The sequence below is a fragment of the Dyadobacter sp. AC419 genome (assembly GCF_979253085.1).
The window spans coordinates 170769-228439 of record NZ_CEEDCD010000019.1; the positions used below are offsets into that span (position 1 = coordinate 170769).

46 protein-coding genes, 1 pseudogene and 2 riboswitches (2 of these 49 cut by a window edge) are annotated in these 57671 nt (G+C 47.8%); of the genes and pseudogenes, 35 read left to right on the plus strand and 12 right to left on the minus strand.

Annotated elements, in window-relative coordinates:
• The 6 genes from AC0IYG_RS14360 to AC0IYG_RS14385 form a co-directional block, all read left to right on the plus strand.
• A protein-coding gene (locus tag AC0IYG_RS14360; protein ID WP_471711750.1) for a hypothetical protein crosses the window boundary here: on the plus strand, positions 1-34 show its final stretch. 128 nt of this gene lie to the left of the window's left edge; 34 of the gene's 162 nt are visible here — the last part of the coding sequence; its start codon lies off the left edge, out of view; its stop codon occupies positions 32-34.
• A 431-nt stretch (positions 35-465) separates the two neighbouring features.
• A complete protein-coding gene (locus tag AC0IYG_RS14365; protein ID WP_471711751.1) occupies positions 466-1035 on the plus strand; it encodes a hypothetical protein in 570 nt (189 codons plus the stop codon).
• Between the two features lie 92 nt (positions 1036-1127).
• Positions 1128-1913 carry a hypothetical protein gene (locus AC0IYG_RS14370; protein WP_471711752.1) on the plus strand — a complete coding sequence of 262 codons (786 nt, stop codon included), beginning with the start codon at positions 1128-1130 and terminating at the stop codon, positions 1911-1913.
• A 44-nt stretch (positions 1914-1957) separates the two neighbouring features.
• On the plus strand, positions 1958-4633 hold the full coding sequence (locus AC0IYG_RS14375; protein WP_471711753.1) for a COG1470 family protein: 2676 nt from the start codon (positions 1958-1960) through the stop codon (positions 4631-4633).
• Positions 4630-5166 (plus strand): hypothetical protein, encoded by a 537-nt coding sequence (locus AC0IYG_RS14380; protein WP_471711754.1) that lies wholly within the window; start codon positions 4630-4632, stop codon positions 5164-5166. Before AC0IYG_RS14375 ends, AC0IYG_RS14380 begins: the two co-directional genes overlap by 4 nt.
• The gene (locus AC0IYG_RS14385; protein WP_471711755.1) at positions 5166-5654 is read left to right on the plus strand and encodes a hypothetical protein; all 489 of its coding nucleotides are present in this window, start codon (positions 5166-5168) and stop codon (positions 5652-5654) included. The genes AC0IYG_RS14380 and AC0IYG_RS14385 overlap by 1 nt, the downstream gene beginning before the upstream one ends.
• Before the next feature lie 26 nt (positions 5655-5680).
• Here AC0IYG_RS14385 and AC0IYG_RS14390 read toward each other — a convergent pair whose 3' ends face one another.
• The 3 genes from AC0IYG_RS14390 to AC0IYG_RS14400 all read right to left on the minus strand — a co-directional run bounded on the left by AC0IYG_RS14390 (position 5681) and on the right by AC0IYG_RS14400 (position 9326).
• Positions 5681-6274 carry an HD domain-containing protein gene (locus AC0IYG_RS14390; RefSeq protein WP_471711756.1) on the minus strand — a complete coding sequence of 198 codons (594 nt, stop codon included), beginning with the start codon at positions 6272-6274 and terminating at the stop codon, positions 5681-5683.
• A gap of 257 nt (positions 6275-6531) precedes the next feature.
• Positions 6532-8697, minus strand: a complete 2166-nt coding sequence (locus tag AC0IYG_RS14395; protein WP_471711757.1) for a TonB-dependent receptor plug domain-containing protein — start codon at positions 8695-8697, stop codon at positions 6532-6534.
• A gap of 2 nt (positions 8698-8699) precedes the next feature.
• Complete coding sequence (locus AC0IYG_RS14400) at positions 8700-9326, minus strand: hypothetical protein (protein ID WP_471711758.1); 627 nt, start codon at positions 9324-9326, stop codon at positions 8700-8702.
• Positions 9327-9453: 127 nt separating this feature from the next.
• A riboswitch (cobalamin riboswitch) is annotated at positions 9454-9704 on the minus strand.
• Between the two features lie 67 nt (positions 9705-9771).
• Positions 9772-9958, plus strand: a riboswitch (cobalamin riboswitch).
• A 180-nt stretch (positions 9959-10138) separates the two neighbouring features.
• Here AC0IYG_RS14400 and AC0IYG_RS14405 point away from each other — a divergent pair.
• The 15 genes from AC0IYG_RS14405 (at position 10139) to AC0IYG_RS14475 (ending at position 27525) form a co-directional block, all read left to right on the plus strand.
• Complete coding sequence (locus AC0IYG_RS14405) at positions 10139-11461, plus strand: cobyrinate a,c-diamide synthase (RefSeq protein ID WP_471711759.1); 1323 nt, start codon at positions 10139-10141, stop codon at positions 11459-11461.
• On the plus strand, positions 11458-15741 hold the full coding sequence (cobN, locus tag AC0IYG_RS14410) for a cobaltochelatase subunit CobN (RefSeq protein ID WP_471711760.1): 4284 nt from the start codon (positions 11458-11460) through the stop codon (positions 15739-15741). The genes AC0IYG_RS14405 and cobN overlap by 4 nt, the downstream gene beginning before the upstream one ends.
• Complete coding sequence (locus tag AC0IYG_RS14415; protein ID WP_471711761.1) at positions 15741-17654, plus strand: magnesium chelatase subunit D family protein; 1914 nt, start codon at positions 15741-15743, stop codon at positions 17652-17654. The genes cobN and AC0IYG_RS14415 overlap by 1 nt, the downstream gene beginning before the upstream one ends.
• Positions 17651-19165, plus strand: coding sequence for a cobyric acid synthase (locus AC0IYG_RS14420; protein ID WP_471711762.1), 1515 nt, complete (start codon positions 17651-17653; stop codon positions 19163-19165). The genes AC0IYG_RS14415 and AC0IYG_RS14420 overlap by 4 nt, the downstream gene beginning before the upstream one ends.
• Positions 19159-20181: a pyridoxal phosphate-dependent aminotransferase gene (locus AC0IYG_RS14425; protein WP_471711763.1), complete on the plus strand. Its 1023-nt coding sequence runs from the start codon at positions 19159-19161 to the stop codon at positions 20179-20181. Before AC0IYG_RS14420 ends, AC0IYG_RS14425 begins: the two co-directional genes overlap by 7 nt.
• The gene (gene cbiB / locus AC0IYG_RS14430; protein ID WP_471711764.1) at positions 20160-21110 is read left to right on the plus strand and encodes an adenosylcobinamide-phosphate synthase CbiB; all 951 of its coding nucleotides are present in this window, start codon (positions 20160-20162) and stop codon (positions 21108-21110) included. The genes AC0IYG_RS14425 and cbiB overlap by 22 nt, the downstream gene beginning before the upstream one ends.
• Positions 21110-21640, plus strand: a complete 531-nt coding sequence (locus AC0IYG_RS14435; protein ID WP_471711765.1) for an AAA family ATPase — start codon at positions 21110-21112, stop codon at positions 21638-21640. Before cbiB ends, AC0IYG_RS14435 begins: the two co-directional genes overlap by 1 nt.
• Positions 21637-22806, plus strand: a complete 1170-nt coding sequence (locus tag AC0IYG_RS14440; RefSeq protein ID WP_471711766.1) for an ABC transporter substrate-binding protein — start codon at positions 21637-21639, stop codon at positions 22804-22806. The genes AC0IYG_RS14435 and AC0IYG_RS14440 overlap by 4 nt, the downstream gene beginning before the upstream one ends.
• Entirely contained in the window at positions 22803-23381 is a 579-nt protein-coding gene (locus AC0IYG_RS14445; RefSeq protein WP_471711767.1) for a cob(I)yrinic acid a,c-diamide adenosyltransferase, read from the plus strand. The genes AC0IYG_RS14440 and AC0IYG_RS14445 overlap by 4 nt, the downstream gene beginning before the upstream one ends.
• Positions 23382-23885: a bifunctional adenosylcobinamide kinase/adenosylcobinamide-phosphate guanylyltransferase gene (locus AC0IYG_RS14450; protein WP_471711768.1), complete on the plus strand. Its 504-nt coding sequence runs from the start codon at positions 23382-23384 to the stop codon at positions 23883-23885.
• Between the two features lie 5 nt (positions 23886-23890).
• Positions 23891-24913, plus strand: a complete 1023-nt coding sequence (gene cobT, locus AC0IYG_RS14455; protein WP_471711769.1) for a nicotinate-nucleotide--dimethylbenzimidazole phosphoribosyltransferase — start codon at positions 23891-23893, stop codon at positions 24911-24913.
• Positions 24910-25695 carry an adenosylcobinamide-GDP ribazoletransferase gene (locus tag AC0IYG_RS14460; protein WP_471711770.1) on the plus strand — a complete coding sequence of 262 codons (786 nt, stop codon included), beginning with the start codon at positions 24910-24912 and terminating at the stop codon, positions 25693-25695. The genes cobT and AC0IYG_RS14460 overlap by 4 nt, the downstream gene beginning before the upstream one ends.
• Complete coding sequence (gene cobC, locus AC0IYG_RS14465) at positions 25680-26213, plus strand: alpha-ribazole phosphatase (protein ID WP_471711771.1); 534 nt, start codon at positions 25680-25682, stop codon at positions 26211-26213. The genes AC0IYG_RS14460 and cobC overlap by 16 nt, the downstream gene beginning before the upstream one ends.
• A gap of 112 nt (positions 26214-26325) precedes the next feature.
• On the plus strand, positions 26326-27000 hold the full coding sequence (locus tag AC0IYG_RS14470) for an outer membrane beta-barrel protein (protein WP_471711772.1): 675 nt from the start codon (positions 26326-26328) through the stop codon (positions 26998-27000).
• A gap of 6 nt (positions 27001-27006) precedes the next feature.
• Positions 27007-27525: a DinB family protein gene (locus AC0IYG_RS14475; RefSeq protein WP_471711773.1), complete on the plus strand. Its 519-nt coding sequence runs from the start codon at positions 27007-27009 to the stop codon at positions 27523-27525.
• 91 nt (positions 27526-27616) lie between these two features.
• Here the strand turns inward: AC0IYG_RS14475 and AC0IYG_RS14480 are convergent, their stop codons facing one another.
• On the minus strand, positions 27617-30034 hold the full coding sequence (locus AC0IYG_RS14480) for a T9SS type A sorting domain-containing protein (protein WP_471711774.1): 2418 nt from the start codon (positions 30032-30034) through the stop codon (positions 27617-27619).
• A 196-nt stretch (positions 30035-30230) separates the two neighbouring features.
• Between AC0IYG_RS14480 and AC0IYG_RS14485 the strand changes: the two genes are divergently transcribed.
• The 3 genes from AC0IYG_RS14485 (at position 30231) to AC0IYG_RS14495 (ending at position 32164) form a co-directional block, all read left to right on the plus strand.
• Positions 30231-30782: an NADPH-dependent FMN reductase gene (locus AC0IYG_RS14485; RefSeq protein WP_471711775.1), complete on the plus strand. Its 552-nt coding sequence runs from the start codon at positions 30231-30233 to the stop codon at positions 30780-30782.
• 25 nt (positions 30783-30807) lie between these two features.
• Positions 30808-31365 (plus strand): DoxX family membrane protein, encoded by a 558-nt coding sequence (locus AC0IYG_RS14490; RefSeq protein ID WP_471711776.1) that lies wholly within the window; start codon positions 30808-30810, stop codon positions 31363-31365.
• Between the two features lie 85 nt (positions 31366-31450).
• The gene (locus AC0IYG_RS14495; protein ID WP_471711777.1) at positions 31451-32164 is read left to right on the plus strand and encodes a hypothetical protein; all 714 of its coding nucleotides are present in this window, start codon (positions 31451-31453) and stop codon (positions 32162-32164) included.
• Here the strand turns inward: AC0IYG_RS14495 and AC0IYG_RS14500 are convergent.
• The 3 genes from AC0IYG_RS14500 to AC0IYG_RS14510 form a co-directional block, all read right to left on the minus strand.
• Positions 32161-32505, minus strand: coding sequence for a phage tail protein (locus tag AC0IYG_RS14500; protein ID WP_471711778.1), 345 nt, complete (start codon positions 32503-32505; stop codon positions 32161-32163). The two genes, AC0IYG_RS14495 and AC0IYG_RS14500, sit on opposite strands and share 4 nt — an antisense overlap.
• A gap of 33 nt (positions 32506-32538) precedes the next feature.
• Positions 32539-32844: a phage tail protein gene (locus tag AC0IYG_RS14505; RefSeq protein ID WP_471711779.1), complete on the minus strand. Its 306-nt coding sequence runs from the start codon at positions 32842-32844 to the stop codon at positions 32539-32541.
• An 85-nt stretch (positions 32845-32929) separates the two neighbouring features.
• On the minus strand, positions 32930-34090 hold the full coding sequence (locus tag AC0IYG_RS14510; protein ID WP_471711780.1) for a DUF748 domain-containing protein: 1161 nt from the start codon (positions 34088-34090) through the stop codon (positions 32930-32932).
• A gap of 228 nt (positions 34091-34318) precedes the next feature.
• Between AC0IYG_RS14510 and AC0IYG_RS14515 the strand changes: the two genes are divergently transcribed.
• On the plus strand, positions 34319-37585 hold the full coding sequence (locus AC0IYG_RS14515) for a response regulator (protein ID WP_471711781.1): 3267 nt from the start codon (positions 34319-34321) through the stop codon (positions 37583-37585).
• Here AC0IYG_RS14515 and AC0IYG_RS14520 read toward each other — a convergent pair whose 3' ends face one another.
• The gene (locus AC0IYG_RS14520; RefSeq protein ID WP_471711782.1) at positions 37586-39949 is read right to left on the minus strand and encodes a GH92 family glycosyl hydrolase; all 2364 of its coding nucleotides are present in this window, start codon (positions 39947-39949) and stop codon (positions 37586-37588) included.
• A 103-nt stretch (positions 39950-40052) separates the two neighbouring features.
• Positions 40053-42191 carry a PAS domain-containing sensor histidine kinase gene (locus AC0IYG_RS14525; RefSeq protein ID WP_471711783.1) on the minus strand — a complete coding sequence of 713 codons (2139 nt, stop codon included), beginning with the start codon at positions 42189-42191 and terminating at the stop codon, positions 40053-40055.
• A gap of 174 nt (positions 42192-42365) precedes the next feature.
• Between AC0IYG_RS14525 and AC0IYG_RS14530 the strand changes: the two genes are divergently transcribed.
• From AC0IYG_RS14530 to AC0IYG_RS14565, 8 genes and pseudogenes are all read left to right on the plus strand, one after another.
• Positions 42366-42674, plus strand: a complete 309-nt coding sequence (locus tag AC0IYG_RS14530; protein ID WP_471711784.1) for a hypothetical protein — start codon at positions 42366-42368, stop codon at positions 42672-42674.
• A gap of 505 nt (positions 42675-43179) precedes the next feature.
• A complete protein-coding gene (locus AC0IYG_RS14535) occupies positions 43180-44757 on the plus strand; it encodes a sulfatase family protein (RefSeq protein ID WP_471711785.1) in 1578 nt (525 codons plus the stop codon).
• The gene (locus AC0IYG_RS14540) at positions 44757-45812 is read left to right on the plus strand and encodes a sulfatase family protein (protein ID WP_471711786.1); all 1056 of its coding nucleotides are present in this window, start codon (positions 44757-44759) and stop codon (positions 45810-45812) included. The genes AC0IYG_RS14535 and AC0IYG_RS14540 overlap by 1 nt, the downstream gene beginning before the upstream one ends.
• A gap of 25 nt (positions 45813-45837) precedes the next feature.
• Positions 45838-46623, plus strand: coding sequence for a HEAT repeat domain-containing protein (locus tag AC0IYG_RS14545; RefSeq protein WP_471711787.1), 786 nt, complete (start codon positions 45838-45840; stop codon positions 46621-46623).
• 123 nt (positions 46624-46746) lie between these two features.
• Positions 46747-47667, plus strand: coding sequence for a family 2A encapsulin nanocompartment shell protein (locus AC0IYG_RS14550; RefSeq protein WP_471711788.1), 921 nt, complete (start codon positions 46747-46749; stop codon positions 47665-47667).
• A pseudogene (locus tag AC0IYG_RS14555) lies at positions 47651-49467 on the plus strand (family 2A encapsulin nanocompartment cargo protein cysteine desulfurase). Before AC0IYG_RS14550 ends, AC0IYG_RS14555 begins: the two are co-directional and overlap by 17 nt.
• A gap of 15 nt (positions 49468-49482) precedes the next feature.
• On the plus strand, positions 49483-50310 hold the full coding sequence (locus AC0IYG_RS14560) for a serine O-acetyltransferase (RefSeq protein ID WP_471711789.1): 828 nt from the start codon (positions 49483-49485) through the stop codon (positions 50308-50310).
• A 174-nt stretch (positions 50311-50484) separates the two neighbouring features.
• Positions 50485-51171 carry a DUF1345 domain-containing protein gene (locus AC0IYG_RS14565; protein ID WP_471711790.1) on the plus strand — a complete coding sequence of 229 codons (687 nt, stop codon included), beginning with the start codon at positions 50485-50487 and terminating at the stop codon, positions 51169-51171.
• A gap of 24 nt (positions 51172-51195) precedes the next feature.
• On the opposite strand, the gene AC0IYG_RS14570 is transcribed toward AC0IYG_RS14565, so the two are convergent.
• From AC0IYG_RS14570 to AC0IYG_RS14580, 3 genes are all read right to left on the minus strand, one after another.
• On the minus strand, positions 51196-52458 hold the full coding sequence (locus AC0IYG_RS14570; RefSeq protein ID WP_471711791.1) for an amidohydrolase family protein: 1263 nt from the start codon (positions 52456-52458) through the stop codon (positions 51196-51198).
• Between the two features lie 39 nt (positions 52459-52497).
• Positions 52498-55386 carry a T9SS type A sorting domain-containing protein gene (locus AC0IYG_RS14575; protein WP_471711792.1) on the minus strand — a complete coding sequence of 963 codons (2889 nt, stop codon included), beginning with the start codon at positions 55384-55386 and terminating at the stop codon, positions 52498-52500.
• Between the two features lie 132 nt (positions 55387-55518).
• Positions 55519-56421 carry an AraC family transcriptional regulator gene (locus AC0IYG_RS14580; protein ID WP_471711793.1) on the minus strand — a complete coding sequence of 301 codons (903 nt, stop codon included), beginning with the start codon at positions 56419-56421 and terminating at the stop codon, positions 55519-55521.
• Between the two features lie 260 nt (positions 56422-56681).
• Between AC0IYG_RS14580 and AC0IYG_RS14585 the strand changes: the two genes are divergently transcribed.
• Positions 56682-57482 (plus strand): SDR family NAD(P)-dependent oxidoreductase, encoded by an 801-nt coding sequence (locus AC0IYG_RS14585; protein WP_471711794.1) that lies wholly within the window; start codon positions 56682-56684, stop codon positions 57480-57482.
• On the plus strand, positions 57472-57671 hold the 5' portion of the coding sequence (locus tag AC0IYG_RS14590; protein WP_471711795.1) for an enolase C-terminal domain-like protein. The gene runs 1033 nt beyond the window's last position; only the first 200 of its 1233 coding nucleotides appear in the window; its start codon is at positions 57472-57474; the stop codon falls past the right edge of the window. The genes AC0IYG_RS14585 and AC0IYG_RS14590 overlap by 11 nt, the downstream gene beginning before the upstream one ends.

Sequence of the window (57671 nt, forward strand, 5' to 3'; positions counted from 1 at the left end):
GTTCATAAAACTGAAATCCGGCTTAGCATTGTGAGCATTTGCTCTATTTTGTTCCGTCTGTCAAACTTCTCCATTATATCCAAACCCCAAACCCAACCCACCAACCCAAACTCCTGTAACATTAAAACATTTTCTATCATTATTTCAATGTAGAATTTTTCACAATTCCCACCCGCAAAATTACGGGGGTTGGGTGCCCGCGAGCATTGGCGGTGTTGCCAACAACTGAGATTGAATTTATTTCTGATTATTTGTAATGCGTTAATCTGAGCCGCATTTATTTGGTGTTGAGTGGATTAGTGATTCTGCTTGTTTTAATATTTGAACATTGCTTCAAAGTCATGTTCTGGAAAAAGCGTGCTTTTGACGAAGCAACCGAATTGTGAAAAGTTGTAAACACTATTATATTCGTAGCGGTTTTTGTCGAACTAGTTTTATAAATAATAACTGTTTACCGTCTTCCCTATGAAAGCAAAATTTTCCTATTTAACACTTGCCCTCACATTAAGCTTGGCAGCCGGAAATGCGATATCCGCATTTGCCCAGGACGATGCTGATGACACACATCAGATCTCGGTGGTCGTGCCCACTGTGGCGCTGCTCGATTTGGAAACCTCCGCCGTAAGAAATTTCACGGCTTCATTTACACAGGCTACTCCGCTGGAAGCCGGAGACAAGATCACCGCACCTGCTGCCAACAGCACCCTTTGGCTGAACTATTCCTCCATTCAAACCGGCGAAATTTCCAAGAAGGTTTCGGTGGAAACTAGCGCACTCGTTCCGGGTGTGGACATTAATGTAGTCGCAGCAGCTTCATCAACCGGCTCTGGTGACAAAGGCAATCCGGCAGCGGCCTTCAACCTGACCGTTGCGCCACAAGCATTAATCACAGGAATTGGCAGCGCGTACACAGTTTCAGGTCCGAACAATGGTCACCTGCTAACATATGCCTTTACTTCCAACAACACCAATTATGCTGACCTGCGCTCGGGCACCGCGACGGTGACTGTGAAGTATACATTGGCAGACGAATAAGCCTAACTAATCGAACACCTCGTTACGCTTCGATCCGGGCCTGACGCCGTTGCTACGGCCCGGAAAGGAAGCGATTACGCAATGCAAGCAGCATGAGACCAGTCGCAAAATTCTTACTAATGCTGTTGCTTCCGGGCCAGCTTAGTGCCGCAGTTGTCATTTTGAATGGATTAACACACACACATACATTGCAAGGCGCGGACGCCAAAACCCATGGCATTATCCGTGTTAAAAATGAAGGCGCCAAAGACGCGCGTATATTGGTTTACCGTCAGGATCTGGTGTCTGATTGTGCCAGGGGCACACAATATCCGGAAAGAGGTGGTCACCAGCGTTCGTTGGCAGATGGATTGAAGACCAATGTGGATGAAAGAACCGTGGCTCCGAATGAAACGTACGAAGTTCGTTACACCATCGAGCTCGACCAGGCGAAGTCTGCGCCGGGCACTTACTGGGAGGTGATCATGGTGGAAGTGGCTGAGCCTGTGCGTGAAGAAGCTCAAAAAGGCGTTATCGTAAATTCAACCGTGCGGTATGCGGTGCAGGTGATTGTGGACGTTGGCACATTTGAAGGACCGCAGCTTTCGTACGAAAATGTGGCTTTCGAAAAAATGGCCGACGGACATTCAAACCTGAAAGTGCTGCTTAAAAACAATGGCTCATTTGCCTCGCGGACCAATCTGGTGCTGGAAGTTTACGATGCAACGGGTAAGCTCCTTAAAACAACCCAACCCAACACCCGCATGCTGTATCCGGGCCAGTGCAACACGTTTGAAGTTCCTGTGAGCGATCTGGAAAAAGGAAAATATGACTGTGTTATCGTGGCCGATACGGGCAAAGATCTCTTCGGTTCCAACATTTCATTACAGGTTGATTAACCTTCCCGAGCCCATTGATCCGACTCATTTTTATAATGATATTTATGGTGAGTCTGAAAGGGTTTTGCCAGCAAAAAATCCTCGTCAGTTTATCCAATGCTCCCGAAAAAGCTTCACCGGGGAGCCATATTACCTTGTTCTTTAATGTAACTGCTTCAACCGGATTTTCAGATTCACTTCAAGAAACAATCGACCTTCCAAAAGGCTGGAAACTCCTTTCCAAGCGCAAACCCGCGCAGATTTTAGGATTGACTGAGCTTCGTTACTTCTTTGTAATAGGCACACCGACAGACTGCTCAGCCGGCAATTATGAAGTAACATTCGGTGTAAAATCAGGCACCGAGCAAGCCAGCATAAATGCGAATGTGACCGTTGAACAAGTTCGTAAAATGGTGGTTTTTGTAGTTTCCCAGCCTGAGTTTGTCAAAGAAGGCGACACATTGCGGATTGGTTATCTGATACAAAATGCGGGAAACAGCAAGGAGACGTTTGGCATCAAATCCAGCCAAGGCAAAATGGTCGATATCAAAGACAGCCTTACGCTCGGTCCGCAGGAAAAAGCCAATGTTACGGTGCTGCAAGTAATTCCATTTACCGGAAACAATGCGTGGCAAAGTGCTACGGATCTGACGGTGCAGATGACTGGCGGGCAGCCTGCTGTTTATCAGGTTATAACGACGCCCGTTTTCTCGTCAGCGATCAAGAAAATCGACCGTTACTTTCGCTTTCCAATGGAAGTCGGCGGCGGCTTTATGTCTTACAAAATAGGCAACCGGACCATGATGGCTTACCAATATAATGTGACGGGAAGAGGTTTTTTAGACCAAAAAAATAAGCATTACATCGATTTCACCGCACGCGGTCCCAATCAGTTCAACTTTCCTGCACTGGGAAATTATGATCAGTATTCACTTGAATATCAATATGATAAAAGAACATTCGTTTCAATTGGTGACTTTGTTTTGCAGTTGAATAACCTCATGGAGTTTGGCCGCTTCGGTCGCGGATTAAAAGTGGAACAGCAGTTTGCCAAAATGAGCTACGTCGTTTTCTTGCAAAAAGCCCGCTTTTATTTCAATCAGAAAGAATCATTTGGCGGAAAATTCAGCTACAAACTAGGAGACTCATTCAACGCTGGCGCAAGCTACACTTCCAAGAATGTGCTGCGCAGAAACGAACAGTTTTGGTCCAATCTCATGGGTGTTTCCGGCTCCGTCAGGACGAAAGGTTTGATTCTGGAAGCAGAGCTAGCGGCTGGTCAGGCAAGATCTCGGACTGATTATGGCGCGTTTTTAAAACTTATTCTGGTAAAAAAATGGCTTAATGTGTCATCAAACCTCATTTACGCTGGCAAAAATTTTTACGGTTTTTACAACAACAGCATTCTTTTTAGCAATAACATTGGCTTTAATATATCACCCAAAGTAACGCTCGGCGTCAGCAGCAATTTTTCCAGGGTGAACCCGAGTCTCGATGAAACGTTTTACAGCGTGTCGCCAAAAGATCGAAACTACACAGCTTTTCTGTCTTACCAGATCAACAGACGAAATGGATTTTTTGTCTATTACGCGTCTCAGGAACGAGAGGATAGGCAAAGGCCGTCGGACTTTCATTATGCTGAAAAATTTGGCAATGTGACTTACAACCTTCAAACTGAAAAATTCACCCTTTTCTATCAGGGGCGTTTCGGACATTCGCGGAACAAGCTTGTATTTGATAATACGGGAAAGAAAGAGTCGTTTTCTAATTTGATCCAGCCCGCTTTCAGGGTTGTTCGCGGTGTTTGGCTCGGCGGATATTTTGAGCATCAGCATACCAGCAAGTTTTCTGCAAATGACGCGCTTGAAAATCTGTTTTACTATGGAGGCAATGCGGGCATAAACATCAAGCGCAACCTGTTTGCCAGCTTTTTATATCGCAATAATTACGCTCCCGATGAGCTTTATGTCAAACGCAGCTTTCTGGATGTCTCGCTATTGCTGGACCTGAACCGGCACAAGTTCAGCGTTTCGGGCGGTCGTTCGCACGTTCCCAATGCACAGAATGCGGAGCAGAACACATTGTTTTTTACAGTAAAATATGCGCTCAAATTGAATGTGCCGCTTTCGCGGAAAAAAAACAGCGGGATCGTTCGTGGAAAATTAACGGGTTCAGGATTTCCAAAACAGGGCAATTTGATCCAGCTTGGAAGTCATAAGTTCCTGACAGACAGCAGTGGAATCTTTGCATTTGAAGGCGTTGCCCCGGACGCATATTATCTGAGCATAACGCAGAACGATGCGAAAAACGACGGCGTTGTTCCTGTGGTCAAAATGCCCATGTTGATTGATGTAAGCACTGATAGCATCAGAAATGTGGAAATCCAGATGACCAGGACGGGCAGTGTGACCGGGAAAGTTGAATTTTTGAAAGCCAGTCAGCAATTGTCATCCGTGCTGAGCCAAAAGCCAACCGTTTTGATAAAGCTAACGAATGGAACAGACAGTTTCCTCACTGAATTGAATGACCGGGATGAATTTTCATTCAGAGAAATGCGGCCGGGCAAATGGACATTATCCGCATTTATCGCGGCGAATCAGGATCGTTTTGTCGTCGACGACAATGTCAGGGAATTTGATATTGAAATGGATAAGACTTTCCACGCGATTTTTAAGATACATCCGAATCAAAAAAGGATTCATTTTTCTGAAAGGAATTTTGATGTTTCTGTAAAAAAATGAAAAGCGCATTGGTCATATTCCTGCTGCTGAAATGCCTTGCCGTTGCCGGGCAGGCCAGCACGAATGTGAGCATTACGCTGCCTCCGATTTCGCTGATTGATGTGGTTCCGTCGGGAGGTGGAAATGTAACTTTGACCATGACGGCATCCAATGAAGCCGGCACGATCATAGGAACGGGGATGCCCAGCGCAACTAACTGGCTGATATTCACTTCCGCTGTGACGCCCGGCGCATCGCGCAGCATCAAAGGCGACGTTATCGGAACACTTCCGGCGGGCATTAATCTGCGCCTGGCCACTGCCACATACACAGGAACAGGGCAGGGACTTACGGGCAGCAGCATAACTGTGACGAGCAGCATCCTTTTGACAAACATTGCCACAACATTCATCAGCAACATTCAGGGGGCATACACGGGCACCGGCGCAGGAGAGGGTTTTAGGCTGACCTATTCTCTGGAAATTGACGGTTATGACAAGATCCGCAGCGGAACTTCCCAGGTAACGGTAAGATATACAATGGTCGACAACTGATGAAAAAATTAGCATTCATAACATTCCTGCTGTTCCTTGCCGAGCGCGGTTTTGGTCAGTCACTGAGCATCGCCAATTTGCCCTTAGGCGCGACCTGGACCGTTTCAACATTAACTTCTTCTGTGACGAAAGCAGGTAAAGATTATGTGGTTTATGGAGAAACAAGTCTCGTCGCACAAACCACATTGAAGATCAATGCGCTGCTTTTCTGGACGGTTAATGTCCAACTATCCACCACGGCGAACTGGCATTCCGGGCTTAAAATTTACGTAATCCGGACAGGAAACGGAACCGGCGGGGCCATTTTAGACGGTGGGTTGACTTATAAGGAAGTTACCACCATGCCGCAGGCATTTTTCAGCGGAAATCTTGGCCTTGGTTATGCCCGCGACAATGTGCCCATTCAATATAAGATAGAAGGCATGTCCGTCATGCTTCCCGCAAAAACTTACACCACGACTATACAGTACACGATTTCGGGCATATAGCTTGTTAAAAGACGTTCGTCTGTGGTCTATTCTTTCTTTAAAATTCCACTTGTGACACTGTCTTCAATCAATTGTTCAGCGTAATTCCAAATCGAAACAGAACCGTTTTTGATGACCTGTTTCTTTTCATAAACCTTGCTGTAATCAACATTATATTCCTCCCAGGTTCCGCCGTTGTTGGAAACATTTTGCAGCAGCGGTTCCAGGCGGTCCATTGATTTTGCAAATTTTGCTTCATCCGTCTCGCCAGCCTCAAACTCTTCCCAAATAGCAATAAGCTCTTGTGCCTGTTTTTCTGGCAGTAACCCAAAAATCCTTTCAGCCGCTGCCCTTTCCAGGTCGGTGTTAACATGATTTTTGACGGTGTCATAAATGAAAGTGTCGCCCGCATCGATCTCGACAATGTCGTGTATCAAAACCATTTTCACCACTTTTAAAACATCAATGGAAGCATTTGAATGGCCGGATAAAATAACGGCCATCATGGCCAGATGCCAGCTGTGCTCCGCATCATTCTCATTTCTGTCGCTATTGAACAGTTTTGTCCGGCGCTGAATATATTTTAGTTTATCAATTTCCTTGATAAAATCTATTTGCCTGATCAGATCTTCGTTTAGCATTTGGAAAAAAATTATGGTAACGCAATTTAGCCAACAAATCTAACCCGCGCCTGTAAATAATCCCGGGCACGGTGGAACAGTTTTTATAAGCGACCTGCAACTTTTAAAAACTTGCAACACCTGATCGATGCCGTCGATTAGTCTAAACAATCTGAATCATGTTTGTACCCATTGGATTACTCGTTGTAGCGATCATTGTAGTCGCTGTGCTTTATTTTAGAGCAAAAAATAAGGTTGAGAAATAAGTCAGTTACGCATTAAAAGGAGAAATTGTAACGCATCGAAAACGCTCTTCCCGGCAGGTTGTAACCGCGTTTTTCGTAGTAATTCTCATCCGTCAGATTGGCGATTTTCAGGCCAAGTGAATGATGCGCATTGACTTTGAATGATGCCGCAAAATCCATTGCTGCGTAGCTTGGATATTCAATTTCCGGGTTGATCGGGTCGGTGTAATCAATGTCTTTGCGCTGGCCGACCGATCTTCCGGAAAGGCGCAATTGCAGCCATTTCCGGTTGTCATACTGAACGCCGTAATTGAATGTATTTTTAGCCACATTCTGAATGTCACGCTCCACCGCAGAAGCGTCTGTTCCAACGATCAGTTCCTTCGCTTTTAGCAAGGATGAGCCCGTAACAAATGCTTTGAATGAATAGCGATAATCCTGAAACACACCAAAATCGAACGAAACTTCCGTCTCAATTCCCTGGATCGCCGCGTCCGCTGCATTGACAAATGTCGCCCGCGAAACAATGACCTCGCCACTGCCCTGCGGCTCATTAACCACATTAATAATCTTCGCAATTCGGTTGTTAACCTTCGTTGAAAAGTAAGTAAGCCCTGCTGCGAGCCCGGAACCTGGCTTGTTATATTGGAACCCGAAATCCCAGCTTAAACTGCTTTCATTTTTCAAATCCGGATTTCCAGCCGTGACCGCGATCCTTCCTTTGGAATCTTTAACCTCATTATAACCCGCCACCGAGTAAGCGTCCGTAGTGACGAATGCTCTGCCCGTAGCCACTTTCAGCCGAAGATCTGAGGTAAGCGCATAGGTGATTCCCAGGCTCGGGCTAACGAATGGCGTTGTTTTTTTGCCAGCCTGATAAGTGGGCAAAAGTGCTGTTTCCTTTACATTGAATGTAATATTGTCATAGCGCACACCCGGTTGCAGCGTCCATTTTTTATAGTTCAAAAGCGCTTGTGCGTAAAAAGCCGACGAAGTGATCGAATAGGCAGGCTGCGTCGGTGCCCGCTCGGTCGTATCATTGCTCCATCTTCGGCTGCTCGTCTGGGCGTTCAGATAATCATAACCCAGCATGATCGTGTGCTTTCCGATCTTCCAGGAGTCCTTAATTTGTGCCCCGGTCCATTGGTTTTCACCTTCGGCCGAGCGGAACGGCATTACTGGTTTTCCCGCAACATTGAGCGTGAAGTTTTTCGTATTTTCCTGTCCATGAAAGACTTTTAAGCTCGGTTCATGATTTCCTATTATGCCCGAAACAGCCACGTCAACCGCATTTCTGTCGTTATTTTTTTTACTCGCCTCCGCACTTCCGGATGATATTTCGCCGGGAGATTCAACGTTTCTCGCTACAAAATTTTCTCCGCTTACATCGACCCGCCAGTTTTTGCTCAATTGATAGCCCAGCCGCGCCCGACCCGTGTAATAATGCAGGTTTGTAAATGGCCTGCGCTGTCCGTCCGTAACCGTTTCATCCACCTGCTCGACCGGAATATCCGTGTAATTTTTCTGTGCATTTTCAAACCCAAACAGATCCCGGAGCAGATTATTCTTTCCTATTTTATAATCCTTCGCACGCTGAAAATATGCGAACGAAACATCATAGTCGAGCTTTTTGGTCAGGTTACCGCCTGCATTAAGCCCGGCTTGCATTGTTGTAAAACTGCCATATTCTACAAATGCATTTCCCTTGGTTGGGCCTTGTGATTTGGTGCGGATAATGTTGATCACCCCGCCCATTGCCTGTGAACCATACAAAGAAGACGCAGGCCCTTTCAGCACTTCAATGTGCTCAATGCCATTCAAATTGATCTGCGATAAATTGGTAACCCCCGCCGGACGGCCATCGATCAGCAGCAATGTCCGCTGATTGAGCCCCGAAAATTGCGGCCGGAATCCGCGGATCCCGATGCCGGATGACAAGTTTGGATATTGAATCACGTTGACGGCCGCCAGCTTGCGCACAATGTCGGTAATGTCAGCGGCAGGGGTGAGTTTTAAGTCTTCACTGGAAATGATCGTAAGCTGCTGCGCCAGGTTTTCCTTCCGCGTTTCAAAGCGTGTGGCGGTGACCACGATGGGGTTGAGCAAATTGGTTTTGCTGGAATCTGCAACTGGATTCTGTGCTTTTGCACAAAGCGAAATCGCCAGCAATGCTGCGATCTGGTAAGTAAATGTTTTCAATATTAAAATGAATTGGAGAGCGTGATTGCTCCGATGACAATAGAAAAAGCGCCTACGAGATAATTGACTATCCGGAAAAACTGCTCACGTTTGGAGACATACCGGCTGATTGATAAAGCAAAAAAATAGCCATAAGCGGACATGGAAAGAATGATTCCTAAACTTTGAATGATGATGATCCAGACAGCAGTCTGCGCATCACTCGCCGCCAGGGTAAGCGCCACCGCACAAGCCCCGCCCGTGCCAGCCAGTCCATGCACCATGCCCACCCAAAAAGAGCGGCTAACCTGCTGCGGCGGATTCGTGTAAATTCGTGCATCCCGTGGTAAGAAATTCCGCCTGATCGCCACAATCCCCAGCCAGATCATCAAAGGCCCGACGAGCATTTCAACTTTTCCGGAGACTTCAAGCAAAAGCTGGGATTTAAGCAGCAGCACCAAAACTGCAAACAAAATGAGGCTCAAAGAATGCCCCAGCGCCCAATGCATCGACCGCCAGATCAGCTTCCAGCGCCGCGCCGGACCCTGCTTTTCGTCAATGGCCAGCACAGAAACGGCCGCCATATGATCGGGTTCAAAAGAATGCTGGATGCCTAAAAGAAGGGAATCGACAAGTAAGTAATTGACCATAACAATCGAATAAGGTTTCGCCAAAAAGGCACTGAACTTATCCGGATTGGAAACAGGAGCATACAAGAGGAGGGGCAAAGACGCACACGCCCTGCCGACATCCTATCGCCTTTCTTCCCGAAAGCAAAACGGATATTCTCAACTGGCAGGTCTTCTGGCTCGTTCAACTTCTAACGCCTTCCCAGGTCAATTTTGAATTTTGAATGACTGAATGTTTTTATTCATTCATTCTATCATTCTATCATTCAAAATTGCACCCCAGTGGCATTATGTCAGAAGCTTGTAAATTGAACTTACAGCAGCGGGAACTGCTCCGGAATTACACCGGATTCCCTTTTAATTCCGCCAAAGGCGGACACCAAATGAAGCGGCAAAGCTAGATCTTTTTAATCTACTTTGTTAACATTTACCATATCTTTGGCCCAATAACGAGTTCTTTACATTCTTTTTTCCAACAGAGACAGGTTTTACAAACCAGTAAATTAATAGGGAACCGTGTGAGAATCACGAGCTGTCGCGCAACTGTAAGTAACGCAAAAAGTTTATATCAAAAGTTGTCCACTGGGTGCACACCCGGGAAGGATGATATGAATGTTACAAGCCAGGAGACCTGCCTTTTTCAAAGTTGACGATGCTTTCGCGAGATGAAGCAAGTCGGTCCGGATATCTGTTTTTCGTGGTTTTAACAACCCGGAACTGCAACAGGCGTGCTCCTGCACGACATGCTGGCTTCCTCTTCTGATCGCATCGTGAAAATGATGCAAGGAGCTTTTAACACATTCAATGTCAGTTAAAAGAATGGAAGCAACGGCATGAAATCACACTTTCTGATCTCAGCACCATCAAGCAATTCAGGTAAAACGACGGTTACCCTGGCATTGCTGCGCGCGCTGAAAAATTGGGGATTAACCGTGCAGCCCTTCAAATGCGGCCCGGACTACATTGACCCGATCCACCACACGCATGCTTCGGGAAATATCAGCATCAACCTGGACACATTCATGGCTTCTGAAAGTCATGTACAGGAACAATATCAGTCCTATTCCCAAGATGCGGACGTATCGGTTACCGAAGGCGTGATGGGTTTGTTTGACGGGGCCGACAAAATGAGAGGAAGCAGTGCGGAAATTGCCGGGCTGCTCGACATTCCCGTAATCCTCGTGATGGACGCAAGATCCATGGCCTATTCTGTTGCGCCGCTGCTTTATGGATTGAAAAATTTCAGAAAGCAGATCAATGTTGTCGGTGTGATCTTCAATTTCGTAAACACAGCATCGCATTATAGTTTCTTGAAAGATGCCTGCGCAGATGTAGGCATTGAGCCATTGGGTTATCTGCCAAAAAATGAGGCGCTTCAAATCCCTTCCCGGCATTTAGGGCTACATATCTCAGCAGAAACTGATTATGAGGCAATTATCAAAAATGCAGCGCAGGCAATTGAAGCAACTGTTGATATAAAACGCCTGCTGGAAATCACTCAACATTCAAAGCGTCACGTTCATTTTAAAACCGCTTTTTTACCAAAACAAAACTTGCAAATAGCAATCGCCCGCGACGAGGCATTTGCATTTACTTACCACCAGAACATTCAGGTGCTTTCCGCTTTTGGCCAAATAAAATGGTTTAGTCCGCTGCACGATGACACAATGCCGCCGGCTGATTTTCTGTATTTGCCCGGTGGTTATCCGGAGCTTTATGCAGCGCAGCTCAGCAATAATCACAGCATGCGTGAAAGCATTAAGGCTTACTGCGAAAGTGGAGGACTGACTTACGCTGAATGTGGCGGGTTAATGTATTTGGGTGAAAATTTAACAGATAATAATGGACAAACATTTGCTGTGGCCGGCGCGCTCAAATGCAGCACGACCATGCAAAACACGAAAATGACATTGGGTTACCGCACTGCCATTTGGGAAGATCTGGCATACAAAGGACACGAGTTTCATTACTCAGATTTTGACACCAATAAGCTGGAAGAACTGCCCGTCCAGTTCCTCAATGCAAAAGGAATTGAAACAAACACCCGGCTTTACAGACACAAAAAAACCTTCGCTTCCTATATGCACGTGTACTGGGGCGAGAACGAACATTTCATCAATAAACTATTGAAAATGAAAGGCTTGGCGCGGTTATGAAAGAAATCAAACGCCAGCGGATTACCCGCGCCGACGGAAAGTCGATCAACCTCGTGCAGCGCCGGGGACATTTATCCTATTGCTATAATGCATGCTGCTGCGGGCGGGTGGATAGGGGATATGCGCCCGTTCCGGTGGAGCTTTACAAAACCGAATGGCTGAAACGAAAGCTTCGCAACAAGGTCCACATGACCAAAGGCGGCTGCCTCGGACCGTGCACGCTGGCTAATGTGGTAACGCTGCTGTTTGACGGACATTCAGTCTGGTTTCATTCCATTAATAATGACTGGCAGATCCTGGCCATTTTTGATTACATCGAAAGCATGGTTCAGGCCGATCGCTATCTCGTGCCACCTGCTGACCTGGCCGAATATGTGTTTCAATTTTACACCTGGAAAGGCTCCGAAAATGCAACATTGGCCGGCCTTGTCGCTCAACCCACAGAAGGCATCGTCTTCCTGACCCACGCCGACACTGACCTGCTGGCCCTCGACCGCACGATTCAGATTTTACCCGAAGATTTTCCCAAAACCATGGGCATGAGCCTCACCGGGATCAGAAGTGAAGAACAAATGGCGCAATTGCTGGAACGTGAACTGGCTGAGGCAAAGATCATTGTCGTCCGCGTTCATGGCAGGCTCAGCACGATTCCTGGGTTCAGTCAGCTCGTTCATCTTGCCAATCAGCGCGGGCAATATCTGATCGTCGTCAGTGGAACCGGCGAATTCAACCCCGAATTTGCTGCCTTATCCACGGTTACGCCTGATGTTTTGCAGGAAACATTGCATTACCTGAATGCAGGTGGTTATGCCAATTTGTATTCGTTATTATGCTATCTGTCAGACCATTTGCTCATCACCGACTTTGGTGCGGAGCCGCCGGCAGCATTGCCTGAGCACGGTATTTATCATCCCGATTTGCCCGAGAACGCAGACATTTCTGACTGGCTGAAATATCACGATTACGCGCTCCCGACGGCCGGATTAACATTCTATCGTGCACATTGGATTAGTGGAAACACCGGTTTTGTGGATGCCATGATCCGCTCGCTGGAAGATCAGCGGCTGAATGTCCTTCCCGTTTTTACATCATCATTAAAATCCATAGATCCGAACACCGGCAAACCGCAGGCCTTTCAATATTTCGAAAATTCCGTGAAGCTGGATGTGCTGGTGAATACAATATCTTTTGCCATGACGGACTTACAGCCTGCGGGGACGGTCAGCAAACCGCAATCGTCCCTGACAGCGCTGGACGTGCCGATCTTACAAGCCATTACGAGCGGCATGAGCCGCGGCCCCTGGGAAACTTCCTCGCGCGGATTGAATCCATTGGACACCGCCATGAACGTCGCTATTCCTGAATTCGACGGCCGCATTATCACGGTTCCGGTTTCTTTTAAGGAAAAAGGCATCACAAATAAAGGTTATCAGGCCGTTGAAAACCGTGTTGACCGCGTTGCAGGGCTGGCGGCCCGATTTGCAAGATTGAGACATTTGCCCAACAGCAAAAAACGTATTGCTTTTATTTTTACCAATTCAAATACAAAAGCTTCGCAGGTTGGTAATGCAGTCGGGCTCGATGCGCCGGCCTCTTTAATGAATATCCTGAATGCCATGATGGCGGAGGGTTATCAAATTTCGAATCTCCCCGAATCAGGAACGGCGTTGATCCACGAATTGATCGACCGCTGTTCGTATGATGAAAATTATTTGACGCCGCAGCAGCTTGCGCTCGCGCCGGGCCGTGTTGCAATTGATCAATATAAACATTGGTTTGAAGAACTTCCCGAGCAGGCGCGACAGAAAATGGTCAAACAATGGGGGCCGCCGCCGGGCGAAACTTATGTGCATAACATGCACATTGCATTGGCCGGACTGGATCTGGGCAATGCATTTGTGGCTTTGCAACCGCCCCGCGGCTACGGCATGGATCCCGACGCCATTTACCACCAGCCCGACCTGCCGCCAACGCACCATTATTATGCATTGTATCGCTGGCTGCGCGATGACTGGCAGGCTGATGCAATCGTGCACGTAGGCAAGCATGGCACATTGGAATGGTTGCCGGGCAAAGGAATTGGCTTGTCCGAAAACTGCTTTCCGGATGCATTTCTGGCGGATATGCCACTTTTTTATCCGTTTATTATCAACGATCCGGGCGAAGGTTCACAGGCCAAACGACGCGCGCATGCAGTCGTGGTTGATCATTTAATGCCGCCTATGACGTCTGCGGACACCTATGGAGAGCTTGCGCAGCTCACCCAGTTGGTGGATGAATATTATCAGGTTGAAAGTCTGGACCCGGCTAAGTTACCGCTTTTGCAAAGGCAGATCTGGGAACTGATCAAGCAAACCAATCTGGACGCAGACCTTTCGGCGATGCTCAGCCGCGATCATGGCGATCACAAGCACGATTGGGATGATGAAATGACGCCCGAAGGCGTGCCGGTCAGCATTGCCGAAATGGATGGAAAAGATGTAGCGCATTTGATCGAAGACATTGACGGCTATTTGTGTGAACTGGGTGCTGCACAGATCAGAAATGGTCTGCATACGCTGGGTGAAATGCCTTTGGATCAATCACTTGTGGATATGCTGCAAGCGCTGACGAGGTTGCCTAATGCCGACGTGCCAGGTTTACAGTCGGAGCTGGCCGCATGCTTTAACATTGACCTCGAATTGATTCTGGCAAGAAAAGGCGAGCGACTCACGCACGTTTCTCCACAATTACAGGAACTCGCAGGCCGCCCGGTTTTGACGGGCTCAGATGCGCTGGAAACATTTGACGAGCTGTCGCAGCATTTGTTTACCTTATTAATGAAATACGGATTCCAGGTTCCTTCGATTAACCAGACATTGTTTGAAACATTCAACATTCCCCCCGCAGATCGCAGACTTTCAGGCATTTATCAGATCCTTGAATTTGTTTGTAAACATTTGGTTCCTAATCTCGCGCAGACTGAAAATGAGATCAATAACCTGCTGCATGGACTGAGCGGTGGTTACGTTCCGGCCGGTCCCAGCGGGGCGCCAACGCGGGGAATGGCGCATATTTTGCCGACAGGCCGCAATTTCTACGCAGTGGATCCAAGGGTTTTGCCTTCCAAAGCCGCGTGGGAAGTGGGTCAGCAACTCGCCAAAGAAGTGCTTGACAGACATTTAAAAGAAACAGATCGCTATCCCGAGCGCGTCGGCATCAGCATATGGGGCACAAGCGCCATGCGGACACACGGCGACGACGTGGCCGAAGTGCTTGCATTGCTGGGCGTAAGGCCGGTTTGGCAAGCCGAAAGCCGCAGGATCACGGGTGTAGCAATGATCCCGCTTTCTGAATTAGGCCGTCCGCGCATTGATGTGACGATTCGCATTAGTGGCTTTTTTCGGGATGCATTTCCACATTTGATCGAGCTCATGGACGAGGCCGTGCAAATGGTGATCACAGCGGATGAGCCGCTTTCTCAAAACTTTGTAAGAAAGCATTATTTCGACGATCTTCTTGCCTTGCAAAAGGACAATAATCTCTCAACCGACGAAGCCGAGGAACGCGCTGCTTACCGGATTTTTGGCGCAGCGCCCGGAAGTTATGGCGCTGGAATTCTGCCACTTATCGATGAAAGGAATTGGGAATCAGATGCTGATTTTGCCAAAGCTTATCTCAATTGGGGCGGTTATGCCTATTCGCGCAGTGCGGCCGGCGTTGATGCGCGGGCGGAATTCAGCAATCAGCTTGCGGGTGTCGAAATCGCCTTGCATAATCAGGATAACCGTGAGCACGACATCTTCGACAGCGACGATTATCTGCAATTTCATGGCGGCATGATCGCCACCATCCGCAACCTGACCGGGAAGCAGCCGCGCCATTATTTCGGCGATTCGCAAGATCCCGCCCGGCCGGTTGTCAGGGATTTGAAAGAAGAAACATTGCGCGTTTTCCGCACCCGCGTCGTGAATCCCAAATGGATTGAAAGCATCAAAAAACACGGTTACAAAGGCGGCCTCGAACTGACGGCAACAGTGGATTATCTTTTCGGTTACGACGCCACAGCCAAAGTTGTGGATGACTGGATGTATGAAAAAGTGGCTGAAAGCTATGCATTGGACGGTTCTATGCAGGATTTTCTAGCCGAAAGCAATCCGTGGGCGCTCCATGCGATCTCGGAGCGGTTGCTGGAAGCGGTTCAGCGCGGCATGTGGGCGGAGCCTTCGGAAGCGGTTTTGGAAGGGTTAAAAGATTTGTATTTAAAAAGTGAGGCGGAAGTCGAAACGAGAACAGAATAATGCAGCATTATCCATTTACAGCCATTGTCGGGCAGGAAAAGTTAAAGCAGGCGTTGCTGCTTTGCGCGGTCAATCCGGGCATAGGCGGTGTGCTCATCAAAGGTGAAAAAGGCACCGCCAAAACAACGGCAGCACGTGGTTTACAGTCGGTTATGCCTCTGATCAATGAGCTCGAACCAGCGACTTCCGTGCCTTTTGTTGATCTGCCCATCGGTGCGTCCGAGGACCGCGTATTGGGCAGCCTCGATTTGCAGGCCATTCTTTCGGAAAAAAAGAAACAGCTGCTTCCGGGGTTGCTGGCGGCTGCACATGGCGGCATTCTTTACATTGATGAAGTGAATTTATTGCCGGATCATCTCGTCGATATTTTGCTCGATGTGGCTGCTTCCGGCGTGAATACGATTCAGCGGGAAGGCCTTTCGGCAAGTCATCCTGCGAAATTCATTTTGATTGGGACGATGAATCCCGAAGAAGGCAACCTGCGTCCTCAGTTTCTGGACCGGTTTGGTTTAATGGTGGAAGTGGGCGGGGACTTTGATGTGCTGTCAAGAATTGAAGTCGTCAAGCGCAGAATGGCTTTTGAAGCAAATCCGCATTCTTTTTGCCAAGATTTTGAAAATGAGCAAAATGTGCTGAAAGTCCGGATAGCAAACGCTCAAAACTTGCTGCCGAATGTTGATATGCCCGACGGACTGCTTTCACTAATTAGCCAATTGTGCATTGAATCGGGCATAGCGAGCTTACGTGCTGACATTGTGATGTACAAAACGGCCATTACAATTGCCGCGCTCGATAATCGCTTGCTTGTCAATACGGCGGACATCACTCAGGCAGCGGCGCTCGTGCTGGCGCATCGCAGATCTAAAAGAATGCAGTCTCCAAATCCAGGAAGCCAGTCGCCCAATGGTGAAAGTGAATTGCAAAATTCTGATAATCAATCTGCTGATCCCAAGAACAATAATAAACCGAAAGAGGAATCTAATGTCAGTCCTGAAAGTGAGCCGGGCAACGACAAATCGAATATAGACAATTCAAATGCTGAGGTTGACTGCGGTGAGGGGAAATGTGCCGACTCTCCGGACGAAAAAACATTTGGAATAAATCTCAATGTAGAGGCGCCGGCGCTGCAGGTAAAACCAGCCGGCAATGTCAATGATTGGCTTGAAGGGCGAAGAAGCAAAGCGTCGGGCACGCCACAAGGATTTAAGATTCGCACGGAAGCGGGTTCTGCTGGTAATAATATTGCTCCGACGGAAACTTTGCTGAACGCCATTATTCGTAATCCGGATAACATTTCAATTAAAAAAGAAGATGTGCATTATGCCATTAAATCTGGTAAAACAGGGCATTTGATCCTGTTTGTAGTGGATGCATCGGGCTCGATGTCAGCGGGAAAGCGGATGGAAGCTGTGAAAGGAAGCGTGCTGAGCTTGTTAAACGACGCTTACCAGAAACGAGATGCTGTCGGCGTCATTGCGTTTCGGGGTGTGGAAGCAACTGTGATATTGTCGCCTACTTCAAGCACGGAAATGGCCGAAGCGGCATTGACAAACCTGCCAACCGGCGGCCGCACGCCGCTCGCCCACGCATTGCAGCTAGCCAGTGACTTATTGCAGCAACACGCAAGGAAATCGGATTCAAAGCCTTTGCTCATCCTACTTAGTGACGGAAAAGCCAATGTCCCGCTTCCGGGCGGTGGCGACGCATGGGCGCAGGCGCTGGAATGCGCAGTTTCGATCAGAATGTCAGGTGTTGAGGCGATGGTGATGGATACGGAAAACGGCTTTTTACGGATGGGCAGGGCAGCAGAACTGGCCGACGCGCTGGGTGCGGAATGCGTGTCGCTGGACACATTATCTGAGCAGAATTTGACCAAGAAAGTGTCTTCTAAACTCAATCTGCAAGCCAAATGAATGAAATAAGCGCTGAAAATAAAGACAGAAAGCTGCGGCCGATCATGTTTGTCGGGACGGGCTCTGATGTAGGCAAAAGTGTCATAGCGGCTGGATTTTGCAGGATTTTTAAACAGGATGGTTTCCGTCCGGCGCCGTTCAAGGCGCAAAATATGTCTTTAAACAGCTATGTAACTGCGGACGGACTCGAAATGGGACGTGCGCAGGTTGTGCAGGCAGAAGCGTCGGGCATCCCGTGCGAATCGGATATGAATCCGGTGCTTTTGAAGCCCACGAGCGATCAATCTTCTCAGGTGATTTTGAATGGAAAACCGGTGGGCAACCAGTCTGCCCATGCCTATTTCATGGCCAATGATCGTCACGAATTATTCGCTGCCGTGAAAGCCGCATTTGACCGACTTTCTGAAAAATATCATCCCATCGTGCTCGAAGGCGCAGGCAGCATTTCCGAGCTGAATCTAAAACATCGGGACATTACCAATCTCAGAATGGCTGCCCACGCCGGAGCCGCGACATTCCTGGTCGCTGACATTGATAAAGGAGGTGTTTTTGGAAGCGTTTACGGAACAATCGCATTGCTTTCCGAGGAGGAGCGCTCGCTGATGCAGGGCATTATCATCAATAAATTTCGGGGAGACAGCCGTCTTTTTGAACACGGGAAACGCATGCTGGAAGAGCTGACCGGCTTGCCCGTCGTAGGCGTGTTGCCTTACTTCCGGGACATTCACATTGAAGAGGAAGATTCGGTTTCGCTTGAAAAAAAATACCGTCAGGCAGCAACAGGCAAAGTAAATGTGGCCGTCATTCTGCTCCCCCGACTTTCCAATTTCACTGATTTCGACAGGCTGGAAAGTGACGAGCGGGTCAATTTATTTTACAGCCAGGATCCGGCCGAAATTGAAAAAGCAGACATTATCATCATCCCCGGCAGCAAAAACACTACCGAGGATATGCTGGCCATTAAGAACAATGGCATTGCCAGCGCCATTCTGAGATCGCACAAATCTGGCAAAACGGTGATCGGAATTTGTGGTGGTTATCAGATGCTTGGCGCTGAAATTTCAGACCCGCAAGGCGTGGAAGGCAGCATTGCCTCGATTCCGGGATTGGGCATTCTCCCGCTGACTACGGAGCTGCAAACCAGAAAAACGACGATGCAATGTTCCTTTTCTTTTTTAAGCAATCCGGCCAAATGCACAGGTTATGAAATTCACATGGGCACGACGAAAATTCATTGCCAGCCATCACCTGTGGCCGTTTTCGAAGACGGTCGCCAGGATGGTTTTTTATTGAATGAAAAAACGTGGGGCTGCTACATTCACGGCATGCTCGACAATGATCATATCATTGATTATTTGCTAAAACCATATGTCGCCAGCCTTGAAAAACCACGCACTTCCATTCATGATTTTAAAGAGGAACAATACGATAAGCTGGCGAATATGATCCGGCAGCATGTTGATATGAATTTGATTTACAATAGTTTATATAAAGAACCGCGCTTATGCTGACAGGTCACGGAGACGATGCTTACCGATACGAACGCGAAATCATCGCGGATTTCAGCACCAATGTCTGGCATGGCGGAGCACCGGCTGGGTTGAAAGCATATCTGTTTGAAAACATCGACCGGGTTGAGCGCTATCCGCAGGTTTTATCAGAAAACCTCACTCTGAAAATAGGAAATCACTACGAACTCCCAGCCAGTAACGTGCTCGTTTGCAACGGAACCACCGAGAGCATTTACCTCATTGCACAACTGTTTTCGGACAGCAAAACCACCATTATAACACCCAGCTTTTCTGAGTATGAAGATGCATGTCAGATTTTCAATCACGAGCTGACTTACCTGCCTTGGCAACAGGCACTGGAAATGCCGCAGCTTCGGTCGGACATCGTTTTTATTTGCAATCCCAACAATCCCACGGGCAGCTATTTTCCTGATCTGCAATTCTGGATTAAGAGAAGCCCCGGTTGCATTTTCGTCATCGACGAAGCATTTATAGATTTTACAATGGGCATCGAAAGCACGATAGATCTGGTGAAAAAGTACCGCAATGTCATTATCCTTCGCTCGCTTACTAAAACCTATTCGATCCCGGGATTGCGGCTGGGTTACCTGCTGGCAAATGATGAAATCGTCGCGCAACTGACTGCTATTAAGCAACCCTGGACCCTGAATGTGATGGCGCAGGCGGCGGGGGAATTCATTTTTGACAACCTTAATGCATTGCAGCTTCCTATTTCAGCTATTTGGAATGCAAAGGAAGATTTTGTCAGACAACTCAAAAAAAATGACGCCCTTGCCGTAGAAGATAGCACGACGCATTTTTTCCTCTGCAAAACATTGGTAAGGAATGCTGCACAGCTCAAAGATTTCCTCATTCAGCATCACGGCATCCTGGTCCGCGATGCAGGCAATTTCCGCGGATTAACAAGGCAGCATTTCAGACTCGCAACGCTGACTCCCGAAAAAAATCAACTCCTTATCGACGCGCTCAAAGCATGGAACAAGCTGCATTACTGATCGTTCCGCTGCTGGCCGGATACGCGCTCGACCTCTGGCTCGGCGATCCCGAAACCTGGCCACACCCGGTAAAAGTCTTCGGAAAACTGATTGCCTGGGGCGAGAAGCGACTAAACCAAGATTCATTCAGATTCATAAAAGGAGGCATGTTAACGATAATGCTTGTTGGGGCTGTTTTAATTTTTTGTTATTGTATTCGTGCCTTATTTGCGGCCGCCGATGCGGCGGATTCGTGGCTTGAAATAGCATGCAACACAATCCTAATATGGTACGGCCTTGCGAACAAAACCTTAATCCAGGAAGGCAAAGCCGTATTCCACCAACTCAACAAAAACGGCTTAACCGCCGGCAGAAATCAGCTCTCACGCATAGTTGGCCGCGAAACCAAATATCTCTCAGAAAACCAAATCCGCATCGCAGTCCTGGAAACAATGTCCGAAAACCTGAGTGACGGCGTCGTGGCGCCGCTCTTCTATTATATGCTAGGCGGCATCCCAGCCATGATGGCCTACAAAATGATCAACACACTTGACTCAATGATCGGTTATCGCAGCACCCGTTATGAGCAATTTGGAAAATTTGCAGCCCGGCTGGACGACCTCGCAAACCTGATTCCAGCCCGGTTAACTGCATTATTAATGGTTTTGGTCACATTCAGCGGACGCGGAATGCAGCACATTTTCAAATTCGGAAACAAGCACAAAAGCCCAAACGCCGGTTACCCGGAAGCTGCACTCGCAGGCATTCTGCATTGTCGTTTTGGCGGCCCGAATGTATATCATGGAACCTTGGTCCAGAAGCCATTTATCGGTGAAAAGGAACGTGAGATTGAACCGCACGAAATTGAATATGTCAGTCGCATTAATCACCTGGTTTGTCTGGCAATGGTGCTGATATGCTGTTTATGGTTTGTATTAAAATATTCGTAATGCCCTCATTTATAATCACCGGCGGACCAGGATCCGGAAAAAGCACATTGCTGAATGCACTTGAAGCATCGGGATTTCAAACCATTCCGGAAGTTTCCCGCGAGCTGATCCGCGCGGAAATGGGTGATGGCGGAATGTGTCTGCCCTGGATCGATTTGCCCTGTTTTGCCCGGAAATGTTTGGAGAAAATGCAGGCTGATTTTCTTGCTAATAGCACAACTGAACCAGTCTTTTTTGACCGCGGATTGCCCGATGTCATTGCCTATTTAAATGTTGGAAAAATCACCGTCGATCCCGAGCTGCTCGAAGTCTGTTCGAATCATCGCTACAACACAAATGTCTTCATCGCGCCGCCCTGGAAGGAAATTTATGTCAACGACGACGAGCGCTGGCAGACTTTCGCGGAAGCCTGCACATTGTACGAAGCCATTAAAGTTGCATACACAACGCTGGGTTATCGGCTGACTGAACTTCCCAAAGTTTCCGCAGCGGAAAGGGCCGATTTTATCATTAAACAAATAGCCGGATGAAATTGAACTTGCACATTTTGCTCTTCCTGCTCACGATTCTAGCCGGTTGCAGCAGTTCTTCGGCGCTCTATGAAAAAAATGAACTGCGCAGAGAGGGCAATGCGACATTCAAAGAGCACGTGCAAATCAGGCACGCCAAAGGATTTTCGATCACTTATCATAAAAATTATAAGGTGCTCCAAATCATTAGTCCTTTTGAAAAACAGGCTGATACTGCCACTTATTTGCTCGTTCCGCGCGGTAATGCGCGACCGAAAGGTTATCCCGAAAGCCAGGTGATCGAGATTCCGGTCAGGAGTTTGGTCGCCATGTCTTCGATGCACATTGGGCTCATCGGGTTTCTGGAAGCCGAAGATGTGCTGACGGGATTGGGCAATGTGCAATATGTTTCTTCGCAGCGCGTGCTCGACCGCATCAAGGCAGGGAAAATTAAGGAAGTAGGAAAGGATCAGGGACTTAACGAAGAGCTGCTGCTGACGATGCAGCCCGATCTGGTGATGGCGACAGGAAGTCCGGTTTCTAAAATGGACCGGTTTCATGGGCTTAAAGCTGCCAAAATTCCGATTCTCGTGAATTCTGAATGGGTGGAAACGACGCCGCTGGGACGTGCAGAATGGGTGAAGCTGATGGGCGCGCTGCTAAATAAGGAAGACGAAGTGAACAGGCGTTTTGAAAAAATAGAAAAAGACTACAATCGCCTGGCCGCATTAGGCACAAATGCAGCCACAAAACCAAGTGTGATCACCGGGATGAACTCGCGTGACGCATGGTTTGTGCCGAATGGAAACAGTTATGTATGCCGGTTTTTGAGAGATGCGGGTGCAAGTTATCACTGGAAAAAAACCAAAGCAACGGGCAGTCTGCCGCTGAATTTTGAAACTGTATATCCGGTCGCGCTGGATGCTGATTTTTGGCTGAATGTGAGCATTAACAATGTGAAATCCAGGCAGGAGTTGCAGGGCAAAGACAGTCGCTATGCCGATTTCAAAGCATTTAAAACAGGAAAAGTTTACGGTTATCACCTCCGGGCAAATGACCAGGGCGCCAATGATTATTGGGAGTCCGGCGCCGTTAACCCGCAGGATGTGCTGGCCGATCTGATCAAAATTTTGCATCCGGAGCTTCTTCCGGATCATGAACTCATTTATTATAAACAGTTGAAATGAAAATTTACACGAAAAAAGGAGATAAGGGCACAACGGGACTGTTCGGCGGGAGTCGGGTTGATAAAGATGACGTTCGCGTTGAATGTATGGGCACATTGGATGAAGCGAATTCGACCATTGGTTTGCTGCGCGTCAAGCTTGGCGTGGAACATGAATGGCAGGCTAACCTGCACAAAGTTCAGAAGGATCTGATGGATATGATGTCACATCTGGCCCGGCCGTCTGATGCCAAAAAAGAGAACAAAAACCCGATGCCGGTCGACGGCGCTGAATTTTGTGAAAACTGGATCGATGCGCTGGAAGCAGGCATGAGCTCGCCTTCGGATTACTTTCTGTTGCCAGGTGGAAATGAAGTTTCCGCGCTTTGCCACGTTGCCCGGACCCAAATGCGGCGCGGCGAACGAAGGCTGGTTTCGCTCATAAAAACCGACGAAGTCCACGAAGCCATCCCGGCTTACATTAACCGCTTATCCGACCTGTTTTTTACCCTCGCTCGCGCTGAAATGGACAAGGCAGGCGTGGCGGAGGAAAAGTGGCAATTGTTTTTGTACAAACGTTTCAAAACGGCCGAATAGATGATCATTTACATCAGCGGGGGCGTCAGAAGCGGTAAAAGCAGATATGCGCAAGAGCTTGCATTACAACGAAGTGCAAATCCAGTCTACGTCGCCACCGCCAAAATCTGGGATGATGATTTTGCAAAACGTGTGCAATTGCACAGGAATGAGCGCGGGCCGGAATGGACGCTTTTTGAACAGGAAAGAGATCTGCATTTGTTGCCGCTGGAAAACCACATCGCCGTCATTGATTGCGTAACGCTTTGGCTGACAAATCTTTGGATGGAGCATGATGAAAGCATTGCGCAAACATTAACTGCATTCAAATCCGAAATTGATGCGCTTTCCAAAATTGACGCAACGCTCATTATTATATCCAATGAAATCGGGATGGGCGTGCACGCGGAGACGGAAATGGGAAGAAAATTTGCGGATCTGCAAGGCTGGGCCAATCAATATGTTGCCGCCAAAGCGGATCAGGCGGTTTTTATGGTTTCCGGGTTGCCTCTTCAACTTAAATAATGGTTATGTCACAAACACATCTCGACGCTCAGATTCAGCAGAAAATTGATTTTAAAACAAAGCCGGCGGGTTCGCTGGGAATGCTGGAACACATTGCTTTTCAGATTGCAAATGTTCAGCAAACGCTGTCTCCCGAAATCATTAAGCCGCATATCGTCGTTTTTGCAGGCAGTCACGGCATTGCCAAAGAAGGCGTGAGCGCTTATCCTGCCGAAGTAACCGCACAAATGGTTCTCAATTTCCTCAGCGGGGGAGCGGCCATTAATGTCTTTGCCAGGCAACACGACATCGAGCTTGTTATCGTAGACGCCGGGGTTGACTTTGTTTTTGAGAATGATAAAAAACCGGTTGACGCAAAAGTGGGTTTTGGCACGCAAAGCTTTCTGGCGGCAGAAGCAATGACTGCGGAACAATGTGCTGAATGCTTTACCAGTGGAGCCGCGATTGTGAAAGACATTAGAGAAACGGGTTGTAACGTCATTGGATTTGGTGAAATGGGCATCGGTAACACGTCTTCCGCCGCTGTCATTATGAGCAAATTGCTTGATCTTCCTATTGCGGATTGTGTGGGAAAAGGCACTGGATTGGATGCAATGCAATTGGAAAACAAGCTTTCAATATTGAAAAATGCTTTGACATTTCATGAGCAAGTCGGAAATGATCCGATGCAGATTTTGCGAACGTTCGGCGGATTTGAAATTGCGATGATGTGCGGTGCGATGCTGGAAGCGCACAGGCAAAATATGATCGTGCTGGTCGACGGGTTTATCGCTTCCGTCGCGTTTTTAGCTGCATTTAAAATGAATAATAAGATCATCGAAAACGCGATTTTTTGCCATCAGTCAGACGAAAAAGGGCACAGGCTTTTGCTCCAAAAATTAAATGCAAATCCGGTGCTGCAACTGAATATGAGGCTGGGCGAGGGGACCGGATGTGCGGTCGCTTATCCATTAATAAAAAGCGCTGTGGCTTTTTTCAATGAAATGGCCAGTTTCGACAGCGCGCAAGTGAGTCAAAAAACGGCATGATGAAAAAGCAACTGACCTTGTTTTTTGCGGCGTTGCAATTTTACACGCGGATTCCCATTCCTGCTTACATTCAACATGATCCTGATAATCTCAATCCGGCAACGAGGTTTTTGCCGCTCGTTGGCTGGATCGTCGGGGGCGGAGCTGCGTTGGTTTGGATGTTGCTAGCGCTCGTGGATGTGCAGGTTGCGATTATCTGTTCCATGATCGCTTCCGTGCTGATCACCGGCGCTTTGCATGAAGACGGATTCGCGGATTTCTGTGACGGATTTGGGGGCGGGTGGACGAAAGAGAAGATCCTGCTGATCATGAAAGACAGCCGGATCGGAGCCTATGGCGTCATTGGATTAATTGGAATGTTAGCCTTGAAATTCAGCCTTTTAAATGCACTTTCTAATTCTACAAATGCTGCAATTATTGGTTTCTGTATGATTACAGCACATGCATTAAGCCGGTTTATGTGCGTCATAATCGTTTATTATTTTTCCTATGCGCGTGAAACGGAGGATAGTAAAGCTGCATTTGTCGCTAAAAGAATGCTTGTTTCGACATTCGCTCTCGCAGGTTTATTTGGTGTGATGCCACTGTTTTTTCTTGCTTTTACATTAAAATCAGCTGCGGTTTTAATGATCATTCCGTTGCTGGCATTGGTAACATTTTTAATGGGGAGTTATTTTAAGAAATGGATTGGCGGTTACACAGGAGATTGTCTTGGGGCCGTGCAGCAGGTTTGTGAAGTGTTGTTTTACTTTTTCCTGTTGATCCTATGGAGGTTTATCTGATCAGACACACCAAGCCGTTGCTTACACCCGGCCTGATTTACGGATATTTAGAAGTGGAGCTTGCAGCAGGATTTGAAACGGAATTAGACAACATCAGGTCGCAGCTTCCCTTACATTTGGACGCCGTTTATTCCAGTCCGTCGACACGTTGCACGCTTCTTGCCAAAGCCATTAACCCAAATTACCAAGTCGATGAGCGCCTGCGCGAGCTGCATTTCGGTGATTGGGAGGGGGAAACTTGGGATACGGTTGATCAGGCAGATCTGAAATTTTGGATGGAGGACTTTGTAAATGTGCGCATTCCGGGCGGCGAAAGTATGCTGGATTTGCAAAAACGTGTTAAGGAATTTTTCAAAACACTTTCAGGGAAACAGGACGAAAAAATAGCAATAGTTACCCACGGCGGCGTGATCCGGCTGTTGCTTGCATTAGAAGCTCGAAGGCCGCTTGATCAATGTTTTGAAATCAATGTGGATTACGGATCGGTCTTCACGTTTCATGTTGGCAGCATTGATTAGGCAACTTGTTTTCACGCAGATCTGAACAGTAGTTTAATGCAGTTACTTCTTTTGTAGGACTGTGGCATAGCATGTTACATGCTTATGTTCCAAACAAACTAACCGCTGACTTATGAAAAAATTAAAACTGCTCATTGTTTTAATGCTGGTGATTACTTTTTCGGCCAAAGCCCAGCAGGTCAGGCGGTTCGGCGTCGGCATTTATGGAGGTCCGCAGCTTTTTGGTAAAATATTTTCCACCGACGACCTTTCCAAAATATCCGGCTTCACCGCTGGGGTGGATTTGCGATACGCGCTTTCCAGGGAGCCAGAAGGTTTTTCACTTCACTTCCAGCCAGGATTCAATACATTCAGGCAAATCAGTAAAACTGGCGACAATTCACAAGTTGAAATGGAAAACATCTGGAAATGGCGCGCATTCCATCTGCCTGTGTTGCTGCGCTATACTTTTTCGTCTGGTAAAGTGCGGCCTTTTGCAGAAGCAGGACCTATGCTTCGCTTACGCCAGTCACTTAAAGTCAACACTTCCAACAATATTTGCGGAATTGCCGGGTGCTATTTCATGAATACAAATTCTGATTTGCATCCACTGACAACCAAAGATGCAATCGGTCTTACGGCCGGCGCGGGCGTTGAAGTGGATCTTTGGAAAGTGACCATTCCTGTTTCAATCAGGATTCAGGAGAGCTTTGGAACCTATGAGACGAATGTGACTTTTTACGAATCTCCCGGTTATCAAAACTTGAAAACCACAACAATACAGGTGACTGCGGGTGTAAATTTTTGATTTAACATGATAGCGATCTTAAAACAAAGTCTTTGGAGCCAGTTTGGGGCCAGCATTGATACATTGAAACATGCCATTGAGATGTGGCCTGAGGAATATTGGGAGACTGACACCCGGTTTTTTTACAACGCATATCATTGTCTGATCATGCTGGATTACTATCTGACGATTCCCTTTACCGGCGAATTTCCATCCGTTTTGCCATTTACATTTTCAGAACCGGGGGAAAAGCCGGAGGGTGTGTTAGGGGATATGGTGCCCAATCGCATTTACACCAAAACGGAAATGCTGACTTACGTGGATTCGCTCCGGGAAAAGTGCAGGGTTTTTATCAGCAATCTGACGGAAGAACAAATGCGCGAGCGCTGGACGGAAGGGTCCGGGGAAGATGACATGGATTATGCCATACCGGAGATTCTATTCTATAATATGAGACATGTGCAGCACCATGCCGCGCAATTAAACTTGCTATTGCGCCAAAAAATTGACCGGGCACCATCCTGGGTGTTCCGGGCGGAAGATTAATAACCGAATGCCTTTAAAAAGCCGGCCAGGATCCCTGTTTGGAGATCCCGGCCGGTAACATTGAGAAGAGGGGTTTTGTTTTTTTGAATGACTAACGGGCGATAACCACTTTCTTTGTTGAAGTTGTTTTGCCGCTTTTAATCTGCATGATATACATTCCAGCCGGCGCATTGCGTAGCCTGATCTTTTCCTCGTGTGATCCTTTGCCTTTCACTTTTGTTTCATACCAGACTTTTCCGTGCATGTCCGTCAGGGTGATTTTTCCATCTTCTGTCAGCATGTCAAAATCTGCCGTAAATTCTCCTGGTGCGGGATTAGGGAACAGATTAAGCTTGTCTTTTTGCTCAATAACTTTAAAAACCTGCTCCGGCGCACCCATGCGGACATTGTTTTGATTCAGGCTGGAAATGCAGATTTTGTCTTGTCTGAGGCTTGGCCCCGGTGCTCCTTCGATCCGGATCACATTGCTGCCAGCTCTTAATGTTACCTGGAAAACTTCTTCTCGGAAAACAATATTCCAGCTATTTGTTGCAGGAATGTTTCTGCCATAAATCGAATAACCGCCGTTCACGCTCAGGGAAACATTAGGGCTTGAATTTGCGGAATAACGCAGCTTTAACTCATATATGCCGTCTGCCGGCACGCCGTCGAATGAATAAATGACATAATGATTGTAATTGCCCTCATCACCTCGGGTTCCGCCGCCGGAAGCATTTGGGTCAGTGGTTACAGGTGCAGATCCGTCCTGCGTTTCCGATTCTATGCATGCATTGAATGCTTCGGACACAGGCGGTGCACAAGACGTAATGTTCAAGGTGTAATTTACAACCCGGCTTTCACAGCCTGGTTTTGAAGCAGTTACTTTGTAAACATAAGCGCCAATGGCGTCGGGCGTCACCATGTTGATCACTGAACCCGTCTGATTTACGCCAGGGCCTTCCCAACTGTAGGTTACATTATCACAGTCATACTCCGCACAACCTGCGTAAATCGAAATAGGTGTCGAGCAGCTCCGTTCTCCTGAAAGCACATTTGGATAAAAGTAAAAGCGACATGGCGCAATAGCGTAGTCCACATTCACCGTAACAGTGCTTGTTTTGTCGGCGCATCCGGGTTTCGAAGTGGTGAGTGTGTAAATGTAACTTCCAACCGTTGAGGGAGCGGTAAAACCTACGCTCTGGCCGGTTGCATTTAGTCCGTTTCCTGTCCAGGTGTAAGTAATGTCCGAGCAATCTGTTCCCACGCAATTCGCATTCAGGACCACGGCTGCCTCGCGCTCATATATGGGTTGACCGGCAGTGGGAGAAGTTTCATAATTACAAATCGGATTGTGTGCGACGAGGTCAACGACGCAGATTTTGTCCTGGCGGAGGCTGTTTCCCGGCAAGCCCTCGATCCTGAGCACATTGTTGCCTTGGTTAAGGTTCACTTCAAATGTCTCTGTCCGCAAAACAATGTTCCAGGAATGCGTGGCCGGGAAATTGGCGGCAGGAATCACCACATTTCCATTCACAGAAATGGCAGCTCTGGCATCTCCGCTCGCGTAATAAAAGACCGTCAGCTGGTGCGGTGCGGTGGTTTCCACGCCATTGATTGCATAGTCAACATAGTGATTGTAATTGTTCTGGTCGCCTCTTGTGCTGCCATTGGATGCATTGGGGTCGCTCGTAATGGGGCCATTTCCGGGCTGATCTTCGGCTTCCACACAAATGCTGCCATCGCTGTTTGCAGGCGGATCGCAATGGTCAACCTCCAATATCAGCGAAGCGGTCTGGTCCGGACAACCCGGCTTAGTCACTTTCACAGCATATTCATAAGATCCGATCGTTGCTGGTGTGATAAAGTAAGTGTTGAAGCTTGACTGGGAGGAAACACCCGGTCCGGACCAGGTAAATGAATTGCCGGAACAGTCGGGGCCGGTGCAATTCGCCGTCAAATAAACAGAAGTGGAGCACGCAGGATTGCTTACCGATGGTTCTATGGATGCGATGCTGTAATTACATGCCGGTTCCTGTTCCTTTCCGGGACCTGTGACGCAAATTTTATCCTGACGAATGCTGTATCCGGGCAGACACTGGATCTTAATGTAATTTGTTCCTTCGGTCAAAGAAACTTCGATGGTTTCTTCCCTGCTGACAATGTTCCAGGAATGCGTAGCGGGTAAAGTCATTGAAGGGACCGCCACATTTCCGTTTACCGTAATGCTCACCTCCGGCGCACCGCTGGCATAATAAACCAGCTTCAACTGATGCGGCCCGGCAACTTGCACACGACTAATTACATAAGTTACATAATGATTGTAAAAATCCTGGTCGCCCCGCGTCTGGCCATTTGACGCATTGGGGTCACTGGTAACCGGGCCATTTCCCTCCTGCGCCTCTGCTTCCAGACATTGTTCAAATGGTTTTGGGGCAGTCTGTGAGGAAGTAAGAAGGGGTTCGGCATCACGTTCTGCAAGCGCAGCAAAGGGGATCGAAAAGAGAAAAGCGAAGTAGAGCAAGTGCTTCATGATCGATAAGTTTACAGATGAATGTGAAGAATACTAATTGGAATAGTGTAATTTTTACTTGCTATATACCAATTGACAGCATAGACACCGGTTTGGTTATCGAGCGTTGCATTTGGGGGGGGAGATATGGCAAATTGGTTAGGGTTAAGTATCTTTTGCCAATCGAAATCTAGATTGAAAACATTCGTATCCCACAATGGAAAATAACAGAAGGAAGATCTTTGCGATTTCTGGCAGTACAAGGGTTAATTCGACCAATTCGAACCTTCTGAGGTGGATTGTCGAGCTATATGGTGAGCAACTGGACATCGAACTTTTTGAACACATTGCGCATCTGCCGATGTTCAATCCGGATATGGATGGTGATCATGTGCCTGATATTATTGCTGAGCTTCGTGAAAAGATTCAAGAATCGGATGGAGTTATTATTTGCACGCCGGAGTATGTTTTCAGCCTGCCGGGCGCGCTTAAAAATTTGCTCGAATGGACGGTATCGACAACTGTTTTCTCAGACAAACCCGTTGCATTGATCACAGCTTCCGGATCAGGAGAAAGGGCTCAGGAACAGCTTGCGCTCATCATGCGGACGTTAGGTGCGCGCTTTGAAGAGAACACCCAGTTGCTTATCAAAGCCGCCCGTGCGAAGGTTACAGAAGAAAAAATTGATCCGACAACATTGACACTTTTGAAAAGCTTGATGGATGCATTTCTCAATGTAAACCGATCTATTGCGCCGGGCCCGGCGTAGATTAACGGAACTTGACAAATAACCCATGAAAAATTCACTCAGCCTCTTCGACCGTTTTGATAAATTAGATACAGCCATCAATAAATGGCTGGTAGCCAACAGCATCAACATCCTTCGTTTTTCAATGGGGGTCGTTTTCCTGGGCTTCGGCGTCCTCAAATTTTTTACGGGCATAAGTCCGATTGAATCCCTGGCAACCCGCACAACTTCGGCACTCACCTTTGGGGTTTTTACGGGTCATAGCGCCATGGTTTTTGTTGCAGTTCTGGAATGTCTGATCGGCTTTTGCTTCCTTACCGGCATGTTCCTGCGGGTGGGCGTATGGCTGCTTGCGATTCAAATGGTCGGCGCCATGTCGCCGTTGTTTCTTTACCCTGCTGAGCTGTTCTCCGGCACATCACACGCGCCCACACTGGAAGCGCAGTATATTATCAAAGACATTATTCTGATTGCCGCCGGCATGGTGATCGCATCCACATGGACTGGCGCGCGCATTATCGCAAGGCCTCAGGGCTTCCGCACTGCGCTTGGTAAACGTGTTGCCGGAGTCTACAAAGACACCGCTAGCGTGCCCTTCGCCTGAGCTTTTTCAATTTACCATCCGTTTGCGCATTGTGATGATTAGGTGAATATAAAAGAATTTATACTTTTGTAACCAAAAATCACATATGAGATATTTGTCTACCATCATGCTGGTATTGCTCGCTTTTACCAGCTGGTCACAATCAAGCCGCGACCTTTTCAGGAAAAATATCGATGCGCATGTTGACATTGTTCCGCTCGGTTTTCCAGATCCTTCGGTGCGTTTCGGATCAGAATTAATGCTTGGTGGACGCTGGTCTGTGGGTTTCAATATGGGCGTAGGCGTTCCCATTACGGGTAATGCGGGTTTAGGTTTTGCGGAACCCCGATGGGAGAAAAATTACCGGTTGTTTGAAGTGCGGCCGGAAGTGAAGTTTTATTGGTTCAAAAGGGAAAGGATGGGCTGGTATATGGCCGCAGAAGGTTTTGTTTCAAAAATGAATGCCGCTGCCGGAAAAAGTTACCATTTCATGCCCGGCAGTGATACGCTGCAAGCTAATTTTGACCAAGCCGATTTCCAGAAAACCAAAATTGGCGCAATTGGAAAATTGGGCGGGCGCTTCCTGATGGGGCAACGCGTGACGCTGGATTTTTTCACAGGTTTAGACTTATCGAACACCAAGTCATCTTACACCAATTACGTTAATCAAACCATCAAAACGTCAGACCCGTTTTTCGAAGGCGAAAATTACACGGTCGGCGAGAGAGTAACCGCGCATTTGTCCTTTGGACTTAGGCTTGGGTTAATGCTTTGGAGCCGGGAAGATACGTCTGGGTTGAGAATCGATCAGGCCCCCTAACTCCCCGGAAACACACCCTTCAACGCAATGCAGAAGTATGTTGAGCCGTATCCTTGGTTTCCGGCGTGTGGCTGATTAGTTCGGTCCAGACCGAGGGGGCGTGATGACTTGTTGGCTGATGAAAGCTTGGCTGGATGTAGTTTGATTTGCACGGGTTTTCGGCCGGCTAGGTTGGGCAGGGCAAAGGTAGAATGTCCGTCGCCACCGTAGGTTGTTCCCAATAAGGCAAATAAAGCTGGATGCTCTGCAATGCGTAATGTTCGGCCGTCACACAAGGCCCACCCTTCGGGTACAACGGGGGCGGGGATGAATTTGATTTCGGCTAGAAAAGGTGTTTCCATTTTGATCAGATTTAGGGATTATGCATCTAACATTCAGCTTTGCGGGGCATATATCCCGTAAAGTGAAATGATATAATTCACAAACAAATAGGGTTCTTCGTCGTTAAACGGGCGTTCTCCATCTCCCGGGCCTTCGTCCTGATGGACAGGCAGGCGTCCCCTCAGATCTGGCAGACCGAAAGTTTGCTTTCCGTCGCCGCCATACGTCGTGCCTAAAACGTGAAATAGGAAATGGTTTTCGGCAATAGGAAGCAAAGTCCCGTCACAGAATGACCAGCCTTCGGGCGCAACCTTGCCGGCAAACATTTTGATCTCGCCAACATAAGGGAAATCATCCATACCAAATCTGTTTCTTTTGTGCAGGACAAAAGAAAATAATGTAGCTGCTCAGCACAATAGCAAATTCACACTATACGCGGCTGAATCACTTGTCCTTTTTCTTTTCTTTTTTCTTTTCCTTCTTCTTATCGCCGGAAAATATCTTTTGCAGGAATGTTTTGTTTTCTTTCTTGGGACTGTCAACAGACGCTATGCTAATCTCGCTGTCAATGGATGGTTGAATGGCATGAATAAATGCGTTCTGAAGGATGTGGCTTAAAGCATACCAAATGTTGGTTTGCGGGTCGTCCAGCTTGCCCTCGAACGGGATTTTTGTGGCAACCTGATCTTTGGGCTGATTTCTGAGCAACTGCCCGACGCCGCCAGCGGCCGCTTCCCAGAGTTTTTGGAAAAGGTTATCCTTCCGGTCTTCTTTACCAAGCACGTCCAGATCTTTGATCAAAGGTTTTACATAACCCGCAAACCGGTTTTCCTTGGCAGCGACTTCGGTATAAAGCCCAAAGCGACCCTTGTTGACATCAATTTTTGCATAAGCCTGGAAAAAGTCGTTGAGCTTCACAAGGTTCGTATTGTTAAGCTCCGCACTCATGTCAAATGTTGGATTATCGGCCAGCGGATTGAGCTTGGCATTCATGGTTAAAGTGCCCTCATATATTTCTGCGGAAGCATCGACCCTGGCTGGCAAAAGCGCAGTCGAATCGTAACTGTTTCTCAGGTTTTGAGCAAGTAAGTGCATTTTGTTCATTTCTATATCCACATTAGGCGAGGTGCTTTGGTCCTTAAAACGGACGATGCCATTGTGGAGCTCGAACCGGTTAATGTTGAGCGGCATAAAATCGTCTAACACCTTTTTGAAATCAGCCGAATCCTCTGCAATCTGTTTCGGCTCAACCTTATCCTTTGTAAAAACAAGCAGCGGCTTCTCAACTTCCACCTGACCGGCAATCGATCCTTTGATAAGCGCCTTCCATTCAATCGCAAGATCAATGGTGGAAGCTGCAAAAAATGGCGTTTGTTTGCCGGTTACGGTATCCGCTTTATTGAGATAAATGCTGTCCACACGATAAGCGCCGCGGATGATTGCCAGATCAATATCCTGAATGTGACCGTAATAGCCTTTCATTTCCGAGAGGCTTTTGTTGGCATAATGCAGCACAATGTATGGCAATGCGATCCGGATGGCAATGGCCAGAATGATTATTCCTGCAATGATCCAGGTTGCTTTTTTTCTTTTTGAAGTACGCATAGTAAGATCTTATGTTAAGATGCCCCGAGTTTCAAAAAAAGGATGCCAGTAGATTTTTACAATTTCCCGCGGTCTTTCTCTGCCTGTCTTGCATTGAACAGGGTTCCCAGTTGCGTTGATAGGATCTAAATTATTCTGTGTGATACAATTAGTTTTGAGTTAACCCAAAACTAATTGTAGTTTTATTAGATGAAACATGGCGAATACAATCCCGGGGCAGATCTAAATTTGACAGCTGAACTTCCGGTTCACGAGAGTGACAGGTTAGAGGCGTTGCTCAGCTTTTCGTTTTCTGACGAAATCAAGCAGAAGGAATTTGATAGTCTCGCTGATCTGGCCTGCCTGGTTTGTGATGCGGCAGTGTGTCTGATAACAATTATCGACGAGAAAAAGCAGTGGGTTTTGTCGAGCCGCGGGACATGTTTAACTGAAATGGCCAGGGAAACTTCCATTTGCCGATATACAATGCTCCACGGGTCGATTTTTGAAATTGAAGATGTCAGCCTCGACGAGCGGTTCGCCAACAATGAGCTGCTGGCTGAGCACCCGGGCCTTAAATCTTATGCAGGTCACCCTTTGATGGATTCTTCGGGAAACCCCTTAGGTGCGATCTGCGTGATGGATTACAATGTTCGCAAACTTTCAGAAGTCCAGAAAAATGCACTGCAACTGGTTTCCTCGCAGGCTATGGCGCTGATTACGGCAAACAAAAAGCTCAGTCACGCCAGCCGGAACCGCCAGAGTCATCACAAGCGTGACATGATCAAAGACATTGCAAACAGCAGCGAAGAAAAGCTAAAATCTTTTTTTGAGAGCTCGCAAGGGCTCATGTGTACGCATGATCTGGAAGGAAATTTTACCGCAGTCAATTCAGATGGAGCAGGACTTTTAGGCTATGACGTAGAGCAGTTTTTAGGGATGAACCTGCTCGATGTGACGCCTATGAAGCACAGGGAAGGTTTACAGGCCTATTTTCAACAGATCAAACAGACCGGGAAATCCAGCGGGTTGATGACCACCATGCATAAAAACGCGCATCATGTCATATGGAGTTACCGCAATGCATTGGTGATGGATGAGAACGGTTACGGATACGTTGTGGGCAACTGCATTGACGTTACCCAAAGTCATAACCAGGCCAAGGAGCTGCAAAGAACGCAACAGATGCTCATGCAAACGAGTCTGATCGCAGGAGTAGGGGGATGGGAATTCAATTTGGCCGAAAGGAAATTTTACTGGTCCGAATTAGCGCTGCGCATTTACCAGCAGTCTCCCAGCCTGAACTTGTCTATTGCCAATGTGATGAACCTTTACAAAACAGGCGTCAGCAGGCAAAAGATGATAAAAGCAATGGGCGAAGCCATCGAGCACGGCACGGCCCATGATATTGAGGTCCAGATTGTTGTCGGCAATACGGAGGAGCGCTGGGTAAGGATTGTGATCAATGCTGAATTTGCAAAAGGACGGTGCTTAAAGCTTTACGGAACGGTCCAGGACATTGACGAAAAGAAAAAAACAGAGCTGCAAATTGCATCTACCAAAGAACAGCTAAGCATGCAGCAGGCGCTGCTGCTGGCATTTGTTGAGCATATCCCGGCGGTTGTGGCGATGCTGGATAATGATATCCGGTATTTGGCCGTGAGCCGCAAATGGGAGCAGGAATATACGCTTTCGAGCAATGATGTGATCGGGAAAAGTCCCTATGACCTGTTTCCGGACATGAGCAAGGAGTGGAAGGGCATTCATCAGCATGCATTGTCGGGCAAGGGAATGCAAAAAGGGGAGCGGGTGTTCAGGCCGGAAGGCTGGGAACACGATCGATATCTGTTGTGGGAAGTGTGGCCGTGGTATCAGTTTGATGGCAGCATCGGAGGCATTATTACGCTGATTTACGATGTGACAGACATGGAGCTTCACCGTCAGGAACTCAAACAAGCCCGGGAACTGGCTGAGCAGGCCAACATTGCCAAGTCGGAGTTTCTGGCCAACATGAGCCATGAGATACGGACGCCGCTGAATGGCGTGATCGGTTTCACGGACCTGGTTTTGAAAACACATTTGAACGACACCCAAAAGCAATATTTGGGCTTTGTACACCAGTCTGCCAACACATTGCTGAGCATTATCAATGATATCCTGGATTTTTCAAAAATCGAGGCAGGCAAGCTTGAACTTGACATTAATAAATACGATATCTACGAAATTGCAGCCCAAACGGTTGACATTATATCCTTCCAGGTGCAAAGCAAAGGCCTCGAAATGCTGCTGGACATCCCGGCGTGCCTTCCGCAATTTGTGTGGGTTGATGATATCAGGCTGAAACAAGTGCTGATTAACCTGCTCAGCAATGCTTCAAAATTTACCGAACAAGGCGAAATTGAGCTTAAAATTGAAATTCTGGAATACGAGCCGCTGAAAAGTGATGCCATCACATGCCGGTTCATTGTGCGCGATACGGGCATTGGAATCCGGGAGGAAAAGAAGGCCAAAATTTTTCAAGCCTTTTTACAGGAAGATGGCTCGACAACCAAAAAATACGGAGGAACCGGACTTGGTCTGACCATTTCCAATCAATTGCTGGCGCTCATGGGGAGCAGCCTGCATTTAGAAAGCGTTCACGGCGTAGGCAGCACCCTTTATTTTGACCTGACGATGCAATCGCAGAAAGCAACGAACACCGCGTCACCGGTTGTAGCGGCTATTGAAAAGGTGCTCATTGTGGACGATAATGATAAAAGCCGGCAACTGCTGGAACGGATGCTTGACCAGCTAGGCATCAAATCGGATCAGGCGGCAAATGGCTTGCAAGCGTTGGAAAAGCTTGCGCGCGGTGCCATGTATGATGCAATTCTGCTCGATTATCAAATGCCCGATCTGGACGGCCTTGAAGCGGCGGGTGAAATACGGAAAGCCTTTTCCAGCGAAAAGCTGCCCATTATTTTAATGAACAGTTCGGCGGATGACGCGACCGTTTTGAATGCTTGTCAGAATTTGCAGATCAATTCGCGGCTAATGAAGCCCGTAAAATTGGCGGATATCTCCTATTCTTTGGCAAACCTGTCGGGTAATGAGGTTAAAAAGCATAGCTCCGTTGGTCAAACCGAGCAACAGATTACGACAAAAGAAGTGACGATTCTTATTGTTGAAGACCATCTGATCAACATGTTACTGGCCAAAACGGTTGTCAAAAAGCTGGCAGTGAATGCAACAGTGCTCGAAGCGGTCAACGGAAAAGAAGCGCTCGAACTCTGCCGGCAGCAGCTGCCCGACTTGATTTTCATGGACATTCAAATGCCGCTCATGAACGGATACGAAGCCACTTCACTGATCAGGGAGCTGCCGGGCGCAGACAATTTGCCGATTGTTGCACTCACAGCGGGAAATGTGCTGGGAGAAAAAGAAAAGTGTCTCGCTGCCGGTATGAACGATTTCATCACCAAACCTTTCGTTAAGGATGCGATCTGGCAGGTTTTTGAACAGTTTCTTAATGTATAATTACTGGGCGGAAGGCGGCGGCGTTTTGGTGCCCCAGCTTGTATTGGGCGCTGGCCCCATTACAAATGTCAGCTTTCCACCTTTCATCAACTCATCCCGATAAAGCCAGCAGTTATCCAACGCAAGTCCGTTAAAAGTCGCTGACTGCACATATACATTTTCCTTTGCATTGGATTTCGTTTCAATGATCAGCTTTTTTCCGTTGCCTAATGTAATGGTTGCTTTGTCAAATAACGGACTGCCGAGTTCAATGATTGGGCGCTGATCAGTGAAACCTTTTACATCAAAAAGGCCCAGCGCATTCATCACATACCACGATCCAAGCTGCCCCTGATCTTCGTCCTGGCCATAGCCGTAGCCGTGGATTGGCTCGGTTCCGTAAAATTCGCGTCCTATGGCTCTCGTCCATTTTTGGGTTAACCAGGGTTTTCCTGAAAAGTTGAAAAGCCAGCTTGTGTGTAAATTGGGTTGATTTCCGTGGTTATAAATGGAGTTAACGCCTGCAAAAGCATCAATCGTTTTTCCTCCACCAAAGCCCAGTTTTTCTGAAACAGTGAAAATGCTGTCTAGTCGGTTATTAAAATTTTCTTTTCCAATGGCATCGATCAGCCCAGCCGGGTTATGCGGAACATAAAATGTGTATTGCACCGAATTGCCTTCCTGAAATCCACGCCACGGCTGGTAAGGATCAAATTTTTCGACAAAGCTGCCGTCAGCCTTTTTGGGCTGCATAAGTTTGTTTTTTGGATTATATATTTCTCGCCAGCCGTTTGATAGCTTTGAAAACTGATCGTAGTCGGCCGTCTTGCCCATTGCTTTGGCCATTTGCGCAGCAGCAAATGCGCTGTAACTGTATTCCAATGTATGCGATCCTGCGAAATTGGATCCGGTAGAATCGGTGATAAAATCCTGACCTTTTTGATCAAAAAATGGAACATAACCGTTGTCCACAAATGCTTTGGTGTCCAGCTTTCCCGCACCAATCGGCCTGTTTTGATAATTCAGCTCGTTGGCTTTTATAGCTTGATATGCAAAGTCGACGTCGTAATTGCGGATGCCTGCATTGTACGCACCGGCAATCGCGAGACCGACGAAATTAGTGCCTACGCCCGATACAAATTCGCTGTTGGCAATGCCGTCACCGAACCAGCCTTTGTCTTTATAGATCTGCAAATGTGTATTGACGAAGCTGCCATACCATTCAGGATAGGAGAGCGCCCATAGCTGCGTAATGTTCCAAAAACCGCCCCATATCGCATCTGTGTTGATAAATTCTGATTTCAATTTGCCATTTTGAGATGGCAACTGTCCCATTTTTCCACCGTGTTTCGGGTAAGCGCCGTTCACATCGCTGGCAATGCCCCTGCCCAGCAAAGCGTGAAACAGGCCGGTGTAAAATTTGACTTTGTTATCCTCATCGCCATCCTCTACGGTAATTTTGCTCAACTGCTCCTGCCAGATTTTTTGCGCCTGCGCTTTCGCCTGATCAAATGACAGATCTTTCGCTTCCGCCAGGAAATTTTGCTTCGCATTTTGGGTTGACGTGTAAGATAAGCCCGTTTTTACTTCAATTGTTTCATTATCTTTTGTCTGATAATTGAGCACCAGGCCCGCGCCTTTACCCGTTGCGCTTTTGTTATTTGGAGTTATATTTTCGCCATTGAATGCTGTAACAGATCCTGGCTTTTTACTGATTTCGCCATAAAAGAACATCGCGATCTTGCCTTCCGGATCATAGATCTTCACATATTTTGGATAAGTAATCACATAACCCTCGAAGTGCATGTCATCCAGCATTTTAATGTTTGCATCCGTAACAATGTCACTTTCTCCTTGCTTGTTGCCAATGTCCAGCACAATGTGCGACTGATCATTTTTTGGGAATGTATAGCGCTGAAAACCAACTCTTTTGGTGGCTGTGAGTTCAGCAGTAATGTTGTAATCGTCCAGCAAAACTTTGTAATAACCCGGTTCTGCAACCTGATTTTTCCGGTCAAATTTTGAGCGATAGCCAGTATTTGTTCCTTCCAGCTCACCCGGCTTTGTTCTAACCGGACCAGTGGTCGGCATGTAACTTACACCCCCGATTTGCCATTCATGAAAATGCACGAAGCCCTCGATCGAATTCTGACGTGTGTCATAGCCAACCGCTTCCCATCCGGACGGGTTACCGTAATGGCCGTTCGTGGAAGGCGCCAGCTTAGCCATGCCGTAAGGAACAGCGGCGGGCGTGTAAAAGAACCAGCGGCTGTGCGCCGTGCCGATATTGGGATCGACATATTTGAGCAGACTTTGTCCGGCAACAGGATAACCGGACATTGATATGATAAGCAAAACGATAGCTAAACCGGACTTAATCTTCATATATATTTAATTAAACAGCCGCTCAAAGCGCAGATGCATGTTCATACATACGAACATAGTATTTTTGTTTTTAATATCAAGCTTAATGGTAAAATGAAAGTTGTTATGCAAGGAATTCGTCAGTCGGGATTGGAAAGAATATCTTGAATGTTGAGCCTTGTCCGGGCTGGCTGCTGGCCGTAATGGCGCCGCCGTGATTGGCCACGACCTTCTCGCAAATAGCCAGACCAATGCCTGTTCCGACATATTCCTGCTTTCCATGTAAACGTTGGAAAACCTGAAAAATCCGGTCGAGATATTTTTCATCAAACCCAATCCCGTTATCTGTTATTGCGATCTGATAATACATTTGCACGCTGCGAACGGGCTTTATTAATGCAGGCAAATCTGTTTGTGCAAGCGACTCGCAAGTGATGCTGATAACAGGTGGCGTCCCGGTTTTTCGAAATTTGAGGGCGTTGCTGATCAGGTTTTGAAACAGTTGTGTTAACTGCAGGGCATTGCCTTGAATCGTTGGCATTGCTCCGATCTGGACTTCTGCGCCTGTTTCTCCGACAATCAATTCCAGATCATTCAAAACAGCATCAACAATGTTGCTAAGCTGGACAGGCCCGTCCTGCTGGTGTTGCGATGTAATGCTCGAAAAGTCAAGCAGGTCTGTAATCAGGACAGACATACGCGCCGCCGCGGCCTGAATGCGGTCGATATAAAAGAGATTTTTACCGTTAGCATCTGCAAACTGCAACTTCAAACGATCGCCAAACTGACGGATTTTCCGCAATGGTTCCTGCAAATCGTGTCCGGCCACATATGCAAATTGTTCAAGGTTTTCGTTCGAGCGGAGCAGGAGCTGATTGGTTTCTTCGAGCTCGTCGTTAACCGCCAGATATTCTTCGTTCTGCACAGCGAGTTCCTCATTTAGTGCCTCTAAGTCAGCTGTTCGCTCTTTTACCAGCTGTTCGAGCACTTGCTGTCGCCGCCGGGCGGGCGTCACATCCTGCGCTGTGCCTATGAGCTTGCTGGCTTTTCCTTCCTCATTATAAAAGATTTTTCCAAGCGCATGCACGATGCGCTCATCGGCAGGATCCAGGCCAACCAGTCGATACTCCGCTTCAAAAGTCCCGAAAGAACCCGGCCTCACAGCTTCGGCAATGGCTGCCTGAACGGCCTGGCGATCGTCCGGATGGATCGGGTTGAAAACTTCGTCAAGCGGCGCAGAGTCCTCGCCCAGGCCAAACCACGATCTGATATGGTCTGAATAATTAACCTGACCCGATTCCAGGTCCAGCTCCCAGGAGCCCAGTTGCGCCAGCTCCACAGCACCCCTTAGCTTCGTTTCAGCTTGCATCAGCTGCTCTTGCGCCAACACCAGATCCGTCACATCCGCTGCGGTGTTCATGACACCATATACGTTTCCGGCTGCGTCAAAAAGAGGAGTAAATGTGTATTTGAAATAAAATCGTTGCAGCACACCGTCTACAACCAAGTCAACACGTTGGTTATGGGCATTATAAGGCTGCCCGGTCGTATAAACGCTATCAAGTTGTTCGTAAATGCCTTTGCCAGCGAGTTCCGGCAAAACTTCCGCGTAACGCTTTCCGATGAGATCCGGCCCTTTGCCCCAGGCTTCGATAATCGATTTATTGAGGAGGTGTATCCGCATTTCACGACCCACGTAAACGCCAATCGGGAAGGGAACACTGTCAATCACACTGCGCAGGTTTTCCAGGCGCTGCTCCAATTCCCTAAGCTGATCGGCAGTTCCGGCAACTTTCACTTCTGGCAAACAGCTCACCAAAACGCCGCCTATTGCTCCCGAATCATCATGCACAGCGCCCAGGCTCAAAGTCCAATGACTATCGCCAGTCCCATCTTTCTTATCAAAACATTGATTTTCCAACAACACCGGTCCAGCGCCTGCAATGACCGAATCAATAGTCGATGTGGTAAGCGGCCATGACTTCGGCCAGCTTTCAAGGAAGCGCTGCCCAAATAATGTCTGTGGGTTATCATCGCTTTCGATAATCTGGCAAAAAGCATCATTGTAAAGGATGACAAGCTGCGGGCCCCAAAGCATCAGCATCGGGACATGGGAGTTGCTCATCATCTGAAACATTGTTCGCAGGCTCACCGGCCACTTTTCCGGCTGTCCCAACGGTGAAGCATCCCAATTATAACTACGAATAAGCGAGCCGAGGCGGCCTTCGCCAGCGGTAAACGGATAAATATTAGTACTTGACAATCCTGAGTAAAAAATAAGTCATATGGAAGGCAAGATAAGAAAAGGTCAGCTAATTTGCATGTGCACATCCGAATGAATTCGAAGCCGGAAGTTGCTGTTAACGATGCATTTGGTTACATTTATATCTGTTTCCCTCTACATCAGTGCAGTAAGTTAAACCGACAACTGTGCATCATGAATCTACTCAATACATCTGCGGATCAAAGTCTTAGTCTTGCCCGGCGTCATTGCCAGCAGCTGAAATCGTTTTTTGCCAATCAAATCAAATTAAGGCACGCCCTCGCCCTCAAACATCAGGAAGAACGCGCTTCCATCGTTCCATTGTCTAAAAATTATCGGCAATGGCCTGCCTTGATCAAACGGCAGATCAAAGAGCTCTTTGATTTCAAAGTTCAGGCTCAGGAAATGCAGGCAGGTTTGCTGGATGCGCAGGAAAAGGAGAAGATGGGTGGGGGGCGTAAAGCCGCTTCAGGATATGTCTAGGATTTTTATCTCTTTCTACTCCTGCTAGGCCGGGTTAAAACCCATCCTAGGGGATCGGCCGAGCCTACGGCTCTTTTTAGCGTTGGACCTTTAATAAAAGTGGTCGAAGAACTTTTTCAAAATATGCACACAACCTCAGAGCCATCGGCTCGACTGATATCCTAAGGCGGGTTTTAACCCGGCGGGCAGAGGAGAGTGAAGCCGTTTCCGGATATGCCTAGGATTTTTCTCTTTCTACACTTGTTGACCGGCTGGGTTAAAACCCACCTTAGGGATCGGCCGAGCCTACGGCTCTTTTTCGTCTGGGACCTTTAATAAAAGCGTTATAAGAACTTTTTCAAAATTTGCACACAACACCAGAGCCATCGGCTCGACTGATATCCTAAGGCGGGTTTTAACCCGGCGGGCAGGGGAGCACTAAGACCAGTCTACAGCTGCCAAAGGGCCACTCATAACTTATCAAAAAGATTTTTTAAAAATTCCCACTCCAACAGTAAGTAAAAAAATGCGGCAATTTCTTACTTTGCCTATCAACTTTATAGAGTTGCAAGCTTCTAACTATCAGCGAGCAGATAGTCCAGATGAACAAATAGTGAAACTTGTCAAGAAAATTAGTAACCTGATCACATTGAAAAGACAACTAGAAAGCATCCTGTTACTCGTTTTCGTCCTTGCCGGCAGCTGCATTGAAACAGCTGCCGCCCAGGCGCCTAACATCATTTTCATTATCGGTGATGATATCAGCTGGGACGACATCGGGGCTTACGGGAATAAAAAGATCAAAACGCCCAACCTCGACAAGCTGGCGAAAGACGGGCTGCGGTTTACAAATATGTACCTGACTGCTAGCTCATGCAGTCCGAGCCGGAGCAGCATTCTCACCGGTCGTTATCCGCATAATACCGGGGCTGCCGAGCTGCATGCGCGTTTGCCCGCGCATTTGAAATATTTCCCGGAGTTGCTCAAACAACAGGGTTACTTTTCTGCATTGGTCGGCAAATGGCACGAGGGCCCGAACACGCGCCGGGCATATGATACGCTGCTGGTCGACCGGAAAGCCAATGGGGAAGGCGGCGAGTTGAAATGGAACAACCTGCTGAAAGCCAGGCCAAAAGACAAGCCATTTTTCTTCTGGCTCGCGCCATTTGACGCGCACAGGCCCTGGTCGGCGAAGACAGATGGACCACAGCATAATCCCGAAAAGGACATTGTCGTCCCGCCGACGCTCGTTGATACCAAGGAAACGCGGCAGGATCTGGCTTTTTATTACAATGAAATCTCGCAGCTGGATAAGTACGTTGGAGACTTGCGACAGGAATTAGAGAGACAAGGGATTGCAGATAACACGCTCATTATCTTCACTGCCGACAATGGAAGACCGTTTCCTGGCAGCAAAACGCGGCTTTACGATGCGGGTGTAAAAACGCCGTTTATTGTGAGCTGGCCAGCCGGGATCAAAGCCGGACAAGTCTGTGAAAGTCTGATCAGCAGCATTGACATTGCACCTACATTACTGGAATTGGCTGGTGTAAAACCTGCGGAAAGCATTCAGGGAACCAGCTTTGCAACATTGTTAAAATCACCCGAAAATGCATTTCGCAAATACGTTTTTGCCGAACATAACTGGCACGATTACGCGGCTTACGAACGCTCGGTAAGGAGCAAGGATTTTTTGTTTATCGTTAATAAAAGACCAGAATGGGACAATGGAGGTCCGATTGACGCGAATCAAAGTCCGTCTGCAAAAGCATTGAAGGCCACAAAGGCGAGCGGCAAGCTCACCGTGTTGCAAAACGACGCGCTGCTCAAAACCCGGCCAGCGGAGGAGTTTTTTGACAACCAAAAAGATCCGCTGCAAACCAAAAATGAAGTAGGAAACAAAACTTACGCAACCCAGGTAAGTGAACTCCGGCGCATTCTCAAACAATGGCAGGACGAAACCGGCGACACCGAACCCGAAAACCTCACGCCCGACTGGTACGACCGCGAAACCGGCGAGCCGACTGCCAGCAAAGACAAACGCGGCGAAATGCCGGGAGCCACCAAAAAAGCAGATCACATTCACCTCAAAGGCCTTTTTTAATGAAAACCTCTTTTCAAAGATTGATATTCCTGTTTGTCTCAATACTAACTGTCACAACTATAAAAGCACAGCAAAAGGACAAACCCACAAACGATCGACCCGGCCAGGATCGCCCCAACATTCTCTGGATCGTAAGCGAGGACAACAGCCCATTCCTGGGCGCCTATGGTGATAAATATGCTACCACACCGAATCTCGACAAATTCGCAACCCGGGGCGTTTTGTATAAAAATGCATTTGCAACCGCGCCGGTCTGCGCGCCCTCGCGGTCAACATTGATTACGGGCATGTATCCGCCTTCGATGGGCACGGAGCACATGCGGAGCACTTACCCGGTTCCGGATTTTGTTAAATTTTTCCCTCGATATCTGCGAGAAGCGGGTTATTACACGACCAATAATGCTAAAAAGGACTATAATACCATTGACCAAATGGAAGCCTGGGATGAATCCAGCGGCAAGGCTACTTACAAAAACCGCAAGCCCGGACAGCCGTTTTTCTCCGTTTTTAATCTCAATGTTTCGCATGAGAGCAGCATTCATACTTCGGTGCCGACCGGAGAGTTGAAACACGATCCTGAAAAAGCGCCATTGCCGCCTTACCATCCGAAAACGGCAGAAATGAAGCACGATTGGGCGCTGTATTACGATAAAATAGAGGAGATGGACAGCCAGTTTGGTGCACTTTTGAAAGAGCTCGACGAGCACGGTTTGACTGAGAATACGATCGTTTTTTATTATGCAGACAATGGTGGGATACTCGGCCGCAGCAAACGTTTTGTTTATGAATCGGGCCTGCGCGTGCCCTTAATCATCCATGTTCCGGAAAAATTCGCTGCCCTGGCGCCTGGAAAACCCGGCACACAAACGGACCGCATTGTCACATTCCTGGATTTTGCACCAAGTATTCTGAGCCTCGTGGGATTGGACATTCCGGCCTACATGCAGGGAAAGGCGTTTTTAGGAGAACAGCGGGGGAAAAGAACGCGAATATGCGTACGGATTTCGTGGGAGAATGGACGAGCGCACGGATCTTTCCCGGACCGTTCGGGATAAAAAATTCAGGTATATCCGCAATTATTTGCCCCATAAAATTTATGCGCAGCACCTGGAATATCTTTGGAAAGCACCATCGATGCCTTCGTGGGAAGCCGAGTTTAAAGCTGGTCGGTTGAATGCAGACCAATCCAGATTTTGGCAGGAAAAACCAGCTGAGGAGCTTTTTGATATAGAAAATGATCCGCATAATATTCACAACCTCGCCGCTGACCCTAAGTATAAAACTATTCTGATGAAACTTCGGGAAGTGAACCACAACTGGCTGATCGAGTCGAATGATGTGGGCTTTATTCCGGAGGGTCTTTTAAGCAAAATCGCTGAAACGACGCCGCTTTACGATTATGGGAAAAGTGGAAAGTATGATGTGAGAAGGGTTGTTGAAACAGCTGAAATCGCGTCTTCACGCGATAGATCTAAATTGAGCGAGATTACAAAAAGACTTGATGACAAAGATCCCGTTGTCCGTTACTGGGCTGTAATCGGCACATTTGTCCTGAAAAATGATGCGGCTTCGGCCAAAAGCAAGCTTCTCACATTGCTCGACGACTCCGAAATAACGGTTCGCATTGCGGCGGCAGAATCGCTGCTCGCATTGGGTGAAACCGACAAGCCGGTACAAACATTGAGTGAGGCGCTAACCGATAAAAACCAGATGGCGCGGGTGCAGGCATTGAATGTGCTGGAAACCATCGGCATAAAGGCACAGCCTGCCGCGGCGAATGTAAAAGCACTTTTGAAAGAGAATCAAAAAGATACCGATTATGATGTGCGGGCGGCAAAACAGATTCTGGAACAGCTGAATAAGTAAGCCGCTGGTGGTAAGCTCCGTGATTAAACCGGCTTAGGGGTTGAAATTGACGTATGTTCGTGGCACAAAAGCACAGCCGGTCTGAAATGGCAGCGATTGCATCAATTAATCTTCAAAATTTAGATGGCAAAACAGAACACGCAACAAACTGCGCTTGGCGATGTAGCCGCGCGGCAACTCGCCATTGCGACCCGCACGGTCCCACAAATGGTATCCATCACCCCGCGGTGGCTTACGCATTTATTAAACTGGATTCCCGTCGAGTCGGGCGTATATCGGCTCAACAAAGTGAAGGAAGGCAGTGTGGCTGAGGTAGATTGCTCGGGGCGTGACGAAAGAGAATTGCCGCATACATTCATTGACTACGTTGAAAATCCACGCGAGTACAACCTCACGGCAGTCAACACCGTGCTCGATGTGCATACCCGCGTTTCGGACCTTTACAGCAAGCCGTATAACCAGATCAGTGAGCAGCTTCGGCTTACGATTGAAAGCATTAAGGAACGTCAGGAAAGCGAGCTGATCAACAATCAGGAATATGGATTACTGAGCAGCATTGCACCTTCACAACGCATTTCAACACGCCTGGGTCCACCGACGCCGGATGATCTGGACGATCTGATCACCAAAGTGTGGAAAGAACCTGGATTTTTCCTGGCACACCCACAGGCCATTGCCGCATTCGGCAGAGAATGCACGCGGAAAGGCGTTCCACCTCCAACGGCATCGTTTTTCGGTTCCCAATTCATTACGTGGAGAGGGATTCCGCTTTTTCCTTCTGACAAATTGCCGATTGAAAATGGCAAGTCCAAAATCATGCTGATCCGTACAGGTGAAAGCCGTCAGGGCGTTGTGGGACTTTACCAGCCTGGACTTCCGGGCGAGCAGTCGCCAGGATTGTCGGTTCGTTTTATGGGGATTAATGATAAGGCCATCGCGTCCTATCTTGTTTCCCTGTATTGCTCACTGGCCGTGCTGGTAGAAGATGCGATTGCAGTCCTGGAAGATGTCGAAATTGGAAACTACCATGAGTACAAATATTAATTTGCCACAGTCGGATCCCGGCATTTCTGGTCTTCCGGACGTGCATGAGATCGAGCAGCTGGCCAATGAACTTTTCAAATTATTGCCCAACGAAGTTCCGCAAGCCAACTTTTCGCCGGATCTGGCCGACCATCCACGGTTGCAAAAGTCGCTGAACCTGGTGCATGAGCGGCTGCCGTCTTTGTTTGGAAATGGGCAGGAGCAAAGCCAGGATCACCTGCAACCTTTTGATGTAAATAATCCGCAAACGAGCTTGTCGGACCCGCATTTTCCAGCGTCGCCTACGGCTGCCGGGAGCGGCGTTTCTCCTTCCGTTGTACAACACGGGCCGGGATATGCATCATCATTTCCGCTTTCTGCGGACACTTCGTTTGAGCCGGATGTGAGTAAGCTTTGGTCAACCATCAATACATTCAAATCCACGCCACAGCTTCCTTCGAATGGTGGCCTGGAAACTGCGCATTATTATTTTTTGTCCGGGGCAGGTTTTCAGGGAAATGATCCTTTTGGCCATAATCCGCTTCGAAATTCGCAGCTTACGGGCAATACTTTTTCACATTTCGGAGGAGCATCTTCGCATTCGTTTTTTGATGTAAATCTGGTTAGAAAAGACTTCCCGATTTTTCAGGAAAGTGTGAATGGAAAACCGCTGATCTGGTTTGACAATGCAGCTACTACACAGAAGCCGCAGTCGGTTATCGACCGGATTTCTTATTTTTACCAACACGAAAACTCAAACATTCACCGCGCTGCCCACGAGCTGGCCGCACGTGCGACGGACGCCTACGAAGCTGCGCGTGAAAAGTGCAGGGCATTCCTGAATGCGCGTTCTGTGAATGAGATCATTTTCGTTCGCGGCGCTACGGAAGCGATCAATCTGGTGGCTAAGACCTGGGGTGATGAAAATCTGCAAGCCGGAGATGAAATCATTCTGAGTAACCTGGAACATCATGCCAACATTGTGCCCTGGCAGCAACTGGCGGGCAAAAAAGGTTTCAAAATCAGGGTTATCCCGGTTGATGACGATGGGCAGATCTTATTAAGTGAATATGCCAAACTCCTTAATCACAGAACCCGGCTTGTTTCATTTACGCAGGTTTCAAATGCTTTGGGAACGGTTACGCCGGCAAAGCAAATGGTTGAAATGGCGCATTCGGTAGGAGCAAAAGTGCTGGTCGACGGCGCACAATCCGTGTCACATTTGCGGACGGATGTACAGGCGCTGAATGCCGACTGGTTTGTTTTCTCCGGTCACAAGGTATTCGGTCCGACCGGCATTGGCGTGCTTTACGGAAAGGAAGATTTGCTAAATGATACCCAGACCTGGCAGGGTGGGGAAATATGATCGAAGACGTCACATTCGAGCACACCCGTTTTCACAAAGCACCCAACCGTTTTGAAGCAGGGACCGGCAACATTGCCGACGCAGTCGGACTTGGTGCAGCCATCGATTATGTGAATAAAATCGGAATCGACGCGATCCACCAATATGAAGATTACCTGCTGATGTATGCAACCGGATTATTGAAAAACATTCCCGGACTGCGTCAGATCGGCACTGCGCCTGATAAAGCTTCGGTTTTGTCTTTCGTTTTTGAAGGATATAAAACAGAAGAAGTGGGCGCGGCATTGAATAAAGAAGGCATTGCTGTAAGATCAGGTCACCATTGTGCGCAGCCGATCCTTCGGCGGTTTGGTGTTGAAACTACTGTTCGTCCATCGCTTGCATTTTACAATACAACGTCCGAGATTGATGTTTTGATTGAAACATTATACCGGCTGCGCAAGGCCAAGAAATAGCGAGATTGCCCACTCATGAAAAACCTCAATACGCGTTCCTTAATTGATCTTTTAAAGACAACACACAATGCAGAATGGGAGGCGACGCCATCTTCGGTGGATGCGATCGCCTGGCTCGACGGGCTTTTACAGTTTCTTTTCCCAAGCAACCATTTGCCCAAAAGCAGCGCGTATGAGGGGATTTTGAAGAAAAATCAGATTGATCTGGAAAATATCCTGCTCAGTTATCTCGAACCATCCGGGATCGATATCGATGATGTGGTTTACCAGTTTTACAATTCACTTGAAGGAATTTACCAGGATCTACGCTATGATGCCAATAAGATCAATGAATATGATCCGGCCTCGCATAGTGTCAATGAAGTAATTGTTTCATACCCGGGATTTTACGCCATTGCCGTTTACCGCATTGCGAATCGGCTTGTGAGCTTGGGCATCCCGGTTTTGCCCAGGATCCTAAGTGAATATGCGCACGGAAAAACGGGCGTGGATATTCACCCGAATGCTGAAATCGGTGTACCGTTCATGATCGATCACGGCACGGGGATTGTCATTGGTGCGACGAGCGTAATCGGTAAAAACGTCAGTATTTACCAGGGCGTTACGCTCGGCGCATTACAAGTTGCCAAAAACCTTGCACTCACCAAGCGCCATCCGACCGTCGAAGATAATGTGATCATTTATGCGAGGACCACTATTCTCGGAGGCGACACAGTAATTGGCAGAAACAGTGTCATTGGCGGAAGCGTGTTTCTAACCAAAAGCGTTGAGCCTAACTCGCAGGTTTTCAATACACACCAGCTGCGCATTGTGCAAAAGGAAACCGGTGGAGAAAATCTGTAAATAAGTTATTTATCCAAATAATTAATCTTACAGGTCATCATACTGCTGCGCGATACTGTGAAAGCGAATAGTTCTAAATCAATAGGGGTTGAAGTCAAAGTAGTCCAAAACTATTTACACGCGTTTTATGCGAAAGAGGTGCTAAATTAGCAGCATAGCGCACCTCCTTTTTTTATGGAACTTGTTAAAATGATCAATCGGCTGGATGCCCATCACAAACTGGGGATTTCCCTGGTTTGTGGTGTGGCGGCGGTCATACTCAGTTCCTCATTCGTCGAAAAGCCGATCAACTGGATGATCGGCTGGCTTATGTACAGCGGCGTACACATTGGCTTAATGTGGGTCACCATTCTCAGCGCTCATCCTTCCGAGGTGCGCCGGGAGGTCAGCGGCCAGGATCCGAGCCGGATATTGAGTGCGCTATTCGTGGTGGGTTCTTCTTTTGTGAGCTTATTTGCCATTCTTTTCCTGTTACAAAGTGCAAGAAGTGCGGCGTCCTGGGAAAACCTGACTGTCCATGTTATCCTGTCCTTTTCTTGCATCATTTGTTCGTGGGTGCTGGTGCATACGGTGTTCACATTGCGTTATGCGCACATGTTTTACGGCCGCACACGCCGCGACAAGCATGATCATTCCAAACAGCTTCGCGGACTGGAATTTCCGGAAGAGCCGGAGCCTGATTATCTTGACTTTACGTATTTTTCCTTTGTGCTGGGCATGACATTTCAGGTTTCTGATGTGACCATTTCTTCGCGGGAAATCAGGCGGATTGCGCTGGTGCACGGATTGCTGTCTTTTGCATTTAACACCCTGCTCGTCGCGCTGACGATCAATGTTGTTTCCGGACTGATCCAAAAGTGACGGGTTTTCGCACGCAGAATCCGGCTATTTTACCTGCACGCCATCTTTCACCACCATCCTGACCCGGGCCAATGTCGCTGCAAAATCCTGCTCTATATTGCCTTCAAAAATCACCAGATCAGCCTTCATGCCTTTTCTGATTGCTCCGATCTGACTTTCTGCTCCCAATGCTTTGGCAGCATTTACGGTGGCATATTGTAAAACCTCAGTCACGGGTATGCCTGCCTCATGATACGAAATAAGCACATCCACCGAAGTTTTTCCGCGATCCAGCCCTTGTATATCCATATAATAATCAGAGCCGAAAACAATCCTGACACCCTTATCGACCGCTTTTTTCAGCCGCGCATGCATTGCTTGTAAATGGTTTTCCAGAAAATCATCTGCCTCTTTTCCCTTCTTGCCAGTCCCGGCAACCATCAACCTTCCATGCTCCCGTGACACATCCGTGGGGACAAGATACACGTCTCGTTCCGACATCAACTGAATTGTGCTGTCCGAAAGCGAGTATCCGTGTTCAATCCCATTTACGCCCGCCATTACCGCATTGCGTGCGCCACGATCCGAGACCGCGTGGGCCGTAACCGGCAACTTATGCACCTTAGCAGCTTCCACGATGGCGACGAGCAGCTCTTTTTTCAACAAACCATTTTCCGTATCTGCACAAACCTTGATCACTTGTGCGCCTTTACGCGCGTGTTCGGCCACAACTTTCTGCGCATCCTGCACAGTCCGAACGACGCTGTATTCCTGGTCGACCAGAAAAGAATCGGGTGCGGTGAGCCTGAAAAATTGCCCGCCGGGTCCGCTTACAATGGGTCCGGACGCAAACAGGGTCAGGCTTCCTTTTTTATTTTTAAACTCATTTTGCAGTTTCACGTCCAGATACGGGCCTGAATTTCCAAGGTCCCGGACCGTTGTTATGCCCGCTTCCAGGCAACTTTGTGCCAGCTTATGACCTGCTGCAATTCGATCTTCGAACGGCACTTTTGAAGCGTCTATGAAGCCGATTTCTGTTTGTTTTTGATTAAAAAGCAAATGCGTATGCATGTCAATCAGGCCGGGAGTGGCCGTGCAGCTGCTCAGATCAACCTCTTTTACACCCTTCGGCTTTTTCACTTTACTGCCAACCTCCTGAATAATCCCGTCAGAGATCAGAATCTGCTGATTTTCTATGAATGCCTTGTTTTGAGCGTCGTATAACTTTCCAACCTTTATCAGCAGGGCAGTCTGAGCCTGAACAATGCAGGAAATCAATAAGGCAAAAACGATGAGGGCAGCGCGCATATTCGTGAAGTTTAGCGTATGTCACCGAAAAGCACGCTATCATAATGTTCTAATCATGACTGTAATGCCACATGCCGACACTAATGCGACGGCATGTGGCAAACAAGCAAAATGGCTGGTTATTGTTTCAAAAAATTTACGCTCAGTTCCATTCACTTTGATAATGTAAATGCCAGTGGGCCAGCTGCTGACGTCCACATCCATTTCAGTCTTTTCAGGCTTTGCCGTATAAATTTTGCGACCCGCTGCATTGAGAATTTCCACATTCAGGATCTTCGATTCGGATGTTACCGTAATTTTGCTGCTTACGGGACTCGGATATACATTGGTAAGGTCTTCCGACACGATTTTCACACTCACCATCCGGCTTACACTGCTGGATTCATCAGCATCCACCATTTTTAAACGATAGTAATACGTTCCCGAAGGCATATTTACATCATCATAATGATAAGCCTGTGAAGCAGTTGTCGTGCCGTGCGAATTGACTTTTCCGATCGTTGTAAAGTTTTTCGAATCCTGGCTTCGCTCTATTTCAAAATGCGAGCTGTTGGTTTCACTTGTCGTTTCCCAGTTTAAGCGAACAGCATTGCCCTCGGTTATGCCCGTAAAACTGACCAGATTTACAGGCAGCGGGTTGCCTGCTTCGGTTGAAAGTGCGTTCGGATAAAGCGGCACGGATAAGCTGTTGGTCGCCTTTCCGGTCAAAACCTTTTTGGTATAACCGGCCAGGCCGAGGAACCAGTCGGGCGTCAGATCGTAGCCATCGGCATCGAGGGACAGAAACCAGGTGTTACCGCCTTTGGGCGCGTGGTTGGAGAATTTGGCCATTTTGAAAAAGGAAGTTCCTTCGTCAACTTCATCAAACATAGCCAGGTAAATCATCTTTGCGCCTTCATTAATGACATTCTGAGACTGCTGCCAAAAGAAACTTCCTCCATTTCTCGGGATCGAATTCTTAACCGCAGCACTCGTGTTGCCGCGGACCGTTTGCAAGTTGAACCACGAAAATCCGGGAAAAATCACGGGCATATAATCGATCGATTTCGGTTCCAGATACGCCATGTCCGGCCTTACTTTGTTGATGGCAAATGCATTAGCCCCGCTTTCATCTCCAAATCGGCCCACCGACCACGGACTTACGACATCAAGCAGATCGTAGACAGCCAGCCATGCTGCGGAATGTTCGCGCCAGTTGTCGTTTAGCCCGCCCATCACTGTCGCGCGGTATTTGGGAGCATCGGTAGGATCATTCGGATCACCCTCCCTAAACCATCTCACCAGTTTCTCCGAACGCGCCGCCGTTGCTTCCGGATTAGACGCAAGTCCCAGTCCCCATAGTGCCACCAAAGGTTTTCCCTTGTGCCATAAGTAACTGTTTTCGGATGTGACGCCCAGCTCATCGATCAACCGCTTCCAGTCCGCGATCACAGCCTCGGTAGAAGTCGCGTTTGCGCCGGAAAGGTCATACATAAGAGAATAAACACGGTCATATTTGACGCTGGCGGCCTGCACGTTCTGGATCACCTTTTCAAAATGCCGATGAACGCGGGTGTCCGTTGTTGTGAAATTGACGAGGAAACGCTGCTGAAAAACACCGTCCACTTCATTCTCCTGCATCCATTTGAAATGCGCATCAACCGTGCTGTAATTATAGCTTGAAAAAAGCTTTGCCGGAGTTCCGTTGCTGTAAGTCATGTTGGTCGCAACCAGATCATTTTGCGGATAATCTGCGAGATAGGGCCACATATCCACCGTTGCGGTGCTATGCTGTGGCGCGCCGTCAAACCAATGCAGCCACCAGTTATGGGCAGGCTGTCCGTCCGTGGGCATCCCAAACCAGCCCTGATAACCAAACATCACCTTTCCATTCAACGTATTCGCGGATGGATCTGCTGTAATGGCCGACTCAGGCTGGAAGAATTCAATCTCATCAATTTTGGCTGTGACGGACGCGGATAGTGGCTGAGAAATCTTGAAATAATTAATGGCGGAGAGATTCGGACTGCCTTGTTTGGCTGCTTCGGAAATCCGCAAAAACACGTGATTCCAGCCATTCAGCAGTTTCTGGCCGGCCATATTCCAACTGTATTCATTTGTTCCTGCCTGGCCTGACGAAGAGAACACAATGCTTCCTGCGCCGGTGAGTTTCGTTGCATCCGAGACATAAAGCCAAAATTTGATCATTCCATTGGCCTCACTTACCGTTGAATTGAAAGGCGCAGGCGCATTGTAGATAAACCAGTCAGATCCGGAACCTGTTTTTGTAATTGAGCCTGACCCCAGGATTTTATTCCCGTTATCGGCCGCAACTGCCTCTGAGCCAGACCAGCCCGTCGTTTGGTCCGCATTATTAAAAATGTGCGCGCCAATGAGTTCGCTGCCCGTGTAACCTTTTGTAAAACGAATGTTATCAATTTTAAAGATGACACTTTCGCCGGCATTGATCGGTTTGTAATATCTGAAAAAGTTGATCGCAGACAAGTCCGGATTGCCTGACTTTCCTGCGCCGCTCAATCGAAGTGTCACATTGTTCCAGCCGTTTCGGAGGTTGACGCTCGCTGTTCCCCAGCTGAATTCGTCCGTGTCCGGACCACCTGAGCTTGTGATCTCAAATTGCCCGTCGGATGCAGAAAGTTTGGTAACATCGGAGACAAATAACGAAAACTGCAAGTAAGCGATCGTGAGCTCGCTGGCCGCAATGCCTGTGTTGAGCGGAGCCTGAAAATTCTTTTTGAAACGTTCCGTGCCGCCTCCTTCCGATCGGATGGAAGCCTGTCCCTGGACGGGTTCGCTGGTATCGAGACTGAGTGCATTATCTCCGCCGCCCCAGCCGGTAAGCGATTCACAATCATCCACCACAACGACCTGCGCATGTGCTTGCAATGCGATAGCAAAGCAAAAGAGAAGTAAGAGATGTTTTTTCATTCGTCAAAAATTAAGTTCATGAATTGATTAAGGTGACTTTCCCGTTGCGGGAAAAACCAAATCTATTTTCAAGCCTATAATTTTTGATTAATTATAACTTAATAAAGAATTAATAATGTTTATTCCAGCCAATTAACCTACTTTCTTTGCGGTTAACTTGTATTGTTCCGGCGATTGCCCCATGTTTTTCTTAAAAACTCGTGAAAAATAAAACGGATCGTCGTAACCGAGACTCATGGCGATTTCTTTTATTTTCCCCTCATTTGCATAGATCAGCTGACAAGCCTTCTGCATTTTTAAATGGATAAAATAATCGACCGGCGCCATGCCTGTGCCTTTACGGAACAGCATGGAAAAGTGTGAGCAGGAAAGCTGATGCTTTTGGGCCATATCTTCCACAGACAGTTTTTTGTCCAGATGCTGGCGCATATGCGTGATCGTATCCGTCACAATATCAGGTTTTTCTGTGTTTTCGGAGGTCAGATGTTTGTCTGGAAAAAGGAACATCGCCATAAAATATTGCAGGCACATGGTCGCGTTCACCAGGTTTTCCAGACTGTAACCCATTTCCAGACTTTGGTAAAGCCGATGCCAGGTGTCCAGCGTTTTGTCATTGAAAATGAGGTTAACCGGCCCTTTCTGCGGCGTAATTTGCAGCGATTGGTTAAAGCTGTCAATGGCCGGACCGGTGAAATGCACCCAATAAATCGTCCACGGATCTTCATGATCCGCCCAATAGCGAATGTACTGATCGGTGGCAGGCAGCTGGATAAACTGGTTTGCAGAAACGGTAAATTTCTTATCGCCAATCACATAATGTCCCTTCCCCTGAATGCAGTAAATCAGAATGTTATCCTCGCATCCCTTGCGGCGTTCGCGATAATGGAAAAGCGCTTTTGGGAAATAACCAATGTGCGTAATATAGAGCTGAAATAACGCCGGATTTTTGTGCACAACATCACGCAGAATCCCCGGCGGAAGACTGATTAGCTTCTCACCTTCAAAGCCATCCCTTCGTTTAAAACTCATGCTCATGGCGTGCATCTATTTTTAATCGTATTTTCCATTAACCGTTTATTGTTATTGCGATTATAGCCATTTTTAGATAAATATTTAAAACTAAAATGGTTTTGATTATAAAAATGACGGATTTCTAAGAATAGGCGATCGTAGTATTATCCATTAAAATAAGTGAATGTGCTATCTGTAACCGGGCAATGCTAGTCTACTTTTGGCTTTCGGATCCGCTTATCTGTTTCCAAATTTTGATACGATGATTACACATTCCACGATATATGTTGCTATTAGCCGATAAAGTCGTTTTTCTGACGGGAGGGACCGAGGGGATCGGGTTTGAATGCGCCAAAGCATACCAGCGGGCAGGCGCGAGTCTCTGCATCATCAGCAATGATGCACGCAGCATTTCCCGCGCCAAAATGGACCTGAATGAAGCAACCACAGAATTTGTGCTCGCCGACGTATCCAGTTCGCGTGAGGTTAAATATGCGATTTTGCATTGCCTTCAAATCTTTGGTAAAATCGATGTGATCCACAACAATGCAGGCATTTCAAATCCTTCCAAAGCCCTGCACGAAACTTCTGACGAAGAGTGGCATAAGCTGTTTGAAGTCAATGTAGGCGGCATTTATAACACCACTTTTCACGGCATTGATGCGCTCAAAAAAACGAAAGGGAATATTCTGAATACGGGAAGTCTGGTGGGAGAAATAGGGCAGGAGATTCATGCTGCATACACGGCGACGAAAGGTGCGGTGAATGCGCTGACCAAGTCAATGGCGCTGGATTATGCGCCTTTTGGGATCCGCGTTAATGCTGTGGCGCCGGCTGGTGTGATCACGCCGCTTTTGCGCACTTGGAGCCAGCAGCAGCCCGATCCGGAGTCTGCGGAAGCTTATCTCAACAACATTCACGCGCTCGGATATTGCCCCGAAGGCGACGTCATTGCCGACGCCTGTCTCTTCGTGATTTCGGATATGGCGCGCTTTGTGACCGGCTGCATCCTGCCCGTCAGCGGCGGTGCGGAACTGGGTTATAAGAAGCTGTCCAGCAAACAGAACCATTTTCATGATCTATAAAATTGCAGTAAAAGACGCCCGTTACCAGCTCGACGGCAGCGCAGGCAGCGACGCCATCCACCGCGATCCCATTTATTCCTACGCCGTCACCGAGCTGATCGACGACAGCGGCATCATTGGAACGGGCTTCGCATTCACGTTGGGCGAAGGCAATGATCTCGTGTGCAAAGCCGCACACTATTATGCGCA

Bases quoted from the DNA above. Each gene is read 5' to 3' on its own strand.
- AC0IYG_RS14480 (WP_471711774.1), bottom strand. From the start codon at position 30,034: ATGAAGCACTTGCTCTACTTCGCTTTTCTCTTTTCGATCCCCTTTGCT.
- AC0IYG_RS14495 (WP_471711777.1), top strand. From the start codon at position 31,451: ATGAGATATTTGTCTACCATCATGCTGGTATTGCTCGCTTTTACCAGC.
- AC0IYG_RS14505 (WP_471711779.1), bottom strand. From the start codon at position 32,844: ATGGATGATTTCCCTTATGTTGGCGAGATCAAAATGTTTGCCGGCAAG.
- AC0IYG_RS14490 (WP_471711776.1), top strand. From the start codon at position 30,808: ATGAAAAATTCACTCAGCCTCTTCGACCGTTTTGATAAATTAGATACA.
- AC0IYG_RS14500 (WP_471711778.1), bottom strand. From the start codon at position 32,505: ATGGAAACACCTTTTCTAGCCGAAATCAAATTCATCCCCGCCCCCGTT.
- AC0IYG_RS14460 (WP_471711770.1), top strand. From the start codon at position 24,910: ATGATGAAAAAGCAACTGACCTTGTTTTTTGCGGCGTTGCAATTTTAC.
- cobT (WP_471711769.1), top strand. From the start codon at position 23,891: ATGTCACAAACACATCTCGACGCTCAGATTCAGCAGAAAATTGATTTT.
- AC0IYG_RS14520 (WP_471711782.1), bottom strand. From the start codon at position 39,949: ATGAAGATTAAGTCCGGTTTAGCTATCGTTTTGCTTATCATATCAATG.
- cobN (WP_471711760.1), top strand. From the start codon at position 11,458: ATGAAAGAAATCAAACGCCAGCGGATTACCCGCGCCGACGGAAAGTCG.
- AC0IYG_RS14570 (WP_471711791.1), bottom strand. From the start codon at position 52,458: ATGCGCGCTGCCCTCATCGTTTTTGCCTTATTGATTTCCTGCATTGTT.
- AC0IYG_RS14405 (WP_471711759.1), top strand. From the start codon at position 10,139: ATGAAATCACACTTTCTGATCTCAGCACCATCAAGCAATTCAGGTAAA.
- AC0IYG_RS14510 (WP_471711780.1), bottom strand. From the start codon at position 34,090: ATGCGTACTTCAAAAAGAAAAAAAGCAACCTGGATCATTGCAGGAATA.
- AC0IYG_RS14390 (WP_471711756.1), bottom strand. From the start codon at position 6,274: ATGCTAAACGAAGATCTGATCAGGCAAATAGATTTTATCAAGGAAATT.
- AC0IYG_RS14415 (WP_471711761.1), top strand. From the start codon at position 15,741: ATGCAGCATTATCCATTTACAGCCATTGTCGGGCAGGAAAAGTTAAAG.
- AC0IYG_RS14580 (WP_471711793.1), bottom strand. From the start codon at position 56,421: ATGAGCATGAGTTTTAAACGAAGGGATGGCTTTGAAGGTGAGAAGCTA.
- AC0IYG_RS14540 (WP_471711786.1), top strand. From the start codon at position 44,757: ATGAAAACCTCTTTTCAAAGATTGATATTCCTGTTTGTCTCAATACTA.
- AC0IYG_RS14560 (WP_471711789.1), top strand. From the start codon at position 49,483: ATGAAAAACCTCAATACGCGTTCCTTAATTGATCTTTTAAAGACAACA.
- AC0IYG_RS14385 (WP_471711755.1), top strand. From the start codon at position 5,166: ATGAAAAAATTAGCATTCATAACATTCCTGCTGTTCCTTGCCGAGCGC.
- AC0IYG_RS14425 (WP_471711763.1), top strand. From the start codon at position 19,159: ATGCTGACAGGTCACGGAGACGATGCTTACCGATACGAACGCGAAATC.
- AC0IYG_RS14450 (WP_471711768.1), top strand. From the start codon at position 23,382: ATGATCATTTACATCAGCGGGGGCGTCAGAAGCGGTAAAAGCAGATAT.
- AC0IYG_RS14575 (WP_471711792.1), bottom strand. From the start codon at position 55,386: ATGAAAAAACATCTCTTACTTCTCTTTTGCTTTGCTATCGCATTGCAA.
- AC0IYG_RS14475 (WP_471711773.1), top strand. From the start codon at position 27,007: ATGATAGCGATCTTAAAACAAAGTCTTTGGAGCCAGTTTGGGGCCAGC.
- AC0IYG_RS14535 (WP_471711785.1), top strand. From the start codon at position 43,180: ATGCGGCAATTTCTTACTTTGCCTATCAACTTTATAGAGTTGCAAGCT.
- AC0IYG_RS14365 (WP_471711751.1), top strand. From the start codon at position 466: ATGAAAGCAAAATTTTCCTATTTAACACTTGCCCTCACATTAAGCTTG.
- AC0IYG_RS14585 (WP_471711794.1), top strand. From the start codon at position 56,682: ATGTTGCTATTAGCCGATAAAGTCGTTTTTCTGACGGGAGGGACCGAG.
- AC0IYG_RS14400 (WP_471711758.1), bottom strand. From the start codon at position 9,326: ATGGTCAATTACTTACTTGTCGATTCCCTTCTTTTAGGCATCCAGCAT.
- AC0IYG_RS14470 (WP_471711772.1), top strand. From the start codon at position 26,326: ATGAAAAAATTAAAACTGCTCATTGTTTTAATGCTGGTGATTACTTTT.
- AC0IYG_RS14380 (WP_471711754.1), top strand. From the start codon at position 4,630: ATGAAAAGCGCATTGGTCATATTCCTGCTGCTGAAATGCCTTGCCGTT.
- AC0IYG_RS14530 (WP_471711784.1), top strand. From the start codon at position 42,366: ATGAATCTACTCAATACATCTGCGGATCAAAGTCTTAGTCTTGCCCGG.
- AC0IYG_RS14375 (WP_471711753.1), top strand. From the start codon at position 1,958: ATGGTGAGTCTGAAAGGGTTTTGCCAGCAAAAAATCCTCGTCAGTTTA.
- AC0IYG_RS14440 (WP_471711766.1), top strand. From the start codon at position 21,637: ATGAAATTGAACTTGCACATTTTGCTCTTCCTGCTCACGATTCTAGCC.
- AC0IYG_RS14435 (WP_471711765.1), top strand. From the start codon at position 21,110: ATGCCCTCATTTATAATCACCGGCGGACCAGGATCCGGAAAAAGCACA.
- AC0IYG_RS14445 (WP_471711767.1), top strand. From the start codon at position 22,803: ATGAAAATTTACACGAAAAAAGGAGATAAGGGCACAACGGGACTGTTC.
- AC0IYG_RS14420 (WP_471711762.1), top strand. From the start codon at position 17,651: ATGAATGAAATAAGCGCTGAAAATAAAGACAGAAAGCTGCGGCCGATC.
- AC0IYG_RS14550 (WP_471711788.1), top strand. From the start codon at position 46,747: ATGGCAAAACAGAACACGCAACAAACTGCGCTTGGCGATGTAGCCGCG.
- cobC (WP_471711771.1), top strand. From the start codon at position 25,680: ATGGAGGTTTATCTGATCAGACACACCAAGCCGTTGCTTACACCCGGC.
- cbiB (WP_471711764.1), top strand. From the start codon at position 20,160: ATGGAACAAGCTGCATTACTGATCGTTCCGCTGCTGGCCGGATACGCG.
- AC0IYG_RS14485 (WP_471711775.1), top strand. From the start codon at position 30,231: ATGGAAAATAACAGAAGGAAGATCTTTGCGATTTCTGGCAGTACAAGG.
- AC0IYG_RS14370 (WP_471711752.1), top strand. From the start codon at position 1,128: ATGAGACCAGTCGCAAAATTCTTACTAATGCTGTTGCTTCCGGGCCAG.
- AC0IYG_RS14565 (WP_471711790.1), top strand. From the start codon at position 50,485: ATGGAACTTGTTAAAATGATCAATCGGCTGGATGCCCATCACAAACTG.